The organism is Paenibacillus sp. FSL H7-0737 (assembly GCF_000758545.1).
Lineage (GTDB): Bacteria > Bacillota > Bacilli > Paenibacillales > Paenibacillaceae > Paenibacillus_AQ.
Map to the genome: position 1 here is coordinate 6,689,893 of NZ_CP009279.1, position 57,671 is coordinate 6,747,563.

Annotated in this window: 48 protein-coding genes and 1 riboswitch (2 of these 49 only partly in view); of the genes, 7 read left to right on the forward strand and 41 right to left on the reverse strand. The window is 43.7% G+C overall.

All coding sequences use genetic code 11. The annotated features are described in order from the left end of the window. The 6 genes from H70737_RS29210 to H70737_RS29235 form a co-directional block, all read right to left on the reverse strand. Positions 1-1,885, reverse strand: partial view of an alpha-amylase family protein gene (locus H70737_RS29210; RefSeq protein WP_042193007.1) — the 5' portion only. Its footprint begins 56 nt before the window's first position; only the first 1,885 of its 1,941 coding nucleotides appear in the window; the start codon lies at positions 1,883-1,885; its stop codon lies beyond the left edge, outside the window. Between the two features lie 36 nt (positions 1,886-1,921). Further along, complete coding sequence (locus tag H70737_RS29215; protein ID WP_042194725.1) at positions 1,922-2,962, reverse strand: zinc-dependent alcohol dehydrogenase; 1,041 nt, start codon at positions 2,960-2,962, stop codon at positions 1,922-1,924. A 192-nt stretch (positions 2,963-3,154) separates the two neighbouring features. Continuing rightward, positions 3,155-3,772, reverse strand: coding sequence for a hypothetical protein (locus H70737_RS29220; RefSeq protein WP_042193008.1), 618 nt, complete (start codon positions 3,770-3,772; stop codon positions 3,155-3,157). A gap of 74 nt (positions 3,773-3,846) precedes the next feature. Beyond that, positions 3,847-6,186 (reverse strand): beta-glucosidase, encoded by a 2,340-nt coding sequence (locus H70737_RS29225; RefSeq protein ID WP_042193009.1) that lies wholly within the window; start codon positions 6,184-6,186, stop codon positions 3,847-3,849. A 24-nt stretch (positions 6,187-6,210) separates the two neighbouring features. Beyond that, positions 6,211-8,973, reverse strand: a complete 2,763-nt coding sequence (locus tag H70737_RS29230; protein ID WP_052404464.1) for a glycoside hydrolase family 3 N-terminal domain-containing protein — start codon at positions 8,971-8,973, stop codon at positions 6,211-6,213. 144 nt (positions 8,974-9,117) lie between these two features. Then, a complete protein-coding gene (locus H70737_RS29235) occupies positions 9,118-11,388 on the reverse strand; it encodes a helix-turn-helix transcriptional regulator (protein WP_042193010.1) in 2,271 nt (756 codons plus the stop codon). A gap of 127 nt (positions 11,389-11,515) precedes the next feature. Here H70737_RS29235 and H70737_RS29240 point away from each other — a divergent pair, with 127 nt between their 5' ends. Further along, positions 11,516-12,667 (forward strand): metallophosphoesterase, encoded by a 1,152-nt coding sequence (locus H70737_RS29240; protein ID WP_042193011.1) that lies wholly within the window; start codon positions 11,516-11,518, stop codon positions 12,665-12,667. A 172-nt stretch (positions 12,668-12,839) separates the two neighbouring features. On the opposite strand, the gene H70737_RS29245 is transcribed toward H70737_RS29240, so the two are convergent. Then, positions 12,840-13,394, reverse strand: a complete 555-nt coding sequence (locus H70737_RS29245) for a TetR/AcrR family transcriptional regulator (RefSeq protein ID WP_042193012.1) — start codon at positions 13,392-13,394, stop codon at positions 12,840-12,842. Between the two features lie 166 nt (positions 13,395-13,560). On the opposite strand from H70737_RS29245, the gene H70737_RS29250 reads away from it, so the two are divergent. Next, positions 13,561-15,024 (forward strand): DHA2 family efflux MFS transporter permease subunit, encoded by a 1,464-nt coding sequence (locus H70737_RS29250; protein WP_042193013.1) that lies wholly within the window; start codon positions 13,561-13,563, stop codon positions 15,022-15,024. A gap of 78 nt (positions 15,025-15,102) precedes the next feature. On the opposite strand, the gene H70737_RS29255 is transcribed toward H70737_RS29250, so the two are convergent. Beyond that, on the reverse strand, positions 15,103-15,555 hold the full coding sequence (locus tag H70737_RS29255) for a helix-turn-helix domain-containing protein (protein WP_042193014.1): 453 nt from the start codon (positions 15,553-15,555) through the stop codon (positions 15,103-15,105). Between the two features lie 138 nt (positions 15,556-15,693). Beyond that, on the reverse strand, positions 15,694-17,052 hold the full coding sequence (locus H70737_RS29260; RefSeq protein ID WP_042193015.1) for an amino acid permease: 1,359 nt from the start codon (positions 17,050-17,052) through the stop codon (positions 15,694-15,696). Between the two features lie 135 nt (positions 17,053-17,187). Continuing rightward, a riboswitch (glycine riboswitch) is annotated at positions 17,188-17,268 on the reverse strand. Between the two features lie 197 nt (positions 17,269-17,465). Here H70737_RS29260 and adhP point away from each other — a divergent pair. Further along, positions 17,466-18,482 carry an alcohol dehydrogenase AdhP gene (adhP, locus tag H70737_RS29265; protein WP_042193016.1) on the forward strand — a complete coding sequence of 339 codons (1,017 nt, stop codon included), beginning with the start codon at positions 17,466-17,468 and terminating at the stop codon, positions 18,480-18,482. 196 nt (positions 18,483-18,678) lie between these two features. Next, the gene (locus H70737_RS29270; RefSeq protein WP_081951244.1) at positions 18,679-19,701 is read left to right on the forward strand and encodes an MFS transporter; all 1,023 of its coding nucleotides are present in this window, start codon (positions 18,679-18,681) and stop codon (positions 19,699-19,701) included. Between the two features lie 366 nt (positions 19,702-20,067). Here H70737_RS29270 and H70737_RS29275 read toward each other — a convergent pair whose 3' ends face one another. Continuing rightward, positions 20,068-21,039 carry an aldo/keto reductase gene (locus H70737_RS29275; RefSeq protein WP_042193017.1) on the reverse strand — a complete coding sequence of 324 codons (972 nt, stop codon included), beginning with the start codon at positions 21,037-21,039 and terminating at the stop codon, positions 20,068-20,070. 386 nt (positions 21,040-21,425) lie between these two features. Here H70737_RS29275 and H70737_RS29280 point away from each other — a divergent pair, with 386 nt between their 5' ends. Next, a complete protein-coding gene (locus tag H70737_RS29280) occupies positions 21,426-21,866 on the forward strand; it encodes a MarR family winged helix-turn-helix transcriptional regulator (RefSeq protein ID WP_042193018.1) in 441 nt (146 codons plus the stop codon). 578 nt (positions 21,867-22,444) lie between these two features. Here the strand turns inward: H70737_RS29280 and H70737_RS29285 are convergent. The 5 genes from H70737_RS29285 to H70737_RS29300 form a co-directional block, all read right to left on the reverse strand. After that, positions 22,445-22,849 (reverse strand): VOC family protein, encoded by a 405-nt coding sequence (locus H70737_RS29285; protein WP_042193019.1) that lies wholly within the window; start codon positions 22,847-22,849, stop codon positions 22,445-22,447. Positions 22,850-22,976: 127 nt separating this feature from the next. Continuing rightward, the gene (locus H70737_RS31705; protein ID WP_442950262.1) at positions 22,977-23,072 is read right to left on the reverse strand and encodes a WCX domain-containing protein; all 96 of its coding nucleotides are present in this window, start codon (positions 23,070-23,072) and stop codon (positions 22,977-22,979) included. A gap of 414 nt (positions 23,073-23,486) precedes the next feature. Beyond that, on the reverse strand, positions 23,487-24,986 hold the full coding sequence (locus H70737_RS31560) for a stalk domain-containing protein (protein WP_052404465.1): 1,500 nt from the start codon (positions 24,984-24,986) through the stop codon (positions 23,487-23,489). A 343-nt stretch (positions 24,987-25,329) separates the two neighbouring features. After that, positions 25,330-25,809 (reverse strand): 23S rRNA (pseudouridine(1915)-N(3))-methyltransferase RlmH, encoded by a 480-nt coding sequence (gene rlmH, locus H70737_RS29295; RefSeq protein ID WP_042131690.1) that lies wholly within the window; start codon positions 25,807-25,809, stop codon positions 25,330-25,332. Positions 25,810-25,932: 123 nt separating this feature from the next. After that, entirely contained in the window at positions 25,933-26,283 is a 351-nt protein-coding gene (locus tag H70737_RS29300) for an ArsR/SmtB family transcription factor (RefSeq protein WP_042193020.1), read from the reverse strand. A gap of 141 nt (positions 26,284-26,424) precedes the next feature. On the opposite strand from H70737_RS29300, the gene H70737_RS29305 reads away from it, so the two are divergent. After that, the gene (locus H70737_RS29305; RefSeq protein ID WP_042193021.1) at positions 26,425-27,837 is read left to right on the forward strand and encodes an MFS transporter; all 1,413 of its coding nucleotides are present in this window, start codon (positions 26,425-26,427) and stop codon (positions 27,835-27,837) included. Between the two features lie 99 nt (positions 27,838-27,936). Here the strand turns inward: H70737_RS29305 and H70737_RS30545 are convergent, their stop codons facing one another. The 8 genes from H70737_RS30545 to H70737_RS29340 form a co-directional block, all read right to left on the reverse strand. Further along, a complete protein-coding gene (locus H70737_RS30545) occupies positions 27,937-28,104 on the reverse strand; it encodes a CxxH/CxxC protein (RefSeq protein ID WP_076120603.1) in 168 nt (55 codons plus the stop codon). Positions 28,105-28,333: 229 nt separating this feature from the next. Beyond that, positions 28,334-30,085 carry a thiol reductant ABC exporter subunit CydC gene (gene cydC / locus H70737_RS29310; RefSeq protein WP_042193022.1) on the reverse strand — a complete coding sequence of 584 codons (1,752 nt, stop codon included), beginning with the start codon at positions 30,083-30,085 and terminating at the stop codon, positions 28,334-28,336. Next, positions 30,082-31,848 carry a thiol reductant ABC exporter subunit CydD gene (cydD, locus tag H70737_RS29315; RefSeq protein ID WP_042193023.1) on the reverse strand — a complete coding sequence of 589 codons (1,767 nt, stop codon included), beginning with the start codon at positions 31,846-31,848 and terminating at the stop codon, positions 30,082-30,084. The genes cydC and cydD overlap by 4 nt, the downstream gene beginning before the upstream one ends. Further along, positions 31,848-32,864, reverse strand: coding sequence for a cytochrome d ubiquinol oxidase subunit II (gene cydB, locus H70737_RS29320; protein ID WP_042193024.1), 1,017 nt, complete (start codon positions 32,862-32,864; stop codon positions 31,848-31,850). Before cydB ends, cydD begins: the two co-directional genes overlap by 1 nt. Further along, positions 32,861-34,255, reverse strand: coding sequence for a cytochrome ubiquinol oxidase subunit I (locus tag H70737_RS29325; protein ID WP_042193025.1), 1,395 nt, complete (start codon positions 34,253-34,255; stop codon positions 32,861-32,863). The genes cydB and H70737_RS29325 overlap by 4 nt, the downstream gene beginning before the upstream one ends. A 223-nt stretch (positions 34,256-34,478) precedes the next feature. Next, positions 34,479-34,709: a cold-shock protein gene (locus H70737_RS29330; RefSeq protein ID WP_042131698.1), complete on the reverse strand. Its 231-nt coding sequence runs from the start codon at positions 34,707-34,709 to the stop codon at positions 34,479-34,481. A 92-nt stretch (positions 34,710-34,801) separates the two neighbouring features. Continuing rightward, on the reverse strand, positions 34,802-35,002 hold the full coding sequence (locus tag H70737_RS29335; RefSeq protein ID WP_019914582.1) for a cold-shock protein: 201 nt from the start codon (positions 35,000-35,002) through the stop codon (positions 34,802-34,804). A 419-nt stretch (positions 35,003-35,421) separates the two neighbouring features. Then, positions 35,422-36,666 carry a S1C family serine protease gene (locus H70737_RS29340; protein ID WP_042193026.1) on the reverse strand — a complete coding sequence of 415 codons (1,245 nt, stop codon included), beginning with the start codon at positions 36,664-36,666 and terminating at the stop codon, positions 35,422-35,424. Between the two features lie 374 nt (positions 36,667-37,040). Here H70737_RS29340 and H70737_RS29345 point away from each other — a divergent pair, with 374 nt between their 5' ends. Beyond that, positions 37,041-37,250 carry a hypothetical protein gene (locus H70737_RS29345; RefSeq protein ID WP_042193027.1) on the forward strand — a complete coding sequence of 70 codons (210 nt, stop codon included), beginning with the start codon at positions 37,041-37,043 and terminating at the stop codon, positions 37,248-37,250. Here the strand turns inward: H70737_RS29345 and H70737_RS29350 are convergent. The 18 genes from H70737_RS29350 to H70737_RS29435 form a co-directional block, all read right to left on the reverse strand. Next, the gene (locus tag H70737_RS29350) at positions 37,216-38,025 is read right to left on the reverse strand and encodes an MBL fold metallo-hydrolase (protein ID WP_042193028.1); all 810 of its coding nucleotides are present in this window, start codon (positions 38,023-38,025) and stop codon (positions 37,216-37,218) included. The genes H70737_RS29345 and H70737_RS29350 overlap by 35 nt on opposite strands. A 14-nt stretch (positions 38,026-38,039) precedes the next feature. Next, positions 38,040-38,780: a two-component system regulatory protein YycI gene (yycI, locus tag H70737_RS29355; protein ID WP_042193029.1), complete on the reverse strand. Its 741-nt coding sequence runs from the start codon at positions 38,778-38,780 to the stop codon at positions 38,040-38,042. A 38-nt stretch (positions 38,781-38,818) separates the two neighbouring features. Continuing rightward, the gene (locus tag H70737_RS29360; RefSeq protein ID WP_042193030.1) at positions 38,819-40,111 is read right to left on the reverse strand and encodes a YycH family regulatory protein; all 1,293 of its coding nucleotides are present in this window, start codon (positions 40,109-40,111) and stop codon (positions 38,819-38,821) included. Beyond that, positions 40,108-41,937, reverse strand: a complete 1,830-nt coding sequence (walK, locus tag H70737_RS29365) for a cell wall metabolism sensor histidine kinase WalK (RefSeq protein ID WP_042193031.1) — start codon at positions 41,935-41,937, stop codon at positions 40,108-40,110. The genes H70737_RS29360 and walK overlap by 4 nt, the downstream gene beginning before the upstream one ends. Beyond that, entirely contained in the window at positions 41,937-42,668 is a 732-nt protein-coding gene (yycF, locus tag H70737_RS29370) for a response regulator YycF (protein ID WP_042193032.1), read from the reverse strand. Before yycF ends, walK begins: the two co-directional genes overlap by 1 nt. Positions 42,669-42,857: 189 nt before the next feature. Continuing rightward, complete coding sequence (locus H70737_RS29375) at positions 42,858-44,402, reverse strand: M23 family metallopeptidase (protein ID WP_042193033.1); 1,545 nt, start codon at positions 44,400-44,402, stop codon at positions 42,858-42,860. Between the two features lie 309 nt (positions 44,403-44,711). After that, the gene (locus H70737_RS29380; protein WP_042193034.1) at positions 44,712-45,362 is read right to left on the reverse strand and encodes a hypothetical protein; all 651 of its coding nucleotides are present in this window, start codon (positions 45,360-45,362) and stop codon (positions 44,712-44,714) included. A gap of 162 nt (positions 45,363-45,524) precedes the next feature. After that, positions 45,525-46,811, reverse strand: a complete 1,287-nt coding sequence (locus H70737_RS29385; RefSeq protein ID WP_042193035.1) for an adenylosuccinate synthase — start codon at positions 46,809-46,811, stop codon at positions 45,525-45,527. Positions 46,812-47,020: 209 nt separating this feature from the next. Further along, a complete protein-coding gene (dnaB, locus tag H70737_RS29390; RefSeq protein WP_042131710.1) occupies positions 47,021-48,388 on the reverse strand; it encodes a replicative DNA helicase in 1,368 nt (455 codons plus the stop codon). A gap of 1 nt (position 48,389) precedes the next feature. After that, positions 48,390-48,836 carry a 50S ribosomal protein L9 gene (rplI, locus tag H70737_RS29395; protein WP_042193036.1) on the reverse strand — a complete coding sequence of 149 codons (447 nt, stop codon included), beginning with the start codon at positions 48,834-48,836 and terminating at the stop codon, positions 48,390-48,392. Next, positions 48,833-50,839 carry a DHH family phosphoesterase gene (locus H70737_RS29400; protein ID WP_042193037.1) on the reverse strand — a complete coding sequence of 669 codons (2,007 nt, stop codon included), beginning with the start codon at positions 50,837-50,839 and terminating at the stop codon, positions 48,833-48,835. The genes rplI and H70737_RS29400 overlap by 4 nt, the downstream gene beginning before the upstream one ends. Before the next feature lie 11 nt (positions 50,840-50,850). After that, positions 50,851-51,768 (reverse strand): DUF2232 domain-containing protein, encoded by a 918-nt coding sequence (locus H70737_RS29405; protein ID WP_042193038.1) that lies wholly within the window; start codon positions 51,766-51,768, stop codon positions 50,851-50,853. Positions 51,769-51,774: 6 nt separating this feature from the next. Next, positions 51,775-52,077 carry a MazG-like family protein gene (locus H70737_RS29410; RefSeq protein WP_170880353.1) on the reverse strand — a complete coding sequence of 101 codons (303 nt, stop codon included), beginning with the start codon at positions 52,075-52,077 and terminating at the stop codon, positions 51,775-51,777. 213 nt (positions 52,078-52,290) lie between these two features. Continuing rightward, positions 52,291-52,716 (reverse strand): CBS domain-containing protein, encoded by a 426-nt coding sequence (locus H70737_RS29415; protein ID WP_042193039.1) that lies wholly within the window; start codon positions 52,714-52,716, stop codon positions 52,291-52,293. A gap of 193 nt (positions 52,717-52,909) precedes the next feature. Then, positions 52,910-53,950 (reverse strand): LCP family protein, encoded by a 1,041-nt coding sequence (locus H70737_RS29420; RefSeq protein WP_179085792.1) that lies wholly within the window; start codon positions 53,948-53,950, stop codon positions 52,910-52,912. A 315-nt stretch (positions 53,951-54,265) separates the two neighbouring features. Then, positions 54,266-55,210, reverse strand: coding sequence for a D-alanyl-D-alanine carboxypeptidase family protein (locus H70737_RS29425; RefSeq protein ID WP_042193040.1), 945 nt, complete (start codon positions 55,208-55,210; stop codon positions 54,266-54,268). Between the two features lie 74 nt (positions 55,211-55,284). After that, positions 55,285-57,015 carry an oligopeptide ABC transporter substrate-binding protein gene (opp4A, locus tag H70737_RS29430; protein WP_042193041.1) on the reverse strand — a complete coding sequence of 577 codons (1,731 nt, stop codon included), beginning with the start codon at positions 57,013-57,015 and terminating at the stop codon, positions 55,285-55,287. A 192-nt stretch (positions 57,016-57,207) separates the two neighbouring features. Continuing rightward, positions 57,208-57,671, reverse strand: partial view of an endonuclease MutS2 gene (locus H70737_RS29435; protein WP_042193042.1) — the final stretch only. 1,489 nt of this gene lie beyond the right edge of the window; 464 of the gene's 1,953 nt are visible here — the last part of the coding sequence; the start codon falls outside the window, past its right edge; the stop codon is at positions 57,208-57,210.

Below are 57,671 nucleotides of genomic sequence, written 5' to 3' on the forward strand. Positions count from 1 at the left end.
GTAAGCTGTCTAACTTCTGACCTACGATGCTCCCCGTTAAGGAACTATCCAGCGTCACGGTCATTGGGCACCGCCCAGGTACCGCAGCCTTCAAATCAACTTGGCAGGAGGTATCAGCGCTCAAGTTAAAGCAGCAGAGCAGCGTCTGTTCGCCATGCATATACCCGTACAGAACTGTACCTTCCGGTGATTGAGCCACGAAAAAGTTTTCTGGCTTCACTAGCTGAGGCCAATCTTTCTTGAATTCACTCAGCTCCGTCAGCAGCGGCAGCATCGGTGCAGGATTAGTCCAATTGATTTGCATGACGTTAAAAAAAGCGCGGGAAATCTCCTCTCCGTTCGTGTTGTCGCCAAGACCACAGTTGAGGGGCTGCTCCTCATTCATTTCATAGCCAGTCGTCACGTATGGAATTGCATTCGGAAGAAATTGATTAAATACCGCAATCATCCGAGCCACCTCAACACCGCCACGGCTCGTGATCCGAGGCGTATCTGCTGTTTCTGCACAGGCGAACACATGAATGTTTAACTCAGGCAGCTCCTCTAAGAATGAAACGAGATTGTCCTTATTGATTTGCGTCATGACATTCCATCCGCTGCCAAGCATAATGTTGTAGCCGGTGCTCGCCGCCTTCTTGTGATTACGATTGAACAAATCTTCGCTGATCAAGATTGCATTCGGATTCAACTCTTTAATCGTGTCAAAAATACGAGTCAACAGCGGAATAGGAAGTACATGTCCGATATCGATGCGGAAGCCATCAATCCCATACTTTTCGAGATTAAACCGTACGGCCTCCTCCAGCACATCCCACAGCTCCAGATTCGGCTCCTCACCCGGGTAGTCATTGCATTTAATCGTATCAAAAAGAACATATGGTGCCTGATCCGAACTTATAAGATGTCTCACTTGCGGAGAAAAGTCCTTGTAGAGGCGTAAGAACGTAATGTCTGTCCAAATCGGCTGTACATCGTTAATCCAATCCGAATGTGCGGGAGCAGTCGTTATCCCCATCTCTTGCTCCACCAGAGTTAATAGCTCATCTCCAGTTTTAGCAGCCTTCTCTTTTAACTGCTGCCAAAGGATTGGATGAAGTTCATTGGGCGGCGGCGAGAACTTCCGCAGAAATGCTGCGGTTTCCTGGCTGTGGTAGACCGTCTCCAATTTGTCAGGCGTACACTCCTCAAAGAATCCAAGCTCAGGAATCGATGGCGGTGCAAAGCCTTCTAATTCCTGCATTTTGATCCAATACACCCATTCGGGATGTTCGGTAATGAACAAACTGTTTTTCGCCGTTACACGGGGAATGAAATCAACAACAGTCTTAATATCAAGCAAATGACAAGCTTCTACCAAAGCGCTGAGCTCATCGTGGATCGTAAACTCCTCCATACCATCCAGCAGGCTATCGTGTAGGTTCTGATCCAAGTGGAATAACGATTGCACAGCGTAAGGTGACCCGATATCTCCTTTCAGATTCAACTTGCTGTACTGGTTCACTGGAAGCATATACAGAATATTGATGCCCATTTTTTTTAACAGCGGCAGAAGAATAAGGAATCTTAAAAAAGTGCCGGATTCAATTGTTCCATCATGGTTATAATCCCAAGCCGTCGAATAACGAATTAATGAAGAATAGATCGCGCTGTCGTCTAAATTCGTGCGTTCCTTGAGCGAATATCTCCACGAAAGCTTGTCTACATACTTCAAATGCTCTGTCAAAAAATCATACGGATGTACACAAATTTCACCGTCTTTTTCCAAAAGAACACACTCATATTTGCACTCATTCCACACAGCAGGAATCCAAATTGGCGCAACGTCTTTATCTTTGTGTGTAGACAAGTAATCCTGAACAAGTCTAAATTTGCTTTCTTTGCTCATTAATAGATCCACCTCTCATTGATTGCAGTTCTACGTTTAGGGAACAAAAACCGTCTTTACGGTGTCACTCCCAACCACCTTCAAAGAGTTCAATTCATAGCCGATCAACTCGTTTATTGCTGCCTCGTGCTGATTGAGCTTAACTTTTCTGGTCACCAATTTCTCCAGTTCAGGTGTCTCAGCGGCAAACCGCAAAGCCTCCTCGAACATGTAGCGGTATTCGCCCGCTGCGATAATTTTGATTGCATGCTGTACGAATCTGGTAGGGGAAAAGGTGTACCGATACTTCGCATTAATTCCAAAAGGAACAATGCGCCCTCCTCGCTCAATCCATTCCTCCGCTACTTCGAGCTGAGTGCCCACCGTATCGATAATTACATCAAACTTATGTCCCGCGCAGATTTCATCTACGGTAGCTTGATTTAATTGGGATGGTGTTAGAGCAAAATCCGAGATTTCACTGGCAAATGCCAACCGATAGGGATTAATTTCCGTCGCTACCGTGAGCGCAGCTTTTGATTTACTCACCATTTGACTTAACAGTCCCATTGGACCCGATCCAAGAATGAGCACCTTATCGTCAGCCGTGACATTAGCTTCTTTGAAATTGTGCAGCACACAGGCAAGCGGCTCGATTAATACCCCCGTCTCCCAGCTCATATGATCAGGTAAAGGGTGTGCAAACGTTTGTACAGTTGAGAAAAAAAAAGTGAATGTCCCATTTCGATTCAAACCAGCAATAGGCATCCCATTTCCATCGGAGCCTATACATAAGTGCGGCTGTTCTTTCAAGCAAAAATAACATTCGTTGCAGCTTTGATTCGGATCGATAACTACTCGGTCCCCCACCTTAACACGGTCAACATTACTGCCAATTTCGATTACGGTCCCTACAGCCTCATGACCGCGAATGATTCCTGGAACTCCTTCCTCTTTACCGGTTATGACCGCTAGATCTGTTCCACAAATGCCTGTCATCTCAATCCGAATCTTAACTTCATCCGGGGTTACAATCTGTGGCTCTTCCCATTCGCAGAGCTCTAGCTTATCATTGGATGTCCACACCAGCGCTTCCATACGCATTCTTCCTTTCACTTTTCCTAATATCCATTTTCCACCAGAATATATCATACCTCCCATGTAAAAGTAAGGTGAATATTGTCGTAAAATGTTATTGTTTACATTTTTATAAAGCTTTCAGATAAATAAACGCTTTAAATAAAAAAAACACCTCCCCCGTAAATCAGGAAAGGTGTGCCTTTACTAGGCTTATTTTGCAGGCTCCTGTTTAAAAATGATTTTAAAAATAGGGTAGAATATCAAGAATGAAATCGTACTATTGATAATCATTGTAATAATATCCGCTGTTGTCTCCCCCATTGAACCCATTCCCCATGTATTAATTAATAAGTTATAGATAGGAGCCTTGTAAAATCCTTGCGCCGCGGCAGCACCAACGGTTATAAGAATATACGCTAATACATACCAGAAAGCAGCCTTCCAAACGTTACTGTTTGATTTAAATGTAATGCTTCTCTGTGCGAAAAAGTTAATGATCTGTGCAATGCCGAGCGTAATTTGAACGGCAAGAAAATAGCCAAGTCCTCCTCCACCTCCTGATGTAAGCGAACCAGCCGCATAATCGAATATATAATAAGCACTTCCATCAAAGTTATGTCCTAACTGAAAAACTTGAAAGCTTGTAGATAGTAATGATGTCTGTGCAAATATGAGTTTAAATAAAGGCATTAGAACAAGTTGTAATACCGTCATTCCAGCACTCAGTATAAAAAACACTATGAATTGTGCAATATTCGGATGTTGTCCCTTGAATTTATTCCAAACACCCATCATTCCTGTGTTTTTCTCGATATTTACTTCGCTCATACTCTTCTATTTCTCCTTTGAAGCCTAGAAAAAGGAGATACCGTGGTATCCCCTTTTCCTCGCTTGCTATTTTCCTATCGGTTTATCCATTTCAACACCTTCAAGATTTGCTTTCGACTAATTTTCCCGCCAGTAAAACGGTCGATTTGACGAAAAGGCATATTCAGAACAAAGTAGACATTATTCGCTAGCAGAGGTTTATTGACTGCTTCAAAAAACTTGTTAAAGAAAAGGACAATATGATAGATTGTTTTTCCAAGTGCGTTCTTATATTTAGCTTGAGCAATGGTGTCGTTTAACCCCAAGTCCTGCTTTGGATCCCAATAAGGAGAAGGAGGTTCATAACCCAAGAGCCCCTTATATTCCGCTGCCGTTACTTCATGAACATGTCCGCTAAAATAATGCGGGAATTGATCCTTTGTATGTTCACAAGAAACGGAATCGCCCGTAAGCATAACACGTTCCTGCAAAAGAATAGACTGGATCGAACTTCCGATTTGAATGTCGTAAGCGCCAGGCTCGACCGCCCAATCGTGAATCGTCGGATTATAATATGAAAAATCACGTTCCTCCAGAATCATTGTGACACGTTTGCTTTCGCCCGGCTCTAAGCTCACCTTTTCAAAACCTTTTAATTCTCGTTTGGCTCTAAATATCGATGAATCTTGTTTCTGGATGTAGAGCTGCGCAACCTCTTCCCCTGCGACTGCCCCTGTATTGGTGATGGTAAATGAAACCTGATGCTGATCAACCGTTAAATCCGTATATGCAAAGATTGTATAGGACAGCCCATAACCAAACGGAAATAACACAGGTTTATTCACGGTATCAAAATAACGGTAACCGATAAAAATACCTTCGATATGCTCTGCGGTTGCCTCCTTACCTGGATAATAAGGAGCAGAAGAGACATCACTATACTTGATCGGGAATGTCTCGCTGAGCTTACCACTTGGGTTGTACTCTCCAAGTAAAACACTCTTTAACGCTTCAGCACTTCCTTGTCCAGATAAATAGGTATGAACGATAGCTTTGACATTCTTTATAAACGGCATTTCAATGGCACCACCGCCAGCGAGAATCACCACAATATTGGAATTGACTTCTGTTAATGAACGAAGCAGTTCGAGCTGGTTATCACGTAAGCTAAGGTTTACGCGGTCAACACCTTCGGCTTCGCTGCCTTCGTCCAGCCCCAAGAACAGCAAAATGGTATCTGCTTTCTGAGCTAACATAACAGCTTCCTTTAGTAGACGGTCATTTTTCCCACCCATTCGCTTGAAGCCTTTCGCATATCCCACAATCGATAAGCCAGATTGACCGAGCACATCGCAGGCATTGGATAGCTTGGCAGGATTAATAAGCGAACTTCCAGCACCCTGGTAGCGAGGATTACTGGCGAAATCACCAATAATCGCAACTTTATTGCCGTGTTTAAGCGGTAATATCTTATCGTCATTTTTCAATAACACAATCGAACGTTTGGCAGCTTCTATCGCTTTATTGTGGTGCTCCTCATAATCGATACGCGATGTATCTTGATCATGCAGCTGGGTAGTAAAGACTAACTCAAGCAGACGATCGACAGCGTCATTCAGCACTTCTTCGTCTAGCTCATTGTTTTTAATGGCTTGCACGATTTCTTGATCCGTAATTCCATTGGTTGAAGGCATCTCCAATTGATTGCCTGCTTTCAATCCTGCAACACGGTCATTATTCCCGCCCCAATCCGTAACGACTACGCCATTAAAATCCCATTCACCGTACAGAATATCCTGTAACAAATCGTTATTTTCATTGGCGAACGTGCCGTTGACTTTGTTGTAAGAGGTCATGATGGTTTTCGGTTGACCCTTCTCAACTACACGTCTAAATCCTTCTAAATACAATTCTCTTAACGAGCGTTCATCCACGACTTCGTCAATCGTCATTCGCATATGTTCTTGGCTATTGACCGCAAAGTGTTTAGGACATGCAGAAATGCCGTTCACCTGAATGCCTTTGACCATCTCACTCGCTAATTCTCCCGTTAAATAAGGGTCCTCGGAAAAATACTCAAAATTTCGTCCGCATAACGGATTCCGCTTGATGTTCAATCCAGGACCAAGCAACACACTCACTTTTTCGCTAGCTGCTTCTTTTCCAATCGTTTGACCAACCTCATAGATCAATTGTCTGTCCCAGCTATTAGCCAAGGTTGCCGCCGTCGGAAAACAAGTGGCAGGCAGACTTTTATTTAAGCCTAAGTGGTCTGCCTTTCCGCCTTGCTTCCTCAAACCATGCGGTCCATCTGTCAGCATAATGCTGGGAATCTTCACCCGGTCGATTGCTTTTGTATTCCAAAAGTTTGCGCCAGACATTAAAGATGCCTTTTCTTCTACGGTCATACTTTCGATTAATGCTCTATACTTCAATCTCTTCACCCCGCATGCTTACGCCTATTTTTCGAATAAGTAGGTTTGCAGGATCGTGTACAACACATGCTGAACACTTGTGCGAACCCCGTTTGTGATTCCTGCAGGATCCTTCTTGTATGCTTGTTTTAATAATTTCTCGTTTTTACTTGGTGTCATAATATCGAGCATGAGATCATTGCCAGCTACAACCGCATCCGGCGCTTTCATAAACCCAAAGACTGCATCGCTGGAAACAAATCCATCAAAGCCCCATTCCTTACGCAGAACATCATTTAACAAGACGGAATTCGCTCCTGCCCACTTTGTCCCGATGATCGAAAAGCTGGACATTGCGCCTAGAGGGCTGCTTTCTTTAACCGTAATCTCAAACGGCTTCAAGTAGATTTCGCGAATCGCTTGCTCGTTGGCCCAGATCAGATTTCCTGAACGAGCATTGGTTTCTTGATCGTTCAGCGCGAAGTGCTTCATAAAGGCAATAATGCCTTGGTCTTCTGCGCCGTTTATCATAGATGCCGCCATTTTTCCTGAAAGCACAGGATCTTCTGAGAAGTATTCAAAGTTACGGCCGCCTTGTGCTGTACGGTGAATATTCATCCCCGGTGCATACCAGCCTTGAATGCCATACGCACGCGCTTCTTTACCAACCGCTTCTCCCATTTGATAGGCTAGATCATTGTTCCATGTTGCTGCAATGACGATTTCAGACGGATATGACGCGGCTTCGATTGGCTTAAAGAAGTAACTAAATCCAGCCGGTCCGTCCATCAACAACGTTTTAGGAACACCCAAACGCTCTACTGCCATCGTTCTATAAGCGCCGTTTGCTACATAATCAATCATTTCGTCCAATGTAAACTGATCCATGAATTCATTCCATTTCGGATCATCAAAGGCTAAACCTTTCAAATCCTCCAGTACTAAGCCATTATCAGCGCCAACCGTTGGCATTTCCATCGTTGAAGCTTCCGGCTCTTTTGAGAATGCGTCGACCACATTTTGCGGTGCTTTATGACTAATATTTTCATCTGAAGGGTAAGTCTTCTCCCAATCATTCCGGGACAAATACGTAACTTCACCTTTTGCTAATTCAAAGCGATTCTCGTAAGGTGTTCCGGTATCCTTATCTTGTTTGAAAACCTTCTTGTCAGCCAACTCAAGGTCATAGCTTGCCACGATATCATGTACATTGCGAGCCACTTTAATCGTATATGTGCCTGGGTCTAATACATACGCTTCCTCTACGTTCATATCATAAGAAGCCATCTCTTCGGTAGCGAACGAAAGGGTAAGCACCTCGGATTGACCTGCTTCCAGTAGAGACGTCTTTGCATAAGTGGCCAGTTCGATGGCCGATTTTTCAATGCCGCCTGCAATATACGGAGCTGAATAATAAACTTGAACAACATCTTTTCCGGCTCTGTCGCCAACATTTTTCACTTCGACTTGTAGTTCAATCTTGTCTTCCGACAATGACTGATTCAGAACCTTCCACTCGAAATCCGTGTAGCTTAATCCATGTCCGTAAGGATATAACACGGTATCTCGATAGCCTGCTTCATCATTTAAAAAGAAGGTTTCATAGAAACGGTAGCCGACATAGATACCTTCTTGATAATTGAGGAATGAATACTTCAAATTATCGTATTTGTAGTCTCCAAAGTTCTCACTTGCTGGAGCCGATGAATTGTCATAAACATACGTATCCGTAATACGGCCTGATGGATTGATATTTCCTGCAAGAATATTTCCTAATGCGTTGGCACCATAAGGGCCAGGTGTTCCTATCCACAATACAGATTTAATGGATTTAAATTCATTTACGAAACCAAGCTCTAAGGCATTCCCCGCATTTACAACGATTGTGACATTTTCAAAGGACTGTGCAACCTTTTCAATCAAAGCGCGTTTATTAGCTGTCAATTTCAACTGCTCAGCGGTCGCATCACTAGCTTCTGTACTCTCACTAGCAATGACAATAATTGCATTTTCCGAATAGGATTTCGCTTGTGCTATGGCTTCGTCCGATAAATAATCGATTTTAGGTTCATCGCTAGAGTTTCCGCCTAACATGCCTTTTACAACTTGAATGACTCCGGTACTCGCCTTGCTGCCCACTCCTGCTTTTGCACCAACCTCTTGATACAAGTCATGAAGCTCGGTATTGTATGAAATACCTGCATTTTCTAGACCTTTAAATAAATTAACCGCACGGGAAGTATCCCCCGCACCCGATCCTCCGCCGCCATAACGTAGCTCTAATGCAGCTAATCCGAAGACGTTAACCTTTTTATCTTTCAAAGGCAGCTGTTTATCATCATTCTTCAATAGAACAATGCCTTCATTCGCAATTTCTTCAGCTATTTTCCCACCCTGTTCACGTGCTGCAAGCGCCTCAGGGGAATCGGTTACGGCTGTAATGTGTTTTCCTGTCAGCGCATCGATGATGCTAGAAGCGGTTGCACCGAATTGTACGAACAACAATATGACAACAAGCGCTACGATCGACCAGCCGGTGAATCGTCTTGGTCTATTTTTAATTTTCTTGTAGCGTTTAGCTTCTTTTTTCATCGCTCTACGATCTTTGCGACTTAGAGCTTTCAACTCCATTTTTGTTTGTTGCTTTTGCTCTTTTCTTAATTGTTTGTCCTGTTCAATCGCTGCTGTTCGTTCTGCTTCCGGTAGCGCTTTAATTTCTTGCTTTCGCGCTCGCAGCTTAGCTTTATCTTCCTTCACCTTTTGCACGATTTCACTTTTTTTAACGCGTTTAGTATTAAAATTGTCCACCACGGCGACCCCCTCCGGTATCGTCTTTCTTTTTCACAATCATAATATAGCGCTTACATTTTAACTATCAGGATCTTGTCGAAAAAAAAGCTAAATATTGCGTTCATTCGATTTATCAAGAAATCGAGTGAGCAATATTTAGCATTAATCGTTGGTTTTTTCTAAGTCGATCATAACAATCCCGAATAGCGGAACTTCGAACTCAAGTGTATGATTCCCCTTTATTTTCAGTTGTTCTACGCTTCTCGAAGGTCGATTAATTGCATTCCAATACGCAATATCTTCGAAAGACAACTTTTTGCATTTCCTTAAATCAGCAAGGTCTAATCGCTGATCTACTTGCTCAGTAGTTAATCGTTGCTTGATCAATCGGTATGTCCCTTCAAGGTTTGTAAGTTCCATCTTTATAAAAACATAGGGACTTTTTGCCTTATGCCAAGCTAATTCTAGTTTTTCCTTATTTTCATTGATAAACAGATGTTGCTCTTCTTCTGGATAAACAGTTAAAATGCGGTAATTATCTTGCTGTTTTGTCACGATACATGAGTTGTTTTTGAACACAATCTCATCAAACAAGCGACTCACAAACTCTGTCGCATACCAATTGTCCTTGTAACGACCATCCGGTGTAAGTAATGAAAGCTTACTTGCCAGCTCATCTGGAAAATACTCAAACAGCTTCGCTGAATCGAGTGATAATGGAGGGAAATAGTGACCTGCAATTTCGTTTTGATTCATTAGGTTTATATATTGCCAAATGCTTGCATTTGCTTGCGCTAGATCCGAATAGGCGTGTAGATAATCATCCTGATCGTAAATCAGCATTCGATCCAAAATACGGTTCTGATCTTGTATGTTTGTATTCTCACCAATGACCCGAATGTAGTCTTCATCAAATAGATAATTAAGCGCAGTTTCAAGTGGAATCTTGCGCATACGGGTCCAGTCATCAATGCAATAAACGGCATTATGGCAGATTATATCAAGCAACACCGCATCTTCTGGCGGGATGGGAAAATGAATGACCACGTTCTTATAGTTTTTAAAAATTGAAATGGCATTCACTAGCGACAGACGCAATTGCCTGCTATTTTTCATTTCATAGAAGCAGCGGAACTCGTACATCCAATCCTGACTTGTCATATAATTTTGCTGCAGATGGAGATTCAATTCAGTCATTACCGTTTGAAACCATTCATTGTTATGAAATCCCCGCTCCTCCCAATCATCCAAATCTATAGATTGAAATTGAAGGTAGGGAATCATGCCAACAGACACGATCTGCTGCAATATTCGATCCAACTCACTAAATGAACAGACCAGCTTCCCTTCGCTCAACCGTATATCCACTTTTTTAAAAAAACGATTGACCGCTACCCACTTCACCCCTAGACGCTGACGCACTTCGAGCAAACGGCTATCCATAAGTTTACCTTTTATTTTAAGAACATGATTCACCTTTGAGTACTGGCCGATCGTTTTATGCAAATCTAATTGAACCTCGATGCGATTGGGGGCAATAGATGGGCCAGCCGGTAATTCACCTAACGGCACATACGGCGATAGTAAGGCTAATACATCTTGGGACAGCTCCGCATCGACACGATTCTGCACCGCTCTTATTTGACGCTGTTCACGAAATTCAGCAGGTGAAAGCTCATACCTTATTTTAAATGCCTCGTTAAATGAGCGTACATTGGGAAAGCCATTAGCTAAAGCAATCGTGACAATCTTCTCGTTCGTATTTTCCAGCATACGTAAGCTATGAAACAATCGCACTTCTTTGATGTAATTTCCGATTGAAATCCCTAGCTGATTTTTAAAGGAATGTGCCAGGTAGTATTTGCTACTATAAGACTTTTCAGCAATCTCATCCAGGCTGAGTTTGTCCGCATAATTAACATTGATATATGATACAATTTCTTTTACCTTATCCGAAGCAGTATGAACTTGCTTCTTTTCATCTTCTGGCCCAAGATATCGGTACAGCAATCCGATTAAACGTTTCGAATACCCTTCGATGATATAATCAGAACCGGCTCCCGGATATATCCTTTCGACGTACAAGTACGCCATACAATTCTTCACAAGCTCATATCCATCTTTTTTGTACACCATCGATAGTGGAATGTTAAGCTTAAATGCCGGAAACTCCTCTTGATACTCATTGGTTAGAAACTTTACCGAGAGCGTCGCATTCTCTTCACTGCCAATTACACGGACAATATCACCTTTATTAAAAACGAAAATATCGCCTGTCCGAATCAAAATATCCGAACCGTTTCGCATAATTTCCAGATAACCAGAAAGAACAAACCATGCCGTTAACTCCGTCATAAGTAGAAAATCCACTTCCTCAATCGTTTCGATTGCGGCTAGTACGATTTGATCTGATCCATTTTTCTTCTTATTCAAAATCAACAATCTCCTCTTCCAACATGAAAAAATATGTTACTGTTACTGAGTACCTGACCATTTGCTCATAATTATTGATTATAAACGATTGCTCTCTGAAATCTAAAAAAATAGGACGGTGCATCATATGGTATTCGCATTTCTGTTTATATTCGCTATGTACGCGGCAAGTAACTATTACATCGCAAGAAAAATTTTTAAATGGTTACAACATGTATTTTCAAATATAAATGGGATTATATACGGAGTCATCTACAGCTTGTGTGCGGTAACAATCATTATTAATTTACTATTGTCCTCTTCAGCTATGACGACCGATTCAAGTATTGTTAATTTTATTGGTCAATTCGGGGACTATTGGATGGGGATCTACTTCTATTTGTTCTTGCTGTTACTCCTTTCCGATGTAATCTTACTTATTAGTAAATGGATCAAAATCATCCCCTCCCCTGCGCCAAAACGTGTTATTTTTCATACAAGGTCAGTAGCATTAATTCTAGTCATAGGGTTGGTGTCCTATGGGATTTATAATGCGAATCAGATAAAAGAAGTTACTTATCCGATCCAAATACATAAAAGCACGTCGTTAGATCATTTAAATATTGTTCTGATCAGCGACTTACATTTAGGCTACGTAAATGATGTAAAGTTTATTGAAGACGTTGTTGATCGTATTAATAACATGCAGCCGGATATTGTGTTGATGTCAGGAGATATATTTAATGGTAACTACTATGCGCTCTCTAATCCTTCCAAAGGAATAGAGTTATTAAATACTATTCAGTCCACCTATGGGGTTTATGCTTGTTTAGGTAACCATGATGCAGGACGATCATACGATGAGATTGTGAACTTTATAGATAAGAGTAATATTAGACTTCTAAATGATGAGCATGTCGTTATTGATAATCAATTCGTTGTAGTTGGCAGGAGAGATTCATCACCGATTGGTGATCAAGGAAATGCTAGAGCAGTTACTTCTGAAGTGATGAGTAGCATTAATACAACTATGCCCGTTATCGTAATGGATCATCAACCCACGAATATGATTCAGTACGGAGATGATGTCGATTTAATACTTAGCGGACATACGCATCAAGGACAAGTATTTCCTGCAAATCTAATCACCAACGCTATGTTTACAGTAGATTACGGGCACTATCAGAAAAATCAGAACAGCCCTAACGTCATCGTTACATCTGGTGCAGGGACTTGGGGACCGCCCTTACGCATTGGAACGAATAGTGAGATAGCACTAATTAAAGTTGATTTTAAATAGAATGATTTATAAAAAAAAGCGGACAGCCTTTGGACGAGAATTACCGCCCTAGACTGCCGCTTTTTATAGTTTTACCTAAGGTTGGTGCGGAGAATATCCGTTATCTTGAAATTTGTCTCTCTACATCATACAACGGTTTTTACCCATATCCTCCTGTAGCATAGTCTAGCGATTATAAATACCTTCTTTTATACATCAAGGTAATTTGGCCTGCTATGTATTCCGCACTATATTGGCTGCCATCCTTAATCCACCACATAATAATCCCTAATAGTGATGCTGCAATAATATCAAGGGAGACAACCTCCTTAGTGGAATCTATGTTTCTCACGTTTCTTCGCTTTTCGATCGTATTTTTTAATAGGTTGGTTAATTGGTTTTTGAAGCCTTTGTGCTCTACCAATACAGCAAAGATTTGCCGGTATTCATAAAAATAACTTAAAAATGTGACCAACTGCTCCTGCTCGATACTGCTCTTCACTTGTAATAACGGTTCAACCTTCATGGACAGGTCATCAAAGATTTCATGTACGATCTGGCGCAATAAATCATTAATATCCTCATAATGCAAATAAAACGTTGCACGATTCAGCTCAGCACGGTTGGCGATTTTTTGGACAGTCAATTGAGAAATCTCCACATTCTCGGCCAATAATGAAAAAACAGCATTTTTCAGCATCTTTTTTGAGCGAATGGCTCGTGGATCAACTTTTTTATGTTCGGACATTTCATCCCTCTATTATCGTTTATATAGTATTTCATCAACTAATTTACCCATTCTGTCGATTAGTCGACATTTTCAATAAAATTGCAAATAGGAATACCGTTTAAATGCTGATATGATTTATTTTATCGACACTATGTCGAAAAAGCAATGAAGAGAGGCCTGCACCATGCAAGAAGATATTAAGAAAATAAATAAAGGAATCCTACTAACCATTCTAATTTTTGGTTGTTTCTTATCTACACTCAATCAGACGCTTTTAAATGTCGCCTTAAGTAGTCTGATGGATGTATTTGATGTCACGGCAACAACTGTACAATGGATTTCAACAGGTTTTATGCTGGTCAACGGGATTTTGATTCCGATTACAGCCTATTTAATGAAACGTTTTACAACACGTCAATTATTTCTAAGTGCCATGTCATTTTTATTAATTGGCTCAATCATTTGTGCAGCAGCGCCGAGCTTTAGTCTACTCTTAGTCGGACGGATGATCCAAGCTGCAGGTGCCGGTATTATAATGCCGCTCATGATGAGCGTTGTGCTCGCTATTTTCCCTGTTGAAAAACGCGGCAGTGCTATGGGACTGCTTGGACTGGCGATGATATTTGCTCCTGCTATTGGGCCGACGCTTGCGGGATTTATTGTTGAATATCACTCTTGGCGCTGGTTATTTATCGGCCTCATTCCACTCGTCATCATTGTTATAGCGTTGGCATTCAAGTATTTAGTGAATGTATCCGAGACGTCTAAGTCTAAGCTTGATGTAGTAAGTGTTCTTTTATCGACCGTTGGATTTGGCTTAATTTTATACGGCTTCAGTAGTGCAGGCAGTAAAGGCTGGGACGATGTAATAGTAATTCTGACCTTAGGGATCGGGATCGCTGTTACGGCCGTATTCTGTCTTCGACAAATCAAGTCTGATGATCCACTGCTGAACCTGTCTGTCTTCAAAAATAAAGTTTTTACGATGACTTCTCTGATTAACGTATTAATCACGATGATGATGTACGCAGATATGATTTTATTGCCTATTTATCTGCAGAATGGCCGTGGTTTTACAGCATTTGATGCAGGACTACTATTGCTGCCAGGGGCGCTCGTAAATGCGTTCATGTCACCCGTCACCGGTAAATTATACGACCGTTTTGGTGCTAAACCACTGTTCATTATTGGTTTACTGTTTATTATTCCATCTATGTGGGCGGTAACTGATCTATCTGAATCTACAACGTATATGTATCTAATGATTCGTACCATTGGCCTGCGAATTGGATTAAGCTTCATCACTATGCCACTCAATACGGCTGGACTAAATGCACTGCCCAAACAACTCGGCACGCATGGTACAGCTGTGAACAATACCGTTCGCCAAATTGCCGGAGCCATCGGTACTGCTGTCGTAATTACGATTTATACAGTACAGGCAACAAGTCATGCGGCCACAGTGATGCAGAGCAACCCCTCTACTACTCCTGAGATCCTTAAATCCCTTGCATCCATTCTTGGGGCAAGTGATGCCTATTACTTTATGATGATTTTATCCGTCGCCGCGTTTGTTATAACATTATTTATGCCGATGAAGAGCAAGATCATGGTTGAAAAGAAAGCAAACCTAGTTAACAAGGAATAACCTTATAACGTGGAATGTAAAAAGGACAGCGATCAGCTGTCCTTTTACATTATTAATAGCTATTCCCGGCTCACCGGCTTACTCTTGTTTATATTTTTCTTTCAGTATGCTGGAGCCAATTCCCCCGATAACCATTAAAATCAAAGAACCGAAGTTCCAAAAGAATGACCCGCCATTCAAGGTAATCTCTAGTGCCATTACTTTGTTCAGAAAGAGAACACAGAGTTTAATCACTAATAGCACAATGCCTGCTATTACGAAGACATCAAATACAAACTTTAATTTCGGGTGAGCCAATTTCTTGCCTTCTTCTATCACCTTTTTGGTCAACTCCTCGTCACTCCTTAGTAACTCATCGATAGTTACCCCAAAAAGATCGCTTATTTTAATAATGATTTCAATGCTTGGGTAGTTTAGACCATTCTCCCATTTCGAAACCGACTGTCGGCTTACAAACAGCTTCTCGGCCAGTTCTTCTTGTGACCAACTTTTTTTATTTCTTTCCGCTTTTAACTTCTCCCCAAAGATCATAGCAGCAACTACCTTTCTGCAATTCATAAGCCTATATTGGATTAATCGTATGCAGAAGTAAAGAACGCTTTAGTTGCAGCCCCGCAACCCCAAGTTGCAGTTAACACTAGGCTTACCGCTAGTTGATGTTGACCTCACTCAAGCTTGATTACTTCTCCCCTTTTTACTTCTAATCGAATACAAGATAAATAATAAAATAAACCATAACGGAGTACACAATAAAGCCGGGCGTGTTTCTCCAGCGAACAGCATGATGATCAGTATTCCAGCGAACAAGGTTAAGACAATATAATTGATAGCCGGTGTGAACGGTGCTTTGAATTTGGATTTCGCCTGTAAGTCTGGTCGGGTTTTCTTATACTTAATATGACAGATAAGAACAATGCCCCACACCCATATAAAACAAATGGCGCTAATCGTTGTCACGATTCCAAAAGCCTGCTCCGGAATAAGTTTACTCAAAAGAGCACCCACAGATATAACAATTGTAGAAATGAATAACGAGTTACCTGGTACATGGTTTTTATTCAGTTTGCCCAAACGAGGTGACGCCTGGTTATTTCTACTCAAATTATAGAGAATTCGGCTGGTCGAGAACATCCCACTATTACAAGCGGAAGCGGCTGAAGTTAATACGACAAAATTAATAATCCCTGCGGCAATTGGAATCCCTACTAAAGTAAAGGTTTTTACAAAAGGACTCTCTGCCGGACTGAGCTCCGTCCAAGGGTTAATGCATAGCAGGACGAAAAGCGCACCAACATAGAAGAATAGAATCCGTAAAGGAATTTTATTAATCGCCGATGGGATATTTTTCTCCGGATCCGCTGTTTCCGCTGCCGACACCCCGACCAATTCCACACCCACGTAAGCAAATACAACCATTTGAAAAGAAAATAAGAAGCCTGATATGCCGTTCGGAAAAAAGCCCCCATGCTCCCATAGGTTTCGTATCGTCACCGATCCTGCATCCGTCTTAAACCCAATGATCAGTAAAATGACCCCAAGACCAATCAAGGCAAGAATCGTAATTACCTTAATTAAAGCAAACCAAAACTCGAGTTCCCCAAAGCTCTTTACAGTTAATAGATTAAGTCCTAATAACACGACTAGACAGGCGATGGCAGGAACCCACTGCGGGATATCAAACCAGTACTGTACATATACGCCAACAGCAATGACATCAGCCATAGCCGTCATGATCCAGCAAAACCAATAGGTCCAACCGGTAATGAATGCAACCCGTGATCCAAGGTAGTCTTCAGCAATATCCGTAAACGATTGATAGCCCGCTTTAGATAATAGGAGTTCTCCCAGTGCTCTCATCACAAAAAACACAGCAATACCTACGATTAAATACGTGATCATAATGGATGGGCCTGCCTTCTCTATCGCCTTGCCTGATCCCAAGAATAATCCTGTACCAATGGTGCCGCCAATAGCAATAAGCTGAACATGCCGATTAGCCAGCTCTCTCTTTAATTCTGGTTGTGCCATACCTAGTTCCCCCTTGTGAGTACAATAAATTGGAATAAAAAAAAGAGAGATTGGATGTCATCCAATCTCCCAGATCGTAAGAATATCAAATAATATTCGCCCTGCTGATAGCGATCAGCATGACAAATACATATTCAGTACTCTTCTGTCCTTTTGCCTGAGATTGTGAACCCTTCGGCGCCGCGGAATCTCCGCAGTCTCTCCAGAAGCTGCTCCAGCTAAAGTGTAATCCTTAGCCATCATAGCTCGTGAATTATGAAGTTGATAAAGCGGTAACGCAGTAAAGCTGTTCTGATATTCTAACATATTACTTGTGATGTGAGTGTTAATCAGTGATAAAAGTCTCAAGAATTTAAAGTTAGCCTCATGAACATACTACTTTTTGAAAAGCAAAAAACTAAAGGAGTATGCTGATGAAAGCCGCTGTAGTAAAGAAATTCAAAGAAAAGTTAGAACTACAAGACGTACCTAAACCAAAACCCGGACACAAAGAAATCCTTGTCCATATTCAGGCGTGCGGAGTGTGTCATACTGATTTGCATGCTGCTCATGGCGATTGGCCCGTCAAACCGAAACTCCCTCTTATTCCCGGACATGAAGGCGTTGGGATTATTGAAGAAATAGGTGAAGGAGTTACACACTTAAAGATAGGAGACCGAGTAGGAATTCCGTGGTTGTACTCAGCCTGCGGTCATTGTGAGTATTGTCTTACAGGAAGAGAGACTCTTTGTCTGGATCAGCAAAATTCCGGATATTCCGTAGATGGTGGATATGCAGAATATTGTGTGGCAGCTGCCGATTATGTAGTGAAGGTTCCTGATAATTTAAGCTTCATCGAAGCTGCACCTTTATTTTGTGCTGGCGTTACGACCTATAAAGCTTTGAAAGTATCGGGTGTAAAGCCAGGTGAGTGGGTAGCCATTTTCGGCGTCGGAGGATTGGGTCATCTTGGCGTACAATATGCAAAAGTGATGGGAATGAACGTAGTGGCCATCGACACGTCGGATGAAAAGATGGAGCTTGCCAAACAACTTGGTGCAGACAAAACCGTAAACGCATTAAAAGAAGATGCCGCAGAGTGGATTCAAAAAGAAATCGGTGGAGTGCATGGTGTCGTTTGTACGGCGGTTGCGAAAAAAGCATTCGACCAAGCCTACCGGGCCATTCGTCGCGGCGGTACCTGCGTCATGGTTGGACTGCCTCCTGAATCCATGGATGTCCCGATCTTTGATACGGTATTAAACGGTACAAAGGTAGTCGGTTCGATTGTCGGCACTCGCAAAGATTTACAAGAAACATTACAATTCGCTGCAGAAGGAAAAATAAAAACCATTATTGAGACACGTAAACTAGAAGATATTAATGAGATCTACGATCTTATGTTAGAAGGCAAAATCAATGGTCGAATCGTCCTTGATATGACGAAATGATCCGAAAGAAAACACACTCGAAAAGTGTTGCTTTTCGGGTTTTTTTATGGCTAAAATTTGTCATACGGTTCACCTTAACATCTATAGAGCAAAAGCTTGATTGGAACATTGATTTTCATTCATTCGGGAAAAGAGGTGTAGATTCTACCTTACTTGCGTTAACATTCCTGTTGGGATTGTAGCAATTTTACTAGGAATGTTTGTTATTAAAGAAAGTGAAAAAAACAAAAATGGAAGAATTGATATTTGGGGACTGATTTTCAGCACAGCCATGATTTTTACGATGATTTTGGCCTTAATTCAAAAGGCGATGAATGGAGATTATGCATGGACTGACTGGCACATTTTAGGTCTACTTGGATTATCACTTATTTTGCTTATAGCTTTTATCGTTACTGAAAGAAAAGTAGCACAGCCCATGATTGAATTATCTATTTTTAGAAATTGGTCATTCAATGGAGCTAATATTGCAGCTTTTGTATTAGGTGCTGGACTATACGGGGGTTTTACTTACTTAACCATTCTTATGCAAAATTACATGGGTTATTCAGCTTTTGATACAGGTGTAAAAATGCTACTCATTAGTGGTTTCACGATAGTTCTTGGTCCAATCGCAGGAATTATCTCAGGGAAAATTGGTAATAGTTGGTTAATCAGTGGAGCACTACTTATCGGTGCAATCGGAATATTTGTTATGCGTTATATGATCAAAGTTCCGTTTGAATGGAGCTATCTGATGCCTGGCTTTATTCTTTTAGGGATTAGCAATGCTCTAGTCAATCCACCTATTACAAATGCTGCTATGGGTTCAGTTGATAAAAAGTATGTAGGTATGGCTTCTGGTATCTTAAATGTCTTTAGACAAGTGGGAATCTCCTTTGGTGTTGTAATGCTAGGAATTAAATTAACGGAAGGTTATAACGATTCGTTGAACACTAATATCATGAATTTAACCAATATTCCTACCGAGTTTAAAAATCAAATGCTGGATGTTTTCCATAAAGCTGGAGCTTTTGCAGGTTCACAAATTTTTGATAGCAAGCAAGCTGAAACATTTAAAGCTATGCCTGCTTTTGATGAAATGAAGACGCTCGTTTTTAATGCTTTTAATTCAGGTATGCAAAATGTAACACTATTGATTGGTATCTTCTTATTAATTGGTACATTCGCAAGTGCAATTTTGATTAAAAACAAAAAGAATACACAGAATGGGAATTAATCTTCTTTCACCAGTTATTCATCTCCCCGACGGCTACGTCGCGTGAGCTTGTGACAGCCAAATAGAGTGGCAAGGTTCGCCTGTTACCTTTAGACACAACAGTGACATAGACTACAGAACGACAATTGGTAGTGGTCTTAACTCTTCATGTTGTTAAGTGGTAAAGCACAAAAATTTCGGCCTACTTATGATACGGTTCACCGCGATGGCTGAAGCGGCATGTTTTTGAAACTGCCGTAGAATTCTTAAGTGTTACAAACACCTTTTGTGGCTCCTCTTTCATGGGAGTTTCCATGCATCAACTCTTCATGGATCGTTTCCATGAAGAGTTCAATACATAGGATTCGTTGTATAGATGTGTCCAATTTATACTAATGAATGTGGTACATAAAGTTCTTCTAAACTGGTAATTTCTTCAGGTGTCAATTTAACCGACAACGCCGAAACGGCATCTTCGAGATGGCTGGTCTTGGTCGAACCGATAATTGGGGCGGTGATCTCTTCTTTTTGCAGCAACCATGCAAGAGCAACTTGTGCGCGTGGAATTCCTTGGTTAGCAGCGACTTCCGCAACTCTCTCTGCTACTTTACGATCAGCTTCTTCCGTTTTAATAAACAACTCTTTAGCTATCTGGTCATTCTCGGATCGTGAGGTCTGTTCATTCCAATCCCTAGTTAACCGGCCTGCAGCCAAAGGCAGGTAAGGAGTGACGCCAACTCCCTCGTCTCTGCAAAGGGGGAGCATTTCTCTTTCTTCTTCCCGGTAGAGCAGGTTTAATCTATTCTCCATAGAGACGAACCGTGTCCAACCGTTGCGCTCTGCAACATGCTGAGCTTTCGCAAACTGCCATGCCAGCATGGAAGATGCTCCGAGGTATCTGACCTTGCCCGCCTTAACTAAATCGTGAAGAGCCTCCATCGTCTCTTCAATCGGCGTATTTGGATCCCACCGATGGATCTGGTACACATCGACGTAGTCTGTTCCGAGTCGTCTTAGACTGTTATCAATTTCGGTCATGATGGCCCTGCGGGAAAGTCCCATAGCATTCGGACCTTTGCGCATCGGAACAAATACCTTTGTAGCTATGACGACTTCGTCACGATGAGCGAAGTCCTTTAAGGCACGCCCGAGGATTTCTTCGCTTGTTCCGTCGGAATACATGTTGGCAGTACTGAAAAAGTTGATGCCCAATTCGAGTGCCCTCTTAATAATCAGTCTGCTTTGCTCCTCATCCAGAGACCATGGAGTATTGCCGCGTTCAGGTACGCCGAAACTCATGGTTCCAAGGCTTAACTTCGAAACCTCTAACCCGCTGCGTCCAAGCTTCACATATTCCATTTAATAACACACTCCTTATATATTTGTAGGGGAAGGCGTTACGCCTTTAGGTTTCGTGGATCTCTCGGTGATACGTCGCTCGTGATTACATTACCAAGGTAGCTGACGTCTCTCGTTTGAAAATGTGCCCGTCGGACCGTCCTCGTCGAGGAGCGCAAGGCGCACGGGATGTTTGAAGGCCGTTTCCTTTGTTGACCCCAGTGACCAAGGCGACGGGTTTATGCATTTCCCCTCTCCTTCCTTGCATCATCTGCAGACCCATTAAATACCTTTTCCAGTTGATGTATCAACCTTAAGACAATACCACTCCCTTAAGTTGACATATCAACCTATGAATACATAGTAACACCTTGTGGTTGATGCGTCAACCATGATATTATATTCGTATGGATATAAACGAACTTAACGAAGATGAAATGCGGATATGGAATATGTGGAAAGGCTCCTTTAAACGAATCTTCGGTCGCGTTGTAAAAGAAATGTCTGAACACACAGGACTCTCAGAGGGTGATTTTGGAGTATTAGACCGGCTAGTCCAATTTGGCAATGGTAAGCTTCGCCAACAGGAATTAGCTGACTCGATGGACTGGGATAAGAGCCGACTATCACATCATCTAACGCGGATGGAAAAACGAGGTCTAGTTCTGAGGAAACCTCTAGACACAGATCGCGGTGTTCAAGTCATCATTACTTCCGCCGGAAGGTCAGCCTTAGACGAAGCCCTTCCCATAGTCTCAAAGGCAATACGCAAGCATTTTCTAGATCTATTAACCGATCAAGACATTGAGTCGATTACTACACTGGCGGAAAGAACAACAACATCCTGATTGCTGTTTTTGATGTAAGGAACCGGCCCCTTCCGCCAAAATAGCGGAGGGGGCATTTTCTTTCTTATCGGGCAGAGGGAAGATTCTCCGCAGGCACCCTTGTCATATGTTCCCCTTCCCGATCCGCCACGTGCTTGAACCCCGTTCTGACTATAATCCAAGTTTTTATCTCTAAGACCCACCAACCCAAAATGAAAGAAACTTGCCCCTACTTATGATACGGTTCACCGTAACATCTACTTAACCTCACACAATTACAAGGTAATTTCTCAACCCATTATGCTTTTAATAATAAATGAAACTCACATCCTTCAATATTCTCTTTCAGAACTATTCGAAATTCAATACAATAAAAGCGCAATCAAGAAATTTATTAGAAATGAAGTCAGAAAGTTTGTCCATATGCAAAATTCTGCTGAAGCCAACTAATCGCCAAACAAGAAATCAACGCCCCAGCATTATTTCACTGGAGCGTTGATTTAACCAAAAATAGTATGCATTAAAATTTGGCCCTACTTATGATACGGTTCCCTGCGCTGTCTGTAACGGCAAGTTTGAAGTCCATCCTTTACTGCCCGTCAATGTCTACTTCTAAACCGTTTAATCGCATCCTCGGTCACCGGCTCGAAGAGGTTAAGAAGGTTGCCATCGGGATCGCGGAACAGCATAGAACGGTTCCCCCACGGCATCATGGTCGGTTCCTTTACCCAATTATCAACAAATGGCTTCAAGCGCATATATTCAGCTTCAATATCGTCGATGCGGAACTCAATAATGACAGTGCGATTATTGGCCCCCACTGCGCAACCGGCGCCGAATAGCTGCGTCGTCTGGGAGTGGCCGATTGCAAGGGTGCATGATGGCAGAACGAGTTCGGCAAATACGGGCGCAGGTCGCTCTGCCGAAACCCCCATGACTTTCTCATAGAACTCGACGAGACGATCCACGTCGTCAGTAATGATACGTACAGAAGCGAAATTCACAAGATATCATCCTTCCTAATAATAGGTCTGGCTGTATCCCACAGCCGTTGTAAAACATACTTTTTACTATCTATCTCCTTTACATTTACATGTCCAATTATAAAAAAACGCTACTGACAACGTTATGTCAGTAGCGTTTTAGAATTCTTTGGACTTCCTCACGAATCCAATTTCGGAATGATTCGGGTTCCAACACGATAACGCCCGCTCCCCAGCCAAGCACATTAAAAACAAGCAAGGTTGGAATGCAACTGTTGTGATGCAAAAAGAAGTCGCTTTTATGACAGTGTAGAAATTAATACAGAACCTACAAACCGCGTGGCATCAAACGCTGTAAATCTACACACATCTTCAGGAATTTCCTATGGTTCCTATAAAGGATATAATGTTAGAAAGTAACGAGACTATGTCAAGAAGAATGGGAAGAAATTGTTGGAACGATATCAACAGTTCTACTCTGAACCAGTCACCCCTAAAGATCAATAATTTGTTGTAGACATTTGCTTAACTATCCTTGTTAAAGAGTCCTATTCAAAAATAGAGCCAGACATTCTCCCAAAGAGAATGGCCCGACTCTATATCTGTTAAGATGTGTTTCTATTACCAAAGGTTCAACTTCACCTCATGCAACCTTGTATTAGGATAGCCGATGAATTGACCATACTATATCCGTACTGAAACCAAGGGTTAGACCGTCAGCTTCGTAATATAATCCAACTTCATCACCTGCTTGCAGCTCTACATCACCGGATAGCGTCACCGTCGCACTACTTAGTACGATCCTTATAGTTAAAATTAACGCCATATTGACGTCCAAGATAGGCATATAACCTTTTATTAAATCAGTGCTGCCATTCTTCTTTACGGTAAAAAATGGATCAATGCCACTTCCTAAGCTTATACTAACTGGAACGTTAGTCTTATAGTTAACAGTTGCATGTATAGCATACTTGCCAGTGGCCGGTGCCGTAAATATCCCTGTAGCAGGATTAAATGCAGGGTTTGCGTAATAAGGGGACGCCTCACTCCAATTCGTAAATAGCGTGCCACTAGCGATTGAGTATGTCGTACCCGTAACAGAAAATCCTTCCGAGGTAAAAGAAGTCCCCGCTGGCCCTGGATCTCCTTGTGGTCCCGCCGGTCCTGCTGGGCCTTGCGCTCCCGCTGGCCCCGGATCTCCTTGTGGTCCCGCCGGTCCTGCTGGGCCTTGCGCTCCCGCTGGCCCCGGATCTCCTTGTGGTCCCGCCGGTCCTGATGGGCCTTGTGCTCCCGCTGGCCCCAGATCTCCTTGTGGTCCCGCCGGTCCTGATGGGCCTTGCGCTCCCGCTGGCCCCGGATCTCCTTGTGGTCCCGCCGCTCCTGATGGGCCTTGTGCTCCCGCTGGCCCCAGATCTCCTTGTGATCCCGCCGGTCCTGATGGGCCTTGTGCTCCCGCTGGCCCTGGATCTCCTTGTGGTCCCGCCGGTCCTGATGGGCCTTGTACTCCCGCTGGCCCCGGATCTCCTTGTGGTCCCGCCGCTCCTGATGGGCCTTGTGCTCCCGCTGGCCCCAGATCTCCTTGTGATCCCGCCGGTCCTGATGGGCCTTGTGCTCCCGCTGGCCCAGTCGCTCCGGTATCGCCTTTATCACCCTTGACTCCACTGCCTTTAGAATTCTGCGATTCTTGGTCAACCGATGGCTGAGTACTGATGGTGATGGTTTTCATGGTGGAATTCCATACTACTTTTGCACCGAATAATTCGGCAATAAAACGTACCGGTACCATAACCCGGTTCTGAATGATCTTAGCAGGTTGATCGAGCGTGACCTTCTCCTCTACATCACCGACTTTAATGCTGGCGGTCGGGTCGCCTATAATCAGCGTACCCGATGCATCTCCTTTAAAAACCGCTATTGTTTGTGTAGAACTGTTCCAGTTAAGAGACACGCCGAGCGAGTCTTCAAGGACCCTCAAAGGCATAAGCGCGGTTCCTTTATGGACAACGGGTTCGACGTCACTCGGGATTACGCTATCATTAACGATAATAGTAATCTCGGCCACTTGGCCGACCGGAGCCGCCTGAGCAACAGGAACCACAAACAACGTCATTACAAGCACAAGTACAATAGATAATTGCAGTCTTTTTATTTTTATCACTTTGCTTTCCCCCATATTTAGTCAATTCGAAGTAGATACCAGCACCTAAATAATTACGAACAGCATTCAATGGTTCGGCGGTTTCAATCTGATAGGGATCACCTTCAAGTCCCGTTCCTCCAGCAAAGCTCACTGCCTCATATGCCTTACCTTCATCTGTCGCGAACAATCCGGGTATACCACTTAGCACCACTAGCTAGATCTATTATAATGGAACTAATTGTATTTAATAGTGACCGCTGTCATCAGTATTGTCACATGACAAATTAATTTAGTAGTCATTTACCGAAGCCGACAACGGAGATTGTGCGAAGATTCATACTCAAAAGCATAATATTTCGCCCTACTTATGATAAGGTTCCCCCCGATTTATCTTCACCGCGCGATAAATCTGCTCCACCAGCACCAGGCGCATGAGCTGATGGGGCAGCGTCATGCGCCCGAAGCTCATGCGCTGCTGCGCGCGGCGCATGACCTCGTCGGAGAGCCCATGGCTCCCTCCGATGACGAACACGACATGGCTCGTCCCATAGGTGCCGAGCCGGTCAATTTCTGCGGCAAGCTCTTCCGAGCTCCACAGCTTGCCGTCAATCGCGAGCGCAATGACATGCGCCTCGCTCTTTATGTGCGCGAGGATGCGTTCCCCCTCGCGCGCCTTAACAATACCGACCTCTGCTTCGCTTAGAGAGTCGGGTGCTTTTTCATCTGCCACCTCAATCACCTGAAATTTCAGGTAAGGTGTCAGCCGTTTAGCATACTCCGCGATGCCATTAATCAAGTACTTTTCCTTCAATTTTCCTACGCCAATAATTTGAATAAGCATAAGTGCCTCCTGTTATAGTCCTCTATTGAAATAGCAAAAGGACGCGCACTGGGCGTCCCTTGTAGTTTTAGTAAGTACCTTTTCGTATTCCTTAAATGTCCTATTCTTCAGACAATCCATCCCCTACTTACTCTCCTCCCGCTCCTCCATTACAAAATCCGGCTTTTCCCCAGCTTCATAAGCACTCAATATAGAATCCAGCAATCCTGGGAAACGTGCGCTCAGATCCTCTGTCCGTAGCGACAGTATACGCTGGGTTCCTTGCACCCGCGTAAACACAACCCCTGACTCGCGCAGCGTACGGGCATGGTGAGACATGGTGGATTTGGCAATCGGAACGTTGAAGCCGTTGCAAGCCTGTTCTCCATTTCTATGAATATCCGATACGATATGGAGGCGAATCGGATCGCTCAGCGCATACAATACGGAAGCAAGCTGAATGTCCTTGCGGTCCGGATGAAATAGTATTTTCATGGATGATTATCCCCTTTGTCCTACTTTTAATGCGAAAAAAATATTGGTGATCCTAATTGCATTTTATATCAACGCATGCTATATTTCAATTGTTCGTAAGTAATCGAACTATTAAACAATAAAAAAAGGAGTGCTTCGCACATGACTTCTGTAAATAACCTTTCCGCGAATGCGGATCATGAAGCCTCCGTTCCGGAAGCGACTCTTCCACGGGAAGGCCTGTTGACTCTGCTGTTCAGCATCGCTGTGGTTCTCGTCATCATGAATACAGCCATGTTCAATCTGGCACTGCCTGATGTAACCGAAGCCTTCGGCATTACAGCTGCATCCGCTTCTTGGATTGTTACCGGGTATTCCATTATGTTTTCGATCGCCTCAATCACGTACAGCCGGCTCTCTGATTTTCTGCCGATCCGCCGCCTGCTGGTGATAGGCTTGTTGACGCTAGGCTTTGCGGCTGTGGCCGGCTTCTTCAGCACCAACTTTATCTTTCTGCTTATCGTGCGCATTCTACAGGCGTCGGGCGCGGGCGCAGTAATGTCCTTATCTCTTGTGCTGTTTACCCGCTATGTCCCGCAAGCCCGTCGCGGCAAAGCGATGGCGACGATTATGTCAGCCGTTTCACTCGGTCTAGGCCTTGGTCCGGTCGCGGGCGGAGCCATCGTCGAATATCTTGGCTGGATCTGGTTGTTCGCTGTAACGGCAGCTATTTTGCTTCTCGTACCGTTGTTCCTCATCCTGTTGCCTAAAGAGGTGCCCACCCGGGGTTCCTTTGATGTGCTTGGTGGGCTGCTCTTGGGCGTCGGCACCACCGGTCTGCTGCTGTTCCTGACTAGTGGGCTGTGGGTGGCCTTGGTCGCCGGACTTGTCGCCATCGCTTTATTTGTTGGCCGCATCCGCAGCACGCCCGACCCATTTGTAATGCCCGCGCTTTTCCGTAACCGCTCATATCTCGTACTGGCGGTGGTCGGTATCGCCTCCTATCTGTGCAGCTTCGCCACATTGTTCCTGCTGCCACAGATTTTAACTCATCGTTTTGGCTTCAGTGCAAGTCATGCCGGGCTTGTGATCTTTCCGGGCTCGTTGCTCGCAATCTTCGTTTCCCGTTCCGTCGGACGAATCATCGACCGTTATGGCAATGCGGGGATATTACGCTTCGCTCCACTGCTTGTGTTGACTGCTACTGTGCTCTTCGCATTCTTCGCTGGGCGGTCCTGGATTGCCGTTATGCTGATCTATATGATTATGAGTCTTGCCTTCACGACGTTGTCCAGTAGTGTATCCAATGAAATCTCACGGATTCTGCCTTCCTCACAAATAGGCTCCGGGATGGGACTGTTCCAGCTACTGCAATTCTTTAGCGGCGCCTTCAGCGTAGCTATGGCCGCAAGTGCATTGGAATGGCAGCGTGGGCTGCCGCTCCGGGCCGCTTACTCGAACATCTACTGGGGACTCTCTATTGCAGCAATGCTTGCCATCATCTCAGCCATTGTCTACCGCAAGAATAACCGAGGTAGCTCCCTGACCAATATGGCAGATGCAGCTGATGCATAAGATTAATCCTCCAATGCACCTATAATTATTCCACGCAAAAACACCTTGCGGCCCATTTCCGGGACTGCAAGGTGTTTTTTTATAAGTCTTAAAGGTCCTTTAGACCACCAAATATTCAGCGTTCTTCTCACATTGGGTGCACTTTGCCGGCGGGTCCCAGTCAGAGAATTCCGTTTCCTTCAAATCCACTACATCTGGTGCATCTTCATATTCGTCCACAAACAAATCAATAGCTAATTCTACATGTTCTTTACATACTACATACATTCAACCAAGCATCCCTTTCTGTGCCGCTACGGCCTAATACTCCTTCTATTGTTCTACCATACTTCCCACGAAAATGGAACTCCTATCTATCCATTCCAGCGATCTGTTCATCCATTGTCTATATTCTTGCCCTTCACCAAAAAAAGATTCCTCTCACCCCGAAGGGCAAAAGGAATCTCATCACTTCTCTCTCTCTATTTTCTATAAATATTATTTTAAACTCTCCATCCTACCCTAGAAACTCCACCGGACGATCCAGCTCATACAATCTGCGGTAACGTGGTTCTTTTTTCATCAGCTCCGCATGGGTTCCACGCATTTCTACTGAGCCATTTTCCATAAAAATCACTTCATCCATCTGCTCCGCACCGACCAAATGATGCGTTACCCAAATTAGTGACTTACCCTTCATGGCTTCGAACATTGTCTTCAAAAGATCACGTTCCGTCCGCGGGTCCAACCCTACAGTCGGTTCGTCGAGTATGACAACAGGTGTATTTTGCAGCAAAATACGAGCTAACGCTATCCGCTGACGCTCTCCACCAGAGAATCGTTGCCCTGCTTCACGGACAAAGGTATCATATCCATCTGGCAACGAGGAGATCAACGTATCCATTTTGGCTAAGGCGCCAGCTTCTTTAATGGCTTGTTCGGAAGCCTTCGGATCACCCATACGAATATTGTTAGCTACTGTAGTATCGAACAAATGTGGACTCTGATTAAGCACCGCTATAATAGAAGGAATATGCTCGCCATAGGCATCTGCAGCGATTCCATTAATCGTAACCGAGCCGTCAGAAGGTTCAATAACACCTTGAATAGCCTTTAATAACGTCGATTTACCCGCACCACTTCGGCCGATAATCGCAATCTTTTTACCTTGTGGAATATCGAGGCTGAGATCGCGAACCGACCAGTTAGCCTCTGAACCATAGTGGTAACCTACATTTTCGAGCTTGATGTGAGCACTCTTCATGGCCTGAGGCAGAGCATCGACTACAGTTGCTTTTTCAGAGACGATGTTCTGCTCAGTTCCATTTACACCAGACAATCGCTCCAACGAGTTACGGTACTGCGGGATTTTCTCCACCGCTTCAGACACTGGAAGAAAGGCATCTGCTACAGGAAAAACAACCAGTACGAACGCCGCAATCAATGTACCCGCAATAGCACCATCTGCAAACTCTCCAGCGGCCCAATACAGCATAGAAAGCACGCCAATCCCAATTACCGCTTGCCCAATGAACGTACGAATACGTGCCCAGCTGCGCAGCGCTGCATCGGTTTTGGCTACTTTTCTCTCATCTGCTTCATAAGTGTCTACGAACTGGCTTTGTCGTCCACTAATGACCCAGTCACCCATACCAAGTACGGCGTCAGTCAGCTTTTGATAGAGACGATTACGCTCTACTTTCACTTCACGTTGGCGCTTCTGTGTGAACAATAGAGATAAGAACGGCAACACCACTACTAACACCAATATATACAGAGCCATCAAAAGCGCAAAGGCGATATCAAAAGTACCCAGTGCAATCACAGCTGCTCCATAAATCAGCAAAGCAATAATGCTTGGAAACACGGTGCGCAGATATACATTTTGCAAATATTCAATGTCATCCGCAAGCATCCCGAGAATATCCCCAGTGCGGAAGCGTGACGACAGGAACAAAGCCTGTGGCTCCAAAATATTGTACAGACGCACACGCATCTTAGATAGAATTCGCAAAATCGTGTCATGCCCAACTAAACGTTCTACATAATGAATGACAGCCCGACTCGTTCCGAACGTACGCACACCTACAATCGGTACATAAATCATTAGAATATTTTCGACGGGTGTAGACGCTTTTGAGATCAGAAATCCTGAAGTATACATTAATGATGAGGCTGTAAAAATCGTCAACGCTCCAAGCACGATAATAAGCACAAAACGCCAAAAATACGACGATACATACGGAGCAAACCATCCTTCACGTTTCAATGGATTCCCTCCAATTGCGACCCAATCAACTCATAATACGCACCCTTGCGGGCAAGCAACTCCTGATGGGTACCGATTTCTGCCACTTTTCCTTGTTTCATTACTACAATAATGTCCATATCAAGCATCCAGTGCAGGCGATGTGTAGCCAGAAAGACCAGCTTTCCTTCAAAAAGAGGCACCATCGTCTCCTTCAGCTCATATTCCGTCTCAATATCCAGATGCGCCGTTGGCTCATCTAATAACATAATTGGACGACTGCTGAGTAAAGCTCGAGCCAGCGCAACCCGCTGCTCCTGCCCGCCACTGAACGAACGACCGCCGCCGCCGATCATCTCATCCAAGCCATTTGGAAGGGTTGCCACCAGCTCTGATAATCCGGTAGCTTTCACAGCTGCAGCCACAGCTTCCATAGAAGCCTCAGGGTAATAGAAGCGAATATTATCAGCCAATGTACCACTAAAAATATAAGGGCGCTGCGGGATATACGAGGTCTGCTTTCGCCAAGCCTCATCCGTTAATGCGCTAACCGTTGTACCGTTAACCGTGATACTTCCTGAAGTAGGGTGCAAAAAGCCCCCTAGTATATCCACTAACGTAGATTTACCGGCCCCACTCTCTCCGATAATCCCAATTTTGCTTGCTCCTTTAAATTGCAGGTTCACCGCTTCCAGCGAAGAAAGACCAGCTTCCTCGTATTTCACACTGACATCATTTAATGTAAGTGTGCTATTTTTATGCCAAGTGAATATCTCTTCTGGTGTTTTCGATGCTGATTTCAATGCTTGGTCACCATTAGAACCTACTACTTCAGCTTTCACTTCATCCTGATCTATAATGCTCTTCATTGCCTCAGCGGCTTCCTTACCATCGAGAGTAGCATGGAAATCCGAACCTACCAATCGTACAGGCAAAAAATATTCCGGTGCCAAGATCAGAATGGTTAAGCCCGTAACCAGTGTCATCTGATCGTTGACCAGACGCAGGCCGAGACTTACCGCGACGGAAGCAACGGATAACATCGTAAAGAAGTCCAGCGCGAACGAAGATAAAAAGGCTACTCGCAGTGTACGCATCGTCGCCGAGCGATATCGATCGCTGACGGTGGCAATACTCGTGCTATGACTACGACTGCGGCCCAGAAATTTCAGCGTTTCTAGCCCACGGAGAGAGTCTACGAAATGATTAGATAAGGTGCGATAAGATTTTAGCTGACGGTCCATCTGCTTGCGAGCCGTCATCCCGATCAAGATCATAAAAACAATAATAATCGGCATGGTGATCGTTAGAATTATCCCACTCGCGGTATCCATCTTGTAGATATAAATAAGCACCAAAATCGGTGTAATTGACATCCCTACCATTCTAGGGATAATCGCTTCTAAATATGTGCGGAACTTTGTTACGCCTTCCAGCACAAGTGTGACAAGATCCCCGGTTCCACGCCCGCCCACCATTCTGGGTCCAAGCTGGAAGAGCTTATCCATCATTTCCCTCCGCATGTTGCTGCCTGTTGCTTCCGCAAAGCGGTAAGAGATACGGCTCATCAGCATGGCGCAAGCATGGCGCACTAGAAATGCAAGAAGGAACAATAGCGAAGTAGCCCATTGTTCCTTCAGAGGTTCTCCTGCAAATAGCGCAGAGATGACTTCTGCCAGCCATTTGGCCAGCAGAAGTATGGACATGCTTTGCACCAGGGTAAGGAGGCCAACGATCAGAAATACCGGCTTAACTCCTTTATACCCAAGCAAATTTTTATCCATTAGTATTCAAGATGCTCCTTCTCGTGAACGCGTTTATGAAAGACAAAGTAACTCCAAATTTGATATCCCAATACGAATGGAAGGATGGTCAGTGCCACAATCGTCATTACCTTTAAAGAGTAATGTCCCGAAGCCGCATTGGTGATTGTCAAATTAAAGGCTTGATCGATTGAACTAATCATAACACGTGGGAACAATCCTACAAAGATAGAAGTTACGGACAATGCTATTACCGCTCCTGTCATACCAAAAGCATAGCCATCCTTCTTCTTCGTCATGAAATAACCCGATAATATAAACGCGATAATTCCCAGCGCTACTATAATCATAAGAACTAAACCACGTTGTTCGAAAATATCAGTCATATAATAAGTCATTACCACGAAAGCAAGCAATAAAGCCCCAAGTGGCAAAAGCAATCTTTGCGCCATTTTTCGAGCGCGAGCCTGTAGATCTCCCACTGTACGCAACGTTGTGAACATGAGACCATGTACCAAACAAAGAAGGACAACAGTCACACCAGCTACTACGGTATACACATTTACGATATCTGTAAAACCTGCGTACATTTGCATATCGCCATCAATCGGCAAACCTTTGATGAAGCTGGCGAACACCACAGCAAGGAGGAAAGGTGGGAGGAAGCTGCCGAAAAAGATACAAACATCCCAAGTTTTTTTCCAAGCTACTGAATCCCGTTTACCTCTAAATTCAAAAGCAACACCACGTGCAATCAAAGCTAATAAAGCAAAGACAAAGGGAATGTAAAATCCGCTAAACAACGTTGCATACCACTCAGGGAAAGCCGCAAACATTGCACCCGCAGCAGTAATTAACCATACCTCGTTTCCATCCCAGAAGGGTCCGATCGAGTTAATCAGAATCCGGCGCTCAGTGTCATTCTTAGCGAGAATTTGTGTTTCCATCCCTACGCCGAAATCGAAACCCTCCAGGAAGAAGAACCCTATAAACAGAACTGCAATGAGCACAAACCACAATTCATTAAGAGACATCATTGGGCGCCCTCCTCGTTATATGGATCATGCGAATCCCCGTGATCGTTATCCATCGCATAAGGACCTTTTTTAATCACTTTCATAAACAAACCAATTAGAACTAATCCGAGAATGGCGTAAATCGCTGTAAAAGAAATAACAGAGAATAGAACCTGACCACTTGTAATGTTAGGCGACACACTGTCTTCCGTTGTCATCAATCCGAATACCGTCCATGGCTGACGCCCGAATTCGGTCATGACCCAACCTGCTGTATTCGCAATTGGAGGAAGCAGTATTCCCCATAACATAAACCGCATAAACCAAGTGTTTGGACGGTCCATCTTTTTGCGCCACATTAAATACATTGCGTACATACCCATTACGATCATTAACGTTCCTGCTAGAACCATGATCCGGAAACTCCAGAATGTCGTACGTACTGGCGGGATATAGTCACCGGGGCCATAGGTTTGCTCATACTCAGCTTGCAGCTCAAGCATACCTTTAACTTCACCGGAAAATTTACTGTATGAAAGGAAGCTTAGCATATACGGAATTTGAAATTCTCCAGTACTTTCTTGCTTCTCAGGATCAATATTTGCCCATACGGTCCAAGGTGCCGGGTCACCACTCTTACCCCACAGTCCTTCGGAAGCCGCCATCTTCATAGGTTGAGTCTCAACCAAATACTGTGCTTGCGCATGGCCTGCCACGGCTACACCAATAGAAGAAATGATACCTACGATTGCTGCAATTTGAAAAGATTTCTTAAAGAAAGATACATCTTGTTTCTTCAATATTTTATACGCACTAATACCCGTTACGAGGAAGGCGCCTGTTGCATACGCAGCAAGAACCGTGTGCGGGAATTCAACCAGCAATTGTCCGTTCGTAATGAGCGCGAAGAAATCATTCATTTCTGCCCGTCCATTATTTATCGCAAATCCCACAGGATGCTGCATAAAGGAGTTCGCTGCTAGAATCCAGAAAGCGGATAACATCGTACCGAAAGCTACTAGCCAGATGGATAACAAGTGCACTCTTTTGGACACTTTGTCCCAGCCGAATATCCAGATGCCAATAAAAGTAGACTCCAGAAAAAAAGCTGCCAATGCTTCGACTGCAAGTGGAGCCCCGAATACATCACCCACAAAACGTGAATAATCAGACCAGTTCATCCCGAACTGAAATTCCTGCAAAATACCTGTAACTACCCCTACTGCAAAGTTGATGAGAAACAGCTTTCCCCAGAACTGTGCCATTCTTTTGTACTCTTCATTGCCTTTTCTAACGTACATGGTCTCCATGATCGCAATCAAGAGCGCTAGTCCGATTGATACCGGTACAAAGAAATAGTGGAATATTGTCGTCGACGCAAATTGTATACGCGACAGCATTACTGTATCCATATTTTTCCCTTCCTTCTCCCCTTTTCGTTAATTATATTGTGTCAAAAATTTAGACGTCATTTTGTGATAAATGTCACACAAAGGGGTACTTTTAACGGTGAAATTCAAATGATTTGTGACAAAAATCACAATTTACCTTAAAAAAAGCAAAAAAAATAAGACGGTTTGACCGTCTTGAAGTTGTTCACTGCTCTATAACAAGCTTGACTCATAAAGGCATTGGTTAGGTAATGGAAATACCCTTCTTCAGCGATTTGAGATCGCCATTCGAATTAAGCAATTGTGGTAGCATCTTCGTGCTGCGAACCATTGGAGAGTCACATAGACGGCAAGAAGGCGCATGTTCAAATGCGAAATTATCCCTCATCCATCCGTTGCATCCATCATTGGTACACGCCCAAATCGCGGTATTTTCTTCCGGTATTTCTTCCAAAGGTTTCTTCCGGTAGTTCATTGCCGTTCCTCCCATCCTGTAAGTCAATAGTGACTAACTAGATATAAAAAGACCGTCCCAACTTTCACAAGCTGGGACGGTTTCTTCTATTATTACAGTTTTACAACGTTTTCGGCTTGTGGTCCACGGTTGCCTTGAACAACGTTGAATTCAACGCGTTGGCCTTCGTCCAAAGTTTTGAAGCCGTCGCCAGTGATTGCGCTGAAGTGAACGAATACGTCGCTTCCGCCTTCAACTTCGATAAATCCGAATCCTTTTTCTGCGTTGAACCATTTAACTGTACCTGTTTGCATGTGTGTTACCTCCACAAATTTAAATTAATATGTTCTTTTTATCTTCAAACAAAGAAAAAATTCACACATTGAAAAAGGTTGTATTACCGAATATAACAGCCCTTTTCAATGCGAAAATTAGGGACTAAATGTATGATTGATATCATATTACCACACCTGATTAGCAAAGGCAAGCTGGCATCCGTATATATCCGTTTCTACCCTAATAAGTATTACCTTCCAATGTAAGGGTTGCCAGTCAGCCCAAAATTGATTAAATCAGCTTATAATTGCCATATTTATCAAAACTTTAGAAGAAATAGATCCCCGATAGCGATACAGAGTATCGCTATTTCAGGAAGCTCTACCTTCTCAACCGAAGGGGTAGTTCGCTCTACTTGTCATTACTGCTATATCATTATATGCCGACTTCCAGCATATTATTCCTCTGGTTTTTCAAGAAGTTTTACTGTAGTCTGATTAACTTTCCCATTTCGATAATAGGTAATCTTCAGATCCTCACCAATCTTCGTCTGATTATATAAATACTTGCGAAGGGAAAGCGTGGATGTAATAGGTTCATCATTAAATTTCGTAATTACATCATTGAACTGTATTCCCGCTTCTTGTGCAGGTCCAACAGCATCCAGAACGACAACCCCATCCTTAACATTGTTCGGTAGGTTCAGTTCCTTGCGTTGGTCCTCTGCGAGAGGAATGTAAGGATTGTTTAAATCTACCGAATATACGCCTAAGTAGGAACGGGCAATCCGCCCTTTCTCAGCCAGTTCATTAGCGGTATCTATCACATGGTTAGCTGGAATAGCAAAACCCAGCCCTTCTACACCTGCATCGGAGATTTTCATCGTGTTAATACCGATGACTTTACCATCCAGATCCACAAGCGCCCCGCCGCTATTGCCTTCATTAATTGCTGCATCGGTCTGAATGACCTCTTGCTCCCAATCATATACGCCGTCCTGATTCAAGGATACGGGAACCTTCCGTTCAGTATAGCTGACAATACCTGAAGTCAATGTGTCACCAAGTCCCAACGGGTTTCCGATGGCAATGACCGTTTCACCTAGACGAAGCTTCGAGGAATCCCCGAGCTCTGCGATTGTATTGATCCCTTTGGCATCAATAGAAAGGACCGCGATGTCACTCACTTTATCCGTTCCAACGAGTGTAGCTTTACGTGTCTCGCCATCTACTGTTACGACTTCAAGATTGCTAGAGTCTTCGATGACATGGTTATTAGTAATGATAAATGCTTTATTATCTACCTTTTTATAAATCACTCCAGAGCCTAATGCTGACTCATCCAGAATGTTCAATTCTTTATTATCTTCTTTATGGTTGATAATGCTTACTACTGCAGGACGAACCGTAGCAGCGGCTTGAATGATACGGTCAAACGGATCTCTGCTTGGGGCAACCTCCCCAGTTGTTACTACCGACTTCGGGGCAGTTTCGTGACTCATTTGTCCAGTAAGCATACTGAATAAAAAGACTGCCACCACAGCACTGATTAAGGAGCAGACGGCGGATATTTGCCAAGTGGATAAGCCCTTGCGCGATCTTCGCACAGAATGCTTGCGGTTAGCAAATGATCCCTTTGATGCTTCATCCCCTCTGGACCGTGATACTTTAGTTGAATAGAAATCGTCATCAAACAATCCCACCGAAAATCTCCCCCTTCTATTGCCAACCGTTCACAGTATCTAAAACCTGAACCTCTAGCAATCACGTTCCAAGCATATACCTCTGCATCCTTTAGACTCCAACAATCACTAAAAAGTTTCACTTTATCCATTAACCACACAATAGTTTCAGTTAATCGAAAGAATTTTAGAATCTTTCAATATATCTTCTCTACTAGGAATATTTTGCAACTTAAAAGACTACACTAATAGAAAGGTTCCATAAATTTAGAGTTTGCTTATCACGTCTATAATTGTATCACAGGCAACCCTCAATTCGTGATTTTCCTGAGGTAAAAAGCCTGCGAATTTTTTACAACTCCAGTTCTGTTTTTACTACATAAGGAGGTATAATTATGAATTCTTTTTCCACAAGTATGGATCTGGTGGAGTTTATCGGTAAGCTTGGCGATTTGAAGGATGAACACTACCATATGACCCTTGCCTTCAGTGCTATGATCGAATTGATGATCGATAAAGGCCTGATCTCCCGCCAAGAATTAGAACGAAAGACTGCTGAGCTTGATCAGCTTATGACAACTGGCTCAACTTATCCCATGGCGTAGGTTGGTCATAATACGTATCGCAAAGCTTAAACTCACTATCTTTAAAGAAACAGCCCCGATCCTCCATTGCGCAACGTACCGACATTTTAGCCAAATCCATCATATTATGATCCCGGCTTAAATGCGCTAAATAGGTACGTTTAGTCCGTCCTGTGAGAATTTCACTTAGTGCTGCTCCCGCTGCTTCATTAGAAAGGTGACCCATGTCGCCAAGTATGCGTCGTTTCGTATTCCACGGATAACGTCCCATCCTCAGCATTTCAATATCATGATTCGCCTCCAGCACCAATACGTCTGCCTCTGAAATCGCATCTCTTACCTTGTCGCTAACATATCCCAGATCTGTAGCTACACACAGTTTTTCTTTTCCATCATAAAAATTGTAACCCACCGGCTCCGCCGCATCATGAGAAATTGCAAACGATTCTACACGCAGACTACCAAAATCCCTATGCTGTCCCGACTCCATAATGATTCGGTTATAGTCGGGTATTTTTCCAATGCCTTTTTCAATGGCTCCCCAGGTATTGGTGTTCGCATAAATCGGAAGATCGTATTTACGGGCCATTGCCCCGAGTCCTTTAATATGATCGGAATGCTCGTGTGTGACTAAAATCCCGTCTATATCATTACCCGTTAGCTCGCGCATGGCCAACAGCTCATCGATCCGCTTGGCACTTAGTCCCGCGTCAATCATAAGTGTTGTCTCCCCGTTCCGAACCACCGTTACATTTCCGGTAGAACCACTGGACAGTACTGTAAATGAAATCCCCATTTTCCTTACTCCTTCTAATCTGTTGTCTTCGGACTGATGATGTCCGCACTTATAGCATCCACATAATAGGCATTGCCGTTCTCCAGCATGAACCGCCACATTGGCGACGCTACCTGACTTTCGGAGTTGAACAACTCACCATAATAACCAAGCTCAATCTCCTTTACTACGGAGTCTGCCGGAAAATATTTTTCAATCAAACTGCTAAGCGCTTGCGATGCCGGCAGTACCTTCTGTTCCTTATCGCTACTGCTTGCCCCTATCTCAATCTTAGGTGAGCGGAAAGCTACAATCTTCTGATCACTATTAATCAACTCTAACCTAACTCGGAATAGCGACCACTGATTCTGAACTAGCGGGTGAAGCACGAACTTCCCAACTTCACTTTCTTGAGAATCAAAACGATAATTTGCGATATCCGGTATTTGACTCTCAAGCGCCTTGCTAAGGTCAGTGAAGGAAGAATAGATCAGCTTGCTGTCTATAGGAACATCTAATTTAATGGGTGGTTCATTCTGCTCTTCAGCAGAATATCGATAAGTTATATTAGGAAGCTGCGGGGTAGAAGCCGGAATGGGACACAACACACGAATCCCTTTCTGCTCCATGACCGCCTGGGTTTCTTCGGACAGGGAAGTGAAATCGAGATTGGCACTAACCTGATCGCGCAAATCAATCCACAGCTGATAACATAGCAGCAGATTTAGACCTAAAAAGGCGCAAATTAGTACATTTTTGGCTCTTCCCCAATCCATACCCTTACCTCCTAAATGTTATATGAACAACTTGTACATTAATTTAATGTAAGAACGCTGCCGTCAATAAGCGTAACCTTCCAGACTGGAAGTAGTTGCAGCTTCTCTTCTTTCACTACAGGTACATACGCAGGCGTTAAATCCTTCACTGCCGAAGTTTTGCTGACCGCAGACAATTGATTCTCTAGCTCCACGCCTCCAGATAGCTCTACGATTTTCTTCTCTGCCTTACTCTCATCAATATAGATTAACGAGCGTTCATAAGAGGATACGGTGCCTTGCTGCAATTCCAGATTAATTACACCATACTGCAGCTGCGAGTTGCTCATGATCGGATAGGAGCCATATGGATAGGAGCCATAATATTGTTGAAAAGAGACCTTTCTCTCCTGTCTCCCCTCCTCGGTGGCTTCAAGACGATAGGTTCCATTCCATCCACCATGTTGGTTCACAAATTCTACAGCTTCAAGCGCATCCTTGGCAGGTGTACTGTCTCCGGCTGGAAGTGCGGCAGGATCGCTATAGCTCATCCAATTCCGTTCCTTATCGACCTGAAGACTCCGTTTGCTATCCGTATAAATCTCCGAGCCATTTTTCTCGCGAATATATCTAGTGCTTCCAACATCGAAGAAAAGATTGTTCTGCATTTGTTCTATGGTATACATGCCTGAAGGCATCTCAACCTGAACCAGAGAAATCTTGCTGTCTGGCACATAATAATCACCATCTACGGACTTGTAAGGCGTCCAGTTCTTGCCGAAATCCACATGCTGCTGCACGTCTTGCACAGTTAAATCCGCTTTTGCCGCTTCATATATAATGTCGCCTCTCGTACTGAAGAAAATGGCATGCGCTTTGGAGTCATTCTTAATGTTATAGATCCAAATGCGATCAATGCTTTCTCCTTCAAATAGGGAATCAGGTGACAGCTGCATAACCCGCTGAAGTAACGTTACCGGAATGCCGGATCCGAACGAAAGCTCAATCCCCGGATTCTCATTTCGAATCTTATCCCAATCATAATCCTGTACCGAGTGCCGCTGGAAGCTTTCAAATCCACGCCCTTTTAACCGATTCATAATCAAGCTATAGAACGTTGAGTCTGGATAAAAAAGCGTATGCTTGTTATCGCCCATATGGATGATCATTTTATCAGGGTACAGCAGGTTCTCAACCTTTTCCTCCGGTCCCATATTGTCTGTCTTCACATATAGATTCTCGGAAAGTACCGCTGAGTCTGCACCAGGCAAGCGATAAATCAAATAGTAACTCTCAACAAGACTTCCCAGCACGAGCAAGGCTAGAATCCATGACTTCAATCTCTCCTTCATGCCTCACTCCCCCTTTGCGCATTCAGAGGTAGTGTAAAGGTTACCTTAGAGCCTTCATTAAGCTCGGATTGCAGGGAAATAGAGCCTCCATGGGCTTTCACAATTTCCCGGGCAATGGAAAGGCCAAGTCCGGTGCCTCCCATATTCCGTGAACGCGCCTTATCCACCCGATAAAAACGTTCAAAGATCCGCTCGATGTCTTTCTTCGGTATACCAATCCCGGAATCACGTACAGAAATGGAGAGCATTCCATCCTCACTTTTCAAGGCTTCCAATTCAATCGTACCGCCTTCTGGCGTATATTTTAATGCATTGGAGACCAAATTCCCCAAGACCTGATCGATTTGATCACGATCGAGCCATGCTGTGCTGACATCCCTACGGACCCTTGTACTAATGTCGATCCGCTTCTGCCGAATCTGAAAAGAAAAGCGGTCTGCTACATCCTCTAGCATTTCAGTAATATCCGTCTGCTGAATTCTGAGAAGTGCCTCCTTGGAATCCAGACGCGACAGATGCAGTAGATCCGTAACCAGACGAATCATACGCTCGGTTTCGTTACGAATAACCCCAACAAAACGAACCGCTAACTGCGGGTCCTCAAGCGCTCCATCATCAAGTGCCTCCACATAGCTTTTAATCGTTGTAAGTGGTGTTCTTAGCTCATGCGAAACGTTCGCGACGAACTCTCGGCGTGATTCCTCCAGGTTCTCTTGCTCAGTTACATCTTGCAGCACGGCAATAGTACCGGCAATCCCACCTTCACGGCGATGAATCGGAGTAAACGTAACTCTCACGATATTAGAATCTTCTCCACCCATATGTGTCAGATGAAGCATTGCAGACTGGGCATTTCCTTTAGCCAAGGAACCACTCTGCTCATAATCAAGACCTAGCAATTTATCCAGTGGGGCACCTTCCGGCAACGGACCTTCTGTTCCCAGCATAAGTGCTGCTCGAAGGTTCATAAGAATGACTACACCATTCTCATCCGTGGCTACCACACCGTCACTCATATTCGTCAGAATAGAGGTAAGCTTCTCTTTCTCTTCCTCATTCTGAGAGAGCGCCTCACGCAATCTGCCGGTCATATAATTGAATGCCTGACTGAGTTGTCCAATTTCATCGTTGCCGAGTACGGGCATTTTTCGATTGAACCGACCTTCAGCAACAGCTGTTGCATGCCTAGTCATTTCTTTAATCGGCTGCGTAATGGTGTGTGCAAGAATAACACATAGGACAACTGTCAGTCCCAAGGCTAACAGCAAACCAGAGATGAATACACTGTTGATCCTGCCCATGGTCGCATATAAATCTTTCATGTCAGCAGCAATATAGATTGCACCTACTACCTTGTCACCGGAAAGTACCGGCTTGGCCACAACCTTTTTCCGCACATTATCATCAGCAATAATATATTCTTCATTATCACTGATCCCCTGCAAGGCGCGATTCACTACGGTCTGAGTGTTGCGCTGTCCGACATAGTCATTCTGTGAGGGCACGGAGGTGGTGATGATTTTGCCGCTGGCATCAAGCACCTGAATCTCGGCCCCGTTAATGTAAAGATTATTAACCATACCACGCAGACTTTCTACAGCCGTTTCCTCGTCAACGGTACCAGCCTCACTACCGAATTTATCAGCAGTCAGGATGGACAGCATCTCCGCACGTGCTTTAAGATCCTTCGTGAAGTTATCCGTTAACGAGTTCTTCATCGAGCTGACAAAATAGACTCCAATTAACTGCATAGCTATCAGAATCAGCAGCACATAAATAATAATAAGCTTGGCCTGAATTGTCCGGAAAAAGGACCACCACTTCATCACAGTCCTCCGCTTTTAGGGCTATGCATCAAATAGCCAAGTCCGCGCCGAGTATAAATATATTCCGGCTTGCTGGGATTCTCCTCAATTTTCTCTCTTAGACGACGGATCGTCACGTCTACGGTCCGCACATCGCCGAAATACTCGAATCCCCACACAGCCTGCAGTAAATGCTCCCGGGTCATCACCTTACCCGCATGTTTAATCATATAGTAGAGCAGCTCATATTCACGATGGGTCAAATCAAGCGGCTCCCCACCCTTATAAACCAGATACATATCTGTATCAATAAATAGATCAAAATGGTATATACCCTGTCTGGTCTCTGCAGGTTCATTCGCCATTCCCGGCGGTGACGGTTTGTGCTGTCTCCGCATTTGGGCCTTCACTCTGGCGAGTAGCTCACGTGTACTAAAAGGTTTGGTCACATAGTCATCCGCACCAAGCTCTAGACCAAGCACCTTATCAATCTCTCCGTCTTTGGCAGTAAGCATAATGATAGGAATGTCCAAATGTGCAGAACGAACCTCACGACAAACATCCATCCCGTCCTTACCAGGCAGCATAAGATCAAGCAGCATAAGATCAGGCTTTTTGGACAATGCCAATTCTACTGCACTGTTACCATCAAAAGCACAAATAACCTCGTAGCCTTCTTTTTCTAGATTAAACTTCAATATATCAGCAATAGGCTGTTCATCGTCTACTACCAGAATCGTTCCCATCTGCATGTCTCAGCTTCACCTTCCTATCCCTACTTAAAGATCATTCCTTTATTTTAACATACCTGTCTTACCGTCACATCCTACGAAATAAGGAATCGGCTTCCCCAGCAAAAAGAAACAGCTATATCGTCATTCCTATATTAAAAAAAATAAAACCGCTCGAGTTTAATCGAGCAGTTGAGGTTAAAGTATGAATTATCGCAAATACTTCATTGGATTTACCGCAGTGCCATTCTTCCGAATCTCAAAATGCAGATGTGTTCCCGTCGAGCGTCCAGTATTGCCCATTACGCCAATTTTGGCGCCTTGCTCCAAACGCTGTCCCGTAGAAACGGAGATGCTGTTTAAGTGGCCATAATAGGTTTCGTATCCGTTACGGTGATCCACAATAACCACATTTCCATATCCACTCTTCACACCAGCAAAGATTACAGTTCCGGCATCAGAGGCTTTAATGCTCCGGTTGCCAGATACCATATCTAGACCCTTATGAGCACGGCTCCAGCGCTCACCGAAACTACTAGTAAGGGTTGCTCCGCTTACTGGCCAACTGAACATGCCTGTTCCTTCACCAACTACCTTCGTACCCCGATAAACCACTTCAGGGAGAGAAGATTTAATAACGGTCTGACCCAACCACTCTTCTTGTACGACCATTCCGTTTTTCTTTGTTAACCGATACTGCATTTCTTTAAGGCCCGTTTGTCCTGGACGAACCACCTTACTTTTGCCTGCTGGTAACTGGTCACTTTTCCGCACGATCACTTCAGGCTCAGTAACCACCTGCTCTGACACTTGCTCTACAGTAACAACTGTAACATCTGGCTGTGGTACCTTCAGCTTCAGTGTATCTCCAATCTTCAACGTTAGCTCTTTCACATCCGGGTTGTTACTATAGATCTCTTTTTGTGTAATTTCAAACCGTTTGGCAATCCCCGAAATCGTATCGCCCTCTTGAACGGTATAAAGAAGTGGTGCTTCTTTACCCTCGGTAAGAGTTTTGACCGCTTCCTCGACATCCAACACTTTGTTAGGATCTGTCTTCACTGGAACAATAGCAACTTCTTCACTAATTTTGACTGACTCCACTTGGTTAGGAGCTTTTGCTTTCGCAGCACTTGAACTTGAGGCTGCTGTTCTTGTGAGCTTACTAGCCGTTGCTACTTTAGTTTGCGGAACATAATGATTCTTTACCCCTTCAAGCACCGCATTTGCGGTCTCTTGATCCTTAACAATGCCAACCACCTTGCCATCTACCAATAATTGTACACCTACGGCATAAGCCTTCAGCATTCCATCTAGTTTATTAAGCGTTGCTTCACTATCAACTTCCGGCTTGTACGCTTTCTCCTGTTTAATTGTAATGCCTTCTGTCTGAAGCACCATCGTTGAATCTGGATACTTGTCCTGATATTCCTGTTGCTTCTTATCATACAGCTGATTAAGCTGTGCCTGATCGTTAAGCTTCCCGATCTCCTTACCCTTCACCAACACTTGATAGAAGGTTTCAGTATTGGCTGCTACATACTTTTTCTCTGCACCAATCAACACAGTGGTTAGAAGTACTAAACCAACAGCTCCCAAAATCCAAGAGTGCCGGAATCTACGAGTGCCTTTTTCTTGATGAAAGTGTGTGGAGTCGTGATCTAAATTGTGGCTCTGCTGAACATCTGCTCCGGATTCTGCTGTGTCGCTATCCTGCAGTTTCCCCATCCGGCGCATGAACTTAAATCCCTTCATGAAACTCTCCCTTTCAGTCCGCTCGGTCATCCGAGACGAGCGGCCAAGCTAGTTATACGATCTCGAGTATATAGATTACGACCATGAATATTTCCACTTATCCTAGTTCTAATTTCCTGCTTCTAATGGACCCTCAAAAAGGTTACAATTGGTTACAAAAAATTAACCCTTTGAACATCCTTGTCTAATGTACCATAGCTGAGCGGAAAATTTCAACTTTGTACACATAAAAAAACCCACGAAATACGCGGGTTTTTTGCGCAAATATGAAAATTTAGCCTTTTTCTTGTGTCTAGAAATTGACAATTACTATGGTTGCTGTAGAGTTTCTGTAGTTGGTGTAAGCATTTTCATTATACTCTCGTATTCATCGGGATCAACATATTTGGCAATGACTTGTTGCAGCTCCTTAACCTCATCCTCCGTTAGACCATCCTCCATCGCCGTGGAGATTTTCTGCATCTCATCCTGCGGTAGTTTGGACATCAAGATATTGAATATATTTACCTTCTCCGCCGAAGGGAGATTATCTTTTAAGTCACCTATTGCCTCAGGTGTCATTACCAATTTCTGGTCCTCTAAACTTCCACTCTGGCTTTCGTTAGTAGAAGACTCATTTGAGGCTTGGCCCATAACCGGTAAAGCATCCTCGGGTGCTTTTTCCTCCACCGGCTCCCCTTTTTCAGATGTATCCTTACTTTTATCTTTATCCTTGTTTACCGCGCTGCCTGTTGTCGTCGCTTCTTTATTCGCTTTATTGGAGTCCGATTGGCTATCCATGCCAATAATGCTCTTGACCATCCCACCTAAACCTGGGCCTGGACTATCCACTTTAATATCGAAGCTCGCCAGCACCGACTGAATATAAGCATTTACAACCACGCCCGTAGTTAGAATTGAAAGTGTACTTGCGAGTACTACAATTAGACATACTCCCAGTGCACGCTTCACGATCTTCATTTCTTCTCTCCTCTCACCTATGTTCAAGTCTATCTGGTATATTTTTTCCATGTTTTTCTATACTCCCAGTATTGACTAGAACCGGCTTCGGGAAACATACGCATAAAAGTAAACATAAAAAAGAGACCTCTCGCGAGGTCCCTTATAAATGACTAAATATATTTAGATATAAATTGGCATTACTTGATTCGTCTGCTCACGGTTACGGCCTACTGAGAAGATGGCGATCGGAATCCCTGTAAGCTCAGATACACGTTCAACATATCTGCGTGTATTTGCTGGCAGATCGTCCAATGTTTTTGCAGAAGTAATATCTTCGCTCCAACCTGGAAGCTCCTCATATACCGCTTCGCACTCTGCCAGCATCTTAAGGCTAGCTGGGTAATGCGTGATTACTTCACCACGGTATTTGTAGCCTGTGCAGATCTTCACAGTCTCAAGTCCACTCAGCACATCCAGCGAGTTAAGAGACAAGCCTGTGATTCCACTTACACGACGAGCGTGACTTACAACAACACTGTCAAACCAACCTACACGGCGAGCACGTCCTGTAACTGTTCCATATTCATGACCTGTTTCACGGATATAATCACCAGTTGCATCGTTCAGTTCTGTAGGGAACGGGCCATCTCCAACACGAGTAGTGTAGGCTTTAGCAACCCCGATAACCTGTTTAATCTTAGAAGGTCCAACACCAGAACCTATGCATACGCCACCTGCAGAAGGGTTAGAAGAAGTAACAAACGGATACGTACCTTGATCGATATCAAGCATTACCCCTTGTGCACCCTCAAACAATACTTTGCGGTCTGCATCAATAGCTTCATTAAGAATGACCGACGTATCTGTCACATAATTACGTAGCACTTCCGCATATTCCAGGTACTGAGTCAGAATCTCTTCAACATCAAGAGCTTCCGCACCATATACTTGAGTAATTACTTGGTTCTTCTCTTCCATCAAGTGACGAAGTCTCAATTCGAATTCCTCAGCGTCCATCAGGTCAGCAATACGGATACCGTTACGTGCAGCCTTATCCATGTAACATGGACCGATGCCTTTGCGTGTTGTACCAATCTTGTTCGGACCCTTACGGTCTTCTTCCAGAGCATCCAGTACCATGTGATAAGGCATAATAACATGAGCCCGGTCGCTGATCACTAAGTTTTTAGTGTCAAATCCGTTCTCATGAATATAATTAATTTCTTGGATCAAGGCAGCTGGATTAATAACCATCCCGTTACCAATTACACAAGTCTTTTCTTTATAAAATACACCAGAAGGGATTAAGCTGAGCTTAAACTTCTCACCGTCAATCAGAATCGTGTGACCGGCATTATTGCCCCCTTGATAACGGGCAACCACATCTGCACTTTCCGCTAGAAAGTCAGTGATTTTCCCTTTACCTTCGTCTCCCCATTGTGTTCCCACGACGACTACCGTTGACATGTTCATTCCTCCGTAGGTGCTAGCAAGCACCATTATTTTTCATAATATGGGCCCTGTACGTCATTCTTATGTACGTAGCCCTCCGGACTCCAAGCGGATTTACCCACTAAAGGACAATACTCAGTGTAACAGCCGTTTTTTTCAAAGTCAAATAAAACGAACGATTACACAAAGAAATGTGCAATCGTTCGGATATCATACATGACAGGTTACCCAGCAAATGGTTCTGCATGTGCTCGCTCGTAGTTAACGAACTTGTTGAAGTTTTTGAGGAAGACAAGCTCTACTGTCCCAACCGGACCATTACGCTGTTTGGCTATAATAATTTCAATAATATTTTTCTTCTCAGTGTCCTGATTGTAATAGTCGTCACGATACAAGAACGCAACAATGTCGGCATCCTGCTCGATAGAACCGGATTCACGCAAGTCACTCATCATCGGTCGTTTATCCTGACGTTGTTCCACACCCCGGCTAAGCTGCGACAGGGCGATAACCGGCACGTCCAATTCACGAGCGATCTGCTTCAAAGTACGGGATATATCCGATACTTCCTGTTGACGGTTTTCCCCGCCTTTACCGCGGCCCTGAATGAGCTGCAAGTAGTCAATGACGATCATCCCCAGGCCCTTTTCCTTCTTGAGCCTCCGGCATTTCGCACGAATATCCGTTACAGTAATCCCTGCTGTATCATCGATATAAATCTCGGCCTCCGATAGGGACTGAATGCCCATAGTCAGCTTCGACCAATCATCATCACTCTTAAAGTCACCGGTACGCATAGTATTCGCATCCAGATTAGCTTCGGCACAAATCATCCGCTGTACTAGCTGCGGCGCAGACATTTCCAGACTAAATATGGCAACCGTCTCTTTGGCACGTACGGCCACATTCTGAGCAATATTTAGCGCGAATGCTGTCTTGCCTACAGAAGGACGGGCTGCAACAATAATCAAATCATTGCGCTGGAATCCATTAGTCATATGGTCTAAATCCACAAATCCCGTTGGAATACCTGACATGCCGCCCTTATCTTTATTCTGATGGAGGAGTTCAACCTTATCAAATACTTCCATCAAAACATCGCGGATTGCGATAAATCCACTGCCGCTGCGCCGGTTAGAGATTTCAAGAATTCGCCGTTCTGCATCACTCAGCATATCGGCTACATCTTCACCGCCGGTGTAACCCTCGCTTACAATTTGCGTCGCTGTACGAATCAAACGCCGTAACATAGCCTTTTCTTCAATAATCTGCGCGTAGTATTCTACGTTAGCCGCAGTAGGCACAGCATGCGCCAGCTTAGCTAGGTAGCTAACACCACCAATATCTTCGAGCTCTCCCTTGTCCTGCAGTCTAGAAGTAAGCGTAACAAGATCAATCGGCTGGCTCTCTTCTCCGAGCTGCACCATCGCCTCAAAAATCATTTGATGCGCTTTATCGTAGAAGTCTTCGGTATTCACCCGTTCCATTGCAGTAATGAGCGCTTCATCCTGCAACAGAACAGCACCAATTACCGCTTGCTCCGCCTCAAGATTCTGCGGGGGAACCCGATCGAAAAAGAGATCTCCACCCATGTTACTCCTCCGTTACCTGAACCTTAAGGGTAGCCTTTACTTCAGTGTGTAGTTTTATACTTACTTGAAACACTCCCAAATGACGAATCGGCTCTCCTAGCTCAATCTTGCGCTTATCGATGGAAATGCTTTGAGTGGAAGCTAGCGTTTCAGCAATTTGTTTGCTCGTGATTGCGCCGAATAGACGGCCGCCTTCACCTGCTTTTGCTTTCATAGTAAGAGTAAGCTCATCTATCTTCTTGCCCAGTTGCTGAGCTTCTTCTTTTTCGTTATCTTTACGGCGTTGTTCAGCAGCTGCTTGATTCTCAAGCGTCTTCACATTGCCTTCCGTTGCCGGACGAACTAATCCACGTGGTAATAGGAAGTTCGAAGCATAGCCTTCGGATACCTCTTTAACCTGACCTTTTTTACCTTGACCCTTAACATCTTTTATGAAAATGACCTTCATTCGAATAAACCCTCTTTCGATTCGATTTCAGCCAGCACTTGCAGCAGTCTGGCTTCTGCTTCTTTACATGTTCCTTCTAGCTGTACCGCGGCGTTCGATAGATGCCCACCGCCACCCATTTTTTCCATCACGACCTGTACATTCATACGCCCAAGTGATCGAGCACTAATGCTTATCAGGCCGTCTGGTCGCTCACTAATGACAAATGAAGCGACTACGTTCGTCATCCCAAGTAATGTATCCGCAGTCTGAGCGATAAGTAGCTGAGGAATCTTCATACCTGGTGCCGTAACGACCAATGCGATTTGATCATAAATCATACGCGCATGTTTGATAATTTCGGCTTTTGAAATATACTCCTGTAAATCCTCCTTCAGCATACGCTGAATAAGAACGGTATCCGCACCATTTCGGCGCAGAAACCCTGCAGCTTCAAATGTACGTGAGCCTGTATGCAGTGCAAAGTGCTTCGTATCTACAGTAATTCCCGCTAAGAGCATTGTAGCATCCAATGGACTAATCTTTACCTTCTCATGGATATATTGAAGCAACTCTGTCACCAGCTCACAGGTTGATGAAGCATAAGGCTCTAAATAGACAAGTACAGCATCGTTGATGAACTCTTCACCTCTACGGTGATGATCCACCACCACAATTCTACTCGCATATTGCACAAGCCGCGGTTCCATTGTCATAGATGCCTTATGGGTATCTACAACAATAAGCAGTGTATGCTCCGTCATCACTTGTAAAGACTGCTCCGTTGTGATGAACGACTTAAACAATTCATCGTCTTTCCGAATCTGCTCCATCATGTTCGTTATGGAAGGATTAGGAGTTTCCATCACAATGCTAGCCTCTACATTATACATCTGTGCGGCTCTCAGAAGGCCAATCGCAGCACCAACAGCATCGATATCTGGTGTGCGGTGGCCGAGGATCAGCACACGGTCGCTCTCCTGCATTAAATCACGTAGCGCATGCGCAATCACTCGTGCCCGCACTCGTGTACGCTTCTCCGCAGCATTACTCTTTCCACCGTAGAAAGACAACCTCTGACCTGCTTTTACAGCAGCCTGATCTCCACCTCGGCCGAGCGCCATATCCAAACTGGATTGTGCTAAGGCACCTAGCTCGCTTGCAGAGTCCGCTCCAAATGCCATACCAATACTCAGTGTCATAGGCACTTTAAGGTCGGCAGTCATTTCCCTAATCTCATCGAGAATAACGAATCGACTTTCTTCCAGTGCTTGCAGACTACGATGATTAAGTAGCATTAGATAACGCTCAGACGACAGACGACGCAGATAAACATCAAACTGTTTACTCCATTCGGTGATCTCACTCGCTACCTTAGCGATCAGAGAAGTACGCTGTTGATCATCCATTCCTTGAGCAGATTCATCTAGATTATCCATCATCACTATGCCAATCGCCAGCTTCTCATCCTCATAACGTTCACGTAGCACCACAAGCTCAGTGATATCATACATGTAAAGAATACGTTCACTTGGAATAATGACAGCTTGGTAAAATCGTTCATCCACAGTGAGCTCAAGGCGAGTGTCATGCAATACGCCTTCTTTGTGAACATCCCTTTTTCCCGATACATTCGTCGTAAAAAAAGACTGCATATCCGGCAGCAATTCCAGTAGCGGTTCCCCAACTAAAGACTTGCGCGCAAAAATATCACCAGCATAGCGGTTATTCCATTCTACTGTTCGATCTTCGCTAAACAGAATGATTCCGAGGGGCAGCATACTCACTGCTTCTCCCTCCACTCGCTTAATACGAAAAGTTAATCCATTAATATATTCCACCAGATTACGGCGGAACGAAATTTCCGTCTTCAGCATATAGAAGCATAATGTACCTGCCAGAAACAGGCTAACGACCCCAAGAGCCCAGTTATAAATACTAACAATTATAATAAGGGCCAACAGCAGCATGAACGCCCATACGGTATGATAGCCGTGCCAGCGTCTTTGCAGAAATTTAGGCATGAACTCTCACCCTATCGTTTCGATTTCGTCACATACTCCCGCAGTGGGAAAGCAAGATCAATAATACCGATAATGCGTAGCGGCGGCAGCAAAATGACCGGTATTGCTAGCAGAATGGCAACCATCTTGTTCCATTTGCGTTCATGCGCCAGGAAGAAGAAAAATCCAATCGCCTGAATCATAAAGCCAATTCGTAGCAACGGCAGTAGATTGGCAGAAATCATGAGGATGTAATTATTCTCTGATCCTGAGAAGAAGAGCTGAAGAACCACACCAATCAAATAATACCAAATAAACGATCTCGAAAGTCTCCATTCACGAGCAGGCTTCATCTTAGGCACTGCATAATTCATACTGTTCAGAATCGGACGAACAATAGAATGCGTAATGACAGCTATCATAAAAGAGCTTACGATTAGAGTCATTGGGATCATTTGAACCGTCATATGACTTAGCTTGTTTACATCCTCAGTCGTAAATCCAAGATCAGTAAACAGTGGATTAGCAGTACCAAGATCAGACAGAGGCGAGTTAACCATCTGCAGCACATCGTTCACATAGTTAGACAAATCAAAGTTAAATAACGCCGTACCGAGTAATAAGAGTAACAGGAATTCTCCAAGAATCGTAACCGTACCTGCAATCACGGTAGATACTGCTGAAGCATGTCTTTTATACCAACGTCCCATTACCAGAGCAGGTATTAAGAAATACGCCGCGATCAGCACATAAATAGGTGTAATCAGACCAACAATCAGCAACACCGGCAATACGTGTATAACGAATTGTTTGGTGTTCAGCGTAGTGAATAACACTACTGCCGGAACAATCATAAATAGGGTAGTGATGATGAGCAGTGGAGTCGTTAAACTAAGCAGCAAAAGTAAATATACTACGCTCCAAGCCACAGATGACCAGCGAAATTTCAACAGTATTCACCTCTTACGCATATGTTCTTCTAAAGCAGATATATCTTGATACCATTCTTCCAGTTGATGCCCTTCCTGCTTATGCTTTCTGAGCTTCTCGAGTAGCAAGTCATCTAATTGACGATAGGGAATCCCTAGTCTGCGGCCCAAAATATAAGAGCTCATAATCAAACTAGCCAGGCTGTCGCCCACACGGGTAGTACTGCCTTCCCATAACGCTTTAAATAACCGTGAAACTTGGTCAATCACTTCTGTTTTTAACCATTCAATTACCTTGGCGCGTTTAGCGACATCCAGATCCTTCGGCACATTGGACACGTCTCTCTACCTCCGGCAAAAAGCTTTATTCTCCATTATAGCATAAAAAATTCCGTGTCACACAAGGGCGCCCCACGCACCTTAAGTATGCTTCAACAGGGGATGAACTAGTACTTCTTACATTTTTAAAAAAGACCTGCTTTCCGTTATCGCCGGAAATACAGGCCTTGTTCCGATTGCTTCTATTACCGCGAATAAATTGGGCTATAATGACTCTTGAGATTGTTTTGATACAAATTTCTCACAATATTCTATGACTTGACTCCGGCGAACGATGCCAATAAACCGGTTCATATCATCGACTACAGGAACAAAGTTCTGTACCTTAGCCAAATTAATCAGATCTTCCATATCCGCATCAATCGAGACAGGTCTGTTATTCATCCTCAACGGCAAATCTTTAAGCAAGAATTTTGAAGCGTTCTCGAAAGTAACCTTGCCCTCGGATTCCTTCATATACCAGAGCAGATCACCCTCTGTAACCGTACCAGCGTATTCTCCATTTCGGTTCAAAATAGGGACAGCAGTATAACGGTGATACTCCATCCTCTCCAACGTTTGGCGTAGCGTTGAATCGATCGTTACGCAAGCGACTTCCTGTTTCGGAAGTAAAAAAAATGCAATATTCATCTCTTGATCCTCCTCAAAGAGTTCCGAAGGAATTACGGTTCTTTAACTTCCTTTTACTACCATGCAAAATTATTAATACGTGGCAGCTTAATAATCGTTCCAATACATTATAGCATGAAGACAGTAAGCAGCAGCCATAAGAATGTGAATGGCTGCTGCAATTAATTATATGAGTTTGAACTCCACTTTAGAATTATTGCGTAACTGCTGTTGATTTAGGCTCCAGTGCATTACTTGCTTTTCCCGGCTCAATTAGTTGATCTACAGGTGTTGCTGCACTCATCCAGTTGTCGATCATCGCCTTAGCTTCACTCAAATCCTCTTCATCAACGATATCATAATAAACACCATCCATACGTTTACCTTCACCCATAACTGTGAAGCTTGAGATATCCATGCCTTTTCCGCCCATGAATTTTTTGGCTAGACTAATGATCATCGAAGGCTCTATATCGGTTTTGAAATTATCTCCCATAATATCCAGCAACTTCGGAATGTTGCCAATTTGACTGATCGATAACATTTTATTCGCTACAACATCAATAAAAACCTGTTGGCGTTTGGTACGGTTAAAGTCACTATCCTCACGATAGCGCGTATAGTTCAGTGCTTCTTGTCCGTTATAAAGCGACTTTCCAGCTTCAATTGTAAACTTTTCATGATCCTTACCCTTGTTCACAATGTCTTTCTTAATCGGCAGCGGAACGCCTCCAATAGCATCTACAGCATCCTTGAGTCCTTGGAAATTTATTGTCGCATAATATTGAATATCATGACCAAGCAGAGCTTCTAGAGAATCCTTGGCCATCTGTTGCCCCCCAAAAGCATAGGCATGTGTAATCTTATCCTTTTTATTATCCTTATGACCAATAATTTCCGTATACGTATCACGCGGAATAGAAATGAGCAGGATCTTATAGTCCTCAGGCCGAACAACAGCGTACATCATGGTATCTGAACGTGCCGTTTCATTATCACGTTGATCGGTACCTAAGAGCATAATTGAGAACGGATCGCTCTTGTACACAACCGGTTCTGGCTTAACCTTATTATCATCCTTAAGCGGCTGGTAAGATTCTTCCTTTAGCTTAGTTTCAACCCGATCAGACAAAAAGAGGTCGAAGGCTAATACAGCCAGGGAATTACGAAACAGAAAGCCTCCCGCTATAATAACAACAAGAACAATGAGGGCGATATATCTTTTCTTTATTTTTTTCATCTTTGATTCCTTCATTTTTGATTCCTTCTTTATTGTAGAATAATTGCTTGCCATATATATAATGCTTCCTGAATCTTTATCAGGCAGTCATGACTTTATTTCTCACGGCGATCAACTGACCCTTATTCCATTATCTTATTGTCCCCCCTTTCAAGAAATTCAGGTCATTCAAAATTATAGAAAAAAAGTTTTTTGCGGTTCTAAAATAATGTGCACTAAAACAATATTTCTATTGTAATCACTAAATGGATAAAAAGAAACCACAAATAACGACATGAATAGGGAAAAAGCACCAAACCAAGTAATAAATACTGGTATGGCGCTCCGACTTTAGTTCCTAATTCTGAGCGGATTCATCATATGTTTAACCCGATCACCGGATTGTAAACCACGGAAAAATCCGTAATCAAATAATTTTGCTGCCCCTTCAAATCGGCTCTCATAAGTCTTTGCCCCCATAACGACTGCAATAAGCCTATGCCCATCCCGCTGAGCCGAGCCTGCAATACAGTATCCTGCCCGGTTATTATGTCCAGTCTTTAAACCATCTGTACCCTCATAAGCGTAAATGCCACCCATAGCTGGCAACATGAAATTGCTATTACTTACATATAGCCCCTTATTCTTCAAATGCATTTGTGTACGGCTGGAAATATTGAGAATATCCGGATGATGATGGATTAGTGCGGCAGCCAATTTAGCGGTATCACGAGCTGTCATCATAGTCTCACCGCTGATATGCATATTCGGATCAGTGAAACCAAGATCCTTACCTGATAGGCCCGTTGCATTAGTAAATATTGTACGAGAAGATAAGCCTAGACTATGTGCCTTGTCGTTCATCATGAGCACAAAAGAGGCTTCTGAACCAGCCATATACTCAGCCAATGCAACAGTAGCATCGTTGGCAGAATAAATAGTGACTCCTTCGAATAATTCTCTTATAGTATAGAATTCTCCCCGCTTCAATGAGAGGCTTGTGCCGCCCATTTTACTTGCATAGGCACTAATTGGGACTCTATCCTCCCATCTAATCATTCCAGAGGAGATTTGATCCAGCACAATCATTTCTGTCATTAATTTAGATACACTGGCCGGTGGCATGGGTACATCACCATTAATATCCACCCATATATCTCCGGTATCCATATCTAGAAGCACTGCTGATTCCGCGTCAATATTCGGTTTAAAACCAAGCCCAGTTGGCCTCCATACCGCAATTAAGACAACGACTAATACAGCTGCGATTGCCCCCACTACTATCCGTCTCTTCATCGTCGTCATCCTCCATACTATATATGACGAATGAAACTACAATTTGATTTCACTTTTCACAAAAAATTATTATTTTATTTTTCGTCCTCTTCCTTAATCCACCATTTATAAGGGTCTATAATCGTACTCATAGAATTCACGCGAACGCCCTGTAGGCGCTTATTTACTGGAACTATCGCTTTTCGTTCGGCAAAAAAGATCATAGGCACCTCTTCATTAACCAGCTTCTGCCACTCATAGTATATTTCTTTACGATAATCCATATCGTATGCCTTCATACTTACGCCTTCACGAATCAGCTCTTCATTCCGCTCGGAAGACCAACGGGGATAGTTCCATAGATCATTTTCTCTCCATAGACCTGTTGGATCGGGATCACTCGCTAACCCCCATACTCCGTAAAATAGTTCGATAGACGGATCATCGGCTTCCACTGCATCGTAGAAAGCATGGAATTCCTTTAAGGCTCCACCGTTCAGCTGTACATCGAGTCCAACATCACGCCAATTTCTTAAAATGGCATTAGTACGTAGCTCTGCTGTTTGACTGCCTAGCATAGAATCAAAATGGATCATCAGCTTCTGGCCCTTTGGGTCTTCTCGTAATCCGTCACCATCTAGATCCAAGAACCCAGCAGCATCCAGCAGTTCCTTGGCCTTTGTAGGATTATACAGATAAGCATTAATCTCAGTATCAGGGATCTTCGCCCAGCTAGTGCTAGATATTGGAGTCTCTACAGCCTCAGCTAGACCGTGGGAATATGCTTTGATGATCCCTTCACGATCTAAAGCATAATACATAGCTTGCCGTAATCTTTTGTCTTCAAATTTAGGGTTATCCATTACGATGGTCTCGGTTTCCGTATCCCAATGCCCGAATTTAAAACCTATATATTCATAGCCTAGCTCAGCAGTTTGCAGGATGTTAATGTTATCCAGTTCTTTTAGATCATCATAAGCATCCCGAGGGGCTGACTCTATGTCAATCTCTCCTGATTGAAAGCGTTCAGCCACTTCCTTATCGTCAAATGCCTTATACACTATCCCATCCAATAGCGCTTTGCCCTTGTAATATTGATCAAAACGTTTCATTTCTACCCTCTGGCCAGGCTGAATATGTTCAACCTCAAAAGGGCCAATACCTATAGGAGATTTTCGCATCTGGTCACTTTCAGGCATATCTTTAACAGCAATTCCAGTATAGTATTTTTTATTCATCGGATAGGGCCACAGACTATCGATGGTGTTTACCCGTGCAGCAGTTACAGTTATTTTCAAAGTATAAGGATCTATAACCTTCAATCCGGATATGCCCTTCGCTTCTCCCTCATGATATGCCTCTGCACCCTGAATCATTTCAACACTATAATAATGCGAGCCCGTATAATCTGGACTAGCAATAGTTTCAATTGCGAATTTCCAATCCTCTACCGTTAATTCATCACCGTTATGCCAACGGATTCCCGGTTTAATTTTAAAGGTAAATACTTTATGATCATCAGATTCCTGCCAAGAGGCGATATTAGGAACCGTCACTAGTTCATCATTTACCTGAAACATCGGCTCAGTAATAAATTCCAGCACATGAAAATCATCTTCACCTTCATAAAAAGCAGGCTCAAACAAACCCGTAAATGGTGAGGAGAATCCGTAGGTAACTACTCCACCAGCTTGTGGCTTATCGTCTACTACATTATGCCGCGAAGATAATGGATTACTGCTAGAAGTTGTTCTACTACATGCTGACAATAGAGTTGCCATCACGAGCAGCGTTAACAACAACCTGCATATTTTCTTATTATTCATGTGTTTCTTCCCTTCTCTAGTTGAACGTATATCTACATTTAAGTTATGGAACATAAATATTTTTACTGTAACAAAGTTTTATGGTGGTTACAATAACTTCTAAGCCCTAGGCCTTTACTCCTGCTTGAAATTCACTTATTTCGTTATATCTATAAAAAAAGACCTGTCTCGTGGACAGATCTTCATTTGAATCTATTCTTCATCTCTGTGCGTAATCGTTAAACCCTCAACATGCTTACGCTGCATCAGCTTGCGCTTTTTACGTGTATCCTTACTCTCAAAAATAATATCAAAGTCATATTCCTCCGGGTATAGCTCTTCTTTTGAAAGATAGGGCTTCAACCGCTTATGGTTAATTTTCATTTTTTGCTTCTGGATCATCACCCCAACCATTCCTAAATGATCTCTCTTCTCATATACGATCCCTGTCCGGCCGAGTGACGTTACCACAACTGCATCTCCAATTTCAAATTGAATCAGCTTCTCCTTGCTGCGGTCAGATGGAGCAGCCTCTTCTTCTGCATTGCCATGTTCCTCTACTGGAAGTGCATCATATTCCTGTTCTCCATCTTTGCTGAAAAGATTTCCCCATGCCTCTCCGCTGCCTTTCTGTAGCCTTTGTTGCTGCGCCTCTACGATTTCCCATGATCTCTTAA

Bases quoted from the DNA above. Each gene is read 5' to 3' on its own strand.
- H70737_RS29215 (WP_042194725.1), bottom strand. From the start codon at position 2,962: ATGGAAGCGCTGGTGTGGACATCCAATGATAAGCTAGAGCTCTGCGAA.
- H70737_RS29220 (WP_042193008.1), bottom strand. From the start codon at position 3,772: ATGAGCGAAGTAAATATCGAGAAAAACACAGGAATGATGGGTGTTTGG.
- H70737_RS29240 (WP_042193011.1), top strand. From the start codon at position 11,516: ATGGTATTCGCATTTCTGTTTATATTCGCTATGTACGCGGCAAGTAAC.
- H70737_RS29245 (WP_042193012.1), bottom strand. From the start codon at position 13,394: ATGTCCGAACATAAAAAAGTTGATCCACGAGCCATTCGCTCAAAAAAG.
- H70737_RS29250 (WP_042193013.1), top strand. From the start codon at position 13,561: ATGCAAGAAGATATTAAGAAAATAAATAAAGGAATCCTACTAACCATT.
- H70737_RS29255 (WP_042193014.1), bottom strand. From the start codon at position 15,555: ATGATCTTTGGGGAGAAGTTAAAAGCGGAAAGAAATAAAAAAAGTTGG.
- H70737_RS29260 (WP_042193015.1), bottom strand. From the start codon at position 17,052: ATGGCACAACCAGAATTAAAGAGAGAGCTGGCTAATCGGCATGTTCAG.
- adhP (WP_042193016.1), top strand. From the start codon at position 17,466: ATGAAAGCCGCTGTAGTAAAGAAATTCAAAGAAAAGTTAGAACTACAA.
- H70737_RS29270 (WP_081951244.1), top strand. From the start codon at position 18,679: ATGTTTGTTATTAAAGAAAGTGAAAAAAACAAAAATGGAAGAATTGAT.
- H70737_RS29275 (WP_042193017.1), bottom strand. From the start codon at position 21,039: ATGGAATATGTGAAGCTTGGACGCAGCGGGTTAGAGGTTTCGAAGTTA.
- H70737_RS29280 (WP_042193018.1), top strand. From the start codon at position 21,426: ATGGATATAAACGAACTTAACGAAGATGAAATGCGGATATGGAATATG.
- rlmH (WP_042131690.1), bottom strand. From the start codon at position 25,809: ATGCTTATTCAAATTATTGGCGTAGGAAAATTGAAGGAAAAGTACTTG.
- H70737_RS29300 (WP_042193020.1), bottom strand. From the start codon at position 26,283: ATGAAAATACTATTTCATCCGGACCGCAAGGACATTCAGCTTGCTTCC.
- H70737_RS29305 (WP_042193021.1), top strand. From the start codon at position 26,425: ATGACTTCTGTAAATAACCTTTCCGCGAATGCGGATCATGAAGCCTCC.
- H70737_RS30545 (WP_076120603.1), bottom strand. From the start codon at position 28,104: ATGTATGTAGTATGTAAAGAACATGTAGAATTAGCTATTGATTTGTTT.
- cydD (WP_042193023.1), bottom strand. From the start codon at position 31,848: ATGGATAAAAATTTGCTTGGGTATAAAGGAGTTAAGCCGGTATTTCTG.
- cydB (WP_042193024.1), bottom strand. From the start codon at position 32,864: ATGATGTCTCTTAATGAATTGTGGTTTGTGCTCATTGCAGTTCTGTTT.
- H70737_RS29325 (WP_042193025.1), bottom strand. From the start codon at position 34,255: ATGGATACAGTAATGCTGTCGCGTATACAATTTGCGTCGACGACAATA.
- H70737_RS29330 (WP_042131698.1), bottom strand. From the start codon at position 34,709: ATGAACTACCGGAAGAAACCTTTGGAAGAAATACCGGAAGAAAATACC.
- H70737_RS29335 (WP_019914582.1), bottom strand. From the start codon at position 35,002: ATGCAAACAGGTACAGTTAAATGGTTCAACGCAGAAAAAGGATTCGGA.
- H70737_RS29345 (WP_042193027.1), top strand. From the start codon at position 37,041: ATGAATTCTTTTTCCACAAGTATGGATCTGGTGGAGTTTATCGGTAAG.
- H70737_RS29350 (WP_042193028.1), bottom strand. From the start codon at position 38,025: ATGGGGATTTCATTTACAGTACTGTCCAGTGGTTCTACCGGAAATGTA.
- yycI (WP_042193029.1), bottom strand. From the start codon at position 38,780: ATGGATTGGGGAAGAGCCAAAAATGTACTAATTTGCGCCTTTTTAGGT.
- H70737_RS29360 (WP_042193030.1), bottom strand. From the start codon at position 40,111: ATGAAGGAGAGATTGAAGTCATGGATTCTAGCCTTGCTCGTGCTGGGA.
- walK (WP_042193031.1), bottom strand. From the start codon at position 41,937: ATGAAGTGGTGGTCCTTTTTCCGGACAATTCAGGCCAAGCTTATTATT.
- yycF (WP_042193032.1), bottom strand. From the start codon at position 42,668: ATGCAGATGGGAACGATTCTGGTAGTAGACGATGAACAGCCTATTGCT.
- H70737_RS29375 (WP_042193033.1), bottom strand. From the start codon at position 44,402: ATGAAGGGATTTAAGTTCATGCGCCGGATGGGGAAACTGCAGGATAGC.
- H70737_RS29380 (WP_042193034.1), bottom strand. From the start codon at position 45,362: ATGAAGATCGTGAAGCGTGCACTGGGAGTATGTCTAATTGTAGTACTC.
- H70737_RS29385 (WP_042193035.1), bottom strand. From the start codon at position 46,811: ATGTCAACGGTAGTCGTCGTGGGAACACAATGGGGAGACGAAGGTAAA.
- dnaB (WP_042131710.1), bottom strand. From the start codon at position 48,388: ATGGGTGGAGATCTCTTTTTCGATCGGGTTCCCCCGCAGAATCTTGAG.
- rplI (WP_042193036.1), bottom strand. From the start codon at position 48,836: ATGAAGGTCATTTTCATAAAAGATGTTAAGGGTCAAGGTAAAAAAGGT.
- H70737_RS29400 (WP_042193037.1), bottom strand. From the start codon at position 50,839: ATGCCTAAATTTCTGCAAAGACGCTGGCACGGCTATCATACCGTATGG.
- H70737_RS29415 (WP_042193039.1), bottom strand. From the start codon at position 52,716: ATGAATATTGCATTTTTTTTACTTCCGAAACAGGAAGTCGCTTGCGTA.
- H70737_RS29420 (WP_179085792.1), bottom strand. From the start codon at position 53,950: ATGAAGGAATCAAAGATGAAAAAAATAAAGAAAAGATATATCGCCCTC.
- H70737_RS29425 (WP_042193040.1), bottom strand. From the start codon at position 55,210: ATGAAGAGACGGATAGTAGTGGGGGCAATCGCAGCTGTATTAGTCGTT.
- opp4A (WP_042193041.1), bottom strand. From the start codon at position 57,015: ATGAATAATAAGAAAATATGCAGGTTGTTGTTAACGCTGCTCGTGATG.